Source organism: Paenibacillus tengchongensis (assembly GCF_008973665.1).
Classification (GTDB): Bacteria; Bacillota; Bacilli; order Paenibacillales; family Paenibacillaceae; genus Paenibacillus_AQ; species Paenibacillus_AQ tengchongensis.
Genome location: NZ_WACP01000013.1, coordinates 115,344 through 173,014 on the forward strand (window position 1 = coordinate 115,344; position 57,671 = coordinate 173,014).

Below are 57,671 nucleotides of genomic sequence, written 5' to 3' on the forward strand. Positions count from 1 at the left end.
AGCCAGTAGCCCAGGCCCGACAGGCGGGCGGCAAGCGCGGCATTCCGGGTCTCCTTGGCTCCCTTGAACATCGCCGAGGCCGCCATCATGCAGGCATGCTTGAAGACGCCGCCGTTCTCCCGGTCGCCCGGGAAATACTCGTCCGAGGCCGTATGCGAGGACACCCGGCCAAGGGCAACCGGCGACACCAGCTTCAGGCCGTAAGGGGTCTTCAGGTGGCGCTCCAGTGTATCCAGCATGATCGCGATCTGCTCTTCGTCGGCACAGCCGGAGAGCACGCTCCAGCTGAACGAATTCAGGAAGTAAGAGCCGTCATGCTCCCCGGAAGCGGAGAGACCGTCTCCGGCAGCGCCGAGATAGGTGTACTCGCCGTCAGCATAACGATTGAAGAGCACACGGGCGAAGAAATCGCCCTTCCAGGCGTGAGCCTGTACCCGTTCCCGCAGCTCCTTACTGAATGCTGCCAGTTCCTCCGCACAGGCGGATTCGCCTTTTTTGTCCGCCAGCTCGGCCAGCTCATCCACAGCCAGCTTCAGCAGGAAGGCATTCATGACGCTCTCCGAGTAATCGCTGTCCAGCGGATCGCCGAAGGCTCCGCCCTGCTCCAGCTGCTGCCGGTAGCGGGCCTCCTTCGCCGGGCCGTTAATGCAATCCCCGTCCAGCTTCAGGCAATCGTTCCAGTCCGCATAGTCGAGCAGCGGCAGACCGTGCCGTCCGACTGAGATCCGGCCGGAGTAGGTGATAATCGCCTGAAGCGTCTCGAAGACCGGACGCCGCCGCCCGTCTGTTCCGGCAACCGGACATTCCTCGTCCAGAATGCCGGCGTCGCCGGTCAGCATGACATAGCGGTGAACGGCCTGAACCAGCCACAGCGCATCGTCGGACCACTTGCCCGGCTCTTTGCCGACCCAGAAGAAGTTGTGGAAGGCATAGCCGAACTCAAACACCATCCCGGTCCATTCCATTAACAGGCTGCGGACCAGCCCGGAGCGTCCCATGCCGACAAAATAATACATGGATGCGTACAGGTCCTGAATCTCGCGGAAGCCGATCTCGCGGTACCCCTTCTGGGTCTGGCAGAAGGAGCGCGAGACAAAGGACTGGTACAGGACCTGAAACGGAAGGTTCCGGTTGACATACACGTCAAGCTCCTGTGATCCGGACTCAATCTGGAGGAACTGGCCATAGTCACGGACGAAGCGGCGGGCCTCGTCGAGTGCAGCACCGGCTGCATCCGGCGAAGAGAAGCGGCGGACCAGCGCACCGACCTCACCGGCCAGTGAAGCTTCGCTCCAGGCGGCGCCGCTCTTGTCGGAGACGAGCCCGGTCAACTGGTCTACCGCGGCTGTTCCGCCGGCCGGCAATGCCACGGGCGCAGCCACCGCGAAGAAGCCCGGCCCCTTGCGGTGCAGCACGCTGCTCAGCCTGAGTGCGCCCGCCGGCCGGTGCAGCGTACCGGTTCCTACGAATTCGTTATAATTCACGCAGTATTCGTAAGGCAGCTCTGCTCCGTCAGGCCCATGAACGATCATCGTATGGAAGCGCAGATCGTTCCGGCCTGCCTCCGGATAATAATCCGGGCTGATGGCGGCAACAGCGCCCGCTTCGTCCCGGAGCACACCGCCCTGCATAATGACATTGCTGTACAGCACGTCCTCGAACAGCGCACCGGGTGCGGCGGAACCGAACATTCCCGTATAGACGAGCCGGACACTGCGGTCCCGTCCGCTCTTGTTCGCAAGGCTGATCCGCTGCAGTTCAGTGGCCAGCGGCTCGTTCTCGTGCTGGGGCAGAATGGACAGGGTACGCGTGATCTCCAGACCGCAGACCGTCCGGTAGGTGATTACCGTCGAATTCTGGGAATGCCGGCATACCGCCGATTCAATACGGTCATCCCCGGGGTCTGCGGAATAGAAGATCTGTTCCCCGTCCTCAAACAGGTAGAACTGGCGGTTGGCCGGGAAGCCGTTCTCCTCCTGCCGCATATCCCAGCGGGTCGCGAGGACCTGCGTCGCAGCATGGGAACGGAAGCTTCCTCCGCCTACCCGGTCTACGACGCTCTTCGGCGTCGTCTGCAGGGGATGCGGGAAGCCGAGACGGTTGCCCAGCAGCAGGTTCACCGCGAAATGCGGCCCCGGCAGCGGTGTCCGGAGGTCCAGAATATGCTCGCCCTCGGCATTCAGCGTTCCCGCCCAGCCCGGGGCTTCCCGAAGCAGACGGAGCGCAGCCTGGGCTGCGGCCTCCGGAATCTCCGCTTCCTGTACCTCCTCCCCGGCGGAGCGGAGGTACAGCGCAAGCTTCTGCCCGCCGCCTACCGCGAGCAGTGCCGAGATTCCGGTCCGGGCGGAGGGCAGCAGCGCCGCCACCTCCGGCAGCTTCAGCAGCTCCCGGACGGCCGGCAGCCGGAGCGGCAGGCCGGATACTCCGATGACGGAGAGGTGGCGGGAATCGGCGAAGATGGCGCTGACCGGCAGTCCGGGTCCGACCAGAGGCCCGAATTGCTCTCTAAGCACATCCTCGGGAGACAGGTTCAAATCCCTTGCGGCAATATAATTCAGCATAATAACATCCTTTCCTGGCAAGACCCGGTCAGCCCTTGACGGCTCCGGCGGTCATGCCGCTGATGAAATATTTCTGAGTCAGGAAGAAGGTGGCCATGACCGGGAGCGTTACTACGGTTGAGGCAGCCATCAGCAGGTCATAGCGGGTGTTGTATTGCCCTACGAACAACCGGATGCCGACCGGAATGGTCTGGACGTCGGAGCTGGTCGTAAGCACCCAGGCGAAGAGCAGCTCATCCCAGGCCGTCAGGAAGATGAAGATGCCGGTTGCGATAATGCCCGGTACAGAGAGGGGCAGAATGATTTTGTAGAAGGCCTGGAATTTGGTACAGCCGTCAATGGCTGCCGACTCCTCCAGGTCTCTCGGAATGGAGACGAAGAAGCCGCGCATAATCCAGATGCTGATCGGCGTATAGAACGCCGTGTAGACAAGAATCATGCCCCAGTAAGTATTGATCATCGGCAGGCCGAAGGTATTGCGGATCCACAGAAACATCAGGTAGATCGGGAACAGGAACATAATGCCGGGAATGAGCTGGGTGGAAATAATGCTCATGCTGAACACCTTCGAGCCCGGGAATTCAAACCGGGCCAGTGCATAACCGGCCAGCACGGCAAAGCTGCCGGCGAGCACCGTCGTCACGCCGCAGATCAGCAGGCTGTTGCGGAAATAGACGGCGAAATTGACGGTATCCCACATGTTGACATAGTTGACCCATTGCGGCTTCTTCAGCTCGAACGAAGTAATGCCGTTCATGATCTGATCGTTGGAGTGCAGGGAGGTGAAGACCATCCACAGAATGGGGAACACTGTGAGCAATACGATGGCCCAGGTCAGCGACGTCAGGACAAAGGAGGATTTGGATCGTCTGCTGCGGCTCATTGGGCGTTCAACTCCGTTCTGAAGGTTCTATACCAGACGCCGACAACCATCAGCATCGCCACCATGAGCATCAGGGAAGCGGCGGAGCCGGAGCCGAAGGCCCAGTAGCCGAACGACTGGCGTGTCAAGGCGGTCATCAGGAGGTCGCCCCATTCGCCGGGATAGCCTGCGCCGTTGCCGAACATGGTCGAGACAATGTTGTAGGAATAGACGTTATTTATAATTTGGAACAGCAGCTGCACCGCAATGATCGGCTTCAGCATCGGCAGTGTGATATGCCAGAACTGGCGAAGCTTGTGGGCTCCGTCGATGGTGGCTGCTTCGTAAATGTCGTCGGGAATGGTCTGCAGTCCGGCCAGGAAAATAACCATAAGGAACGGCCAGCCGCGCCAGATCGTCGGGATGATGATGGCCCAGATCGTATTGGGTCCCATCAGCCAGAACGGCTTGTCGTGCATCAGATGGAGCACATCCACCAGCAGGTAGTTGATGACGCCGTTCTGCTGCCACATGAAGCCCCAGAGCACACCCACCACATAGGACGGGATGACCCAGGGAAGCAGCATGGCGGTGCGGGCGATGCCGCGGCCGGGGAAGTCCCGGTTCATCAGAATGGCCATCAGCAGGCCCATGACCATGACGCCCACCGTAACGACGACCGCATAGATGGCCGTATTGCGGACGGCGAAGTTCAAGCCCTGGCGGACAGGATTATCGGTATCAAACAGCAGGCCCCAGTAATTGCTTAAGCCTACAAACGGCGCCTTCAGATATTTGGCCAGAGTGAATTGATTCAGGTTCAGCAGTGACATCCAGATGCCCTGAATCATCGGCAGCAGATGCACCATCATCATGAAGATCAAGGTTGGCAGCACCAGCATATAGGCGAATTTATGCTCTCTTACCCGCTTGGTCCAGCGGACCTTAGCGCCCGGTGCACCCTTCATCCGGTGGTCGGTATCCCTTTGGAGTCCCATCTCGTATCCCTCGCTTTATGAACGGAACAGCCGCCGCGCCTAGCGGCGCAGCGGCCTCCCGCTCAGTTATAGATGTAATGTTATCAATCCGTTTATTGATTCACGATGGCCTTCACTTCAGCTGCGGCCGAATCCATTTCCTTCTGGATGCTGTCCTTGTTATAGTCGCCCTTGACGCCGGCCACAATATCCCAGATATTCGCGAAGTGCTTCTGCAGCGCGGTTTCAGTCGGTCCCCATTGCGGGATGGAAGGGTAGCTGCGTCCGTATTTGGTGGCTTCTGCGAATGCCTTCATATTCACGTCCATATCGGCTGCGTTCAGCACCGACAGCTTGGAAGGCAGCTGGCCGGAGATATCGGCGTAGGCCTTCTGTGCTTCCTCCGAGGACAGGTACTTGATCAGCTCCCAGGTGGCATCCTTATGCTTGGAGCCGCTGAAGACGGTCAGATCGCTTCCTCCGACGAAGGTATACTGGCCGCCGGGACCGGCAGGCAGGGGAGCGACGGCGAAATTCTTGGCTGCCGCCTTGTCGTCCATCCCGCCGTTTGCCTTCGGGGTGTTGAAGTTCTTCGCCAGCCATGGGCCGGAGATGATCACCGCCGAGTTGCCGTCACCGAAGTCGCTTTCGATCTGCGACGAGTTCTTCTCCAGCGAGGCCTTGTCAACCAGGCCTTCCTGTGCAAGGCTGGTATAGTACATGACGCCCTCCAGACCCTTATCGTCATTGAAGGTTACCGTCTTGTTGTCGTCAGCCAGAACGTTGCCGCCGGCCGCCCAGATCCACGGGAAAATGTTGTGGACGACGTTCCAGTCGTTCTTGCCCGGCAGGCCCAGCGCTGCCATCTTCTTGCCGCCGACCGTTACGCCGTTGACTTTCTCCAGTGCAGCCTTGAAGGAATCCCAATCCTTGAAGGCGGAGGCTGCATCCACGCCGGCCTGTTCGAAGGCGTCGGTGCGGTAGTAGATGGCACGGGCGTCTACGAACCACGGCACGCCGTACACATCCTCCTGCCCGGAGATGGAAGTGGTGTTCCAGATGGCCGGCAGGAACGCTTCAGCTCCGCCTACGTCAGCTACTTTGTCGTTGAGCTTGTCGATGCCGCCCATGCTGGCGACAGCCGGTACCCAGGTCGAACCGAGCTGGAGCAGGTCAGGCCCCTCGCCGCTGGTCGCCGCCGTGGTGACCTTCGTCCAGGCGGAGCCCCAGTCCAGTACGGTAACCTTTACCTTGACGTTCGGATGCTCCTTGAGGTAAGGGTCAATCGTCTTCAGGAAGTCGGCGTCCGGCTTCGGGCTGTTCGGCATGATCCAGGCGGTCAGTGTGACCGGATCATCATTCGTTTTAGCGGAGGTATCCGCAGTGGAAGTTGCCGCTGGAGCATTTGTTCCTTTTGCGTTGTTATCCGAACCTGAAGCCTGATTGTCGGCATTGTTATTGCCGCCGCATCCGCTGGCTGCCAGGGACAGCGCGGCCAGCAGGGCTGCGCTTGCCATTGCTGTTTTTCTCATTTTAATCTCCCCCGTTGCTATTAATTAAGGAATGCGGGGCGGTTGTCCGCCTCCGCATCTTTATTATAGAAGTGCCGGTACACGGCCTAAATACCAAATCCCAAGCCTGAATAACAAATAATCAACTCTGGATATCAAAAGATTCATCATTTCGCCAGGCTTCAAGGCCTAATGGACGGACCATTGTTCACCAGATGGATATCGTCGATATCCACCTGCAGGCCGCCTGTGGCATCCTGCCCGACCTTGCCAAGCTCGAACGATATGCGTCCCACCGGGGTCCCGCCACCGGTAACGTCGAATTCGACCTTATACTCCATATAATCGGCTCCCACGCTCACGATGCTGCTCGTATAGCCGTACCATGTGTAGTTGTTGGCGGTGTCGAGCCAGCCGATGCTGATGTTCATGTCACGCGGCTTCGTCGATTTGGCCTTAAACGTAAGGGTATAGTGATTGCCATCCTCATAGGTAATGCCCTCGTAATAGACCTGACGGTCCCAGCTGTTGCTTCCGGCGGTTCCAACCTTGATCGACAACGCCTGATCGGTATTGGAAATGTCCAGTTCGCCGTTATCCGCAGAGTAGTAATTCCAGCCCTGCAGCGGTCCGGCGAAATCTCCGTTCGGAACGAGGCTCTCCGCATAGGATTGACCGGACAGCACAGGGTTCACGCGCAGCAGCGAGATGTTATCGAGTCTCACCCGGTGACCGCCCAGCGTTTCCGTAAGCCTGCCGAGGTTAAACTGGAGCAGGGCGGCAGGGTCGGTCGCTGCGGCGGTGAAATAATATTCGTAATGTCCGCCGGCCTCCGTCAGGCTCAAGGCTTCGTTGAAGTAAGGCGTCCAGAGGTTATCGGCAGACCCGTCCCGCTGGAGCACCGCCCGGATCTGCCGGGCCAGCGTCGAATCGGCATCGAACTGAAGCTTGTAGACATGGCCTTTGACCAGCGGAAGCGGTCCTTGCTTGACCTGCACATTCCAGTCCTCGTCGCCGGTTCCGTCCATATAGATGCTAAGGTTGCCGTATACGGCAGTCATCACGGTGTTCTTGACCGGGTCCTCCTGAGCCCAATCCTTCTTGAACAGCGTCCAGCCGTCGGCCGTCTTCTGGTCCAGGCTGCCATTGGCGATCAGCTCCCGCGACAGATCCAGCCAGGCCAGATTGTAGCCTTGTCCCGCCAGGCGGAAGTAGTAGGTTCCCGCAGGCAGCGTCAGCGGCAGGCCCGTATGCGCCCGGTAGGACCGGAGGCCGCCGGTATCGCCGATGTCCGTCTGATAGACGGGCGCAGCCGCAACCGGTCGCTTCGCTTCATCCAGCACGGTGAGCTGCAGGCCGGAACCGGCTTCCGTGCTGGCAACGCGGGCGATAGGCACGAACGTGCCGCCCTGAACGAGCTTGACCTTGAAGTCCGCGTAGTCGCCTGCATCCATGTCTGTGATATCCTGGCGTCCCTCGCCGCTCGGGATCAGTGACACGCCGGATGCGGTCCAGTACTGGTCGCCCTGCAGGTGCAGATACCCGTCAAGTGCCGCCGGATTGGCCATACGCACGAGAGATACTTGATCGAGCTCCGTGATGCCGGTGCTCTGGCCCAGAAGGAAGGAGAGCGTGCCGGTCACATCTTCGGTACCGGGAACCACAAGCTCTGCGGTGTAGCTCTTCCAGTCGGAGGTCAGCGCAATTTCGCTCCCGTCCGGAAGGATCGCCTCATGATCTCCGGCCTGAAGGCCAATGGCAATGGACTGACCGTTCGTGGCCCTGGCCTCGAAGGAGAGCCGGTAAGAGCCGGGCGACAACGGCAGATTCGGCTGGGACAGCGACACGGCAGCCGCCGTGTTCCCGGCAGCCGTAACCTCGGCGCTGAATTCCCGCTTCATCAGCGGCAGCTCCAGACGGTTCGTGACCTGCGCCTTGGCGGCAGCTCCCGAATCCGGTACCACTCCGAACGTCCAATATTCCATCCGGCCGGCCCCAAGGTCGAAGCCGCCGTTATAGATCAGATTGCCGTCCGCAAGCGGAGTGCGTACGGCCGGCAGCGGCTCCGTCTCGGCCACGCGGACATTGGTGAAGTAAGCAGGTACATTGTTCTTGCCGAGATTGAACTCGAACCGTACATTGTTATCCGTAGACTGGTTCATGTTGAAGGCATATTCATAGGTCTGCCACTGATTCGTCAGCTGGAAGTTGCGTTCCTCGGAATAGGCTGTCCAGCCGCCCCCGAATTCGGTCAGCTTGCTCATCAGCGGTCTGTCCGCATCGGCCTTGGCCTCAAAGGTTACTTTATAGGCCTTGCCCTTCTCCAGGATCAGCGGCATTTGCGTCAGCTGAATGGAGTAATTCTGCGATCCGCCATCGCTGACCGATACCTTGGCCACTTGGCCTTTCGCGGTATCCTGCACCAGGTTGACGCTTCCTGCGCCCCCCGCATTGGTGATGAACTGCCACTCTTCAGGCACGCCGTCATTCGCGGCGCCTTCCTGGAAGCTTCCATTATAGAGCTGGTTGCCGTCCTCAAGCGCCGGCCGCTGCGGAACAGCCGCTGTTGGATCGGACGGACGTTCGCCGCCAGGTACCGGCCATTTGTCCAGATTCTTGTACTGATAGACGCGGACATAGTCGACGTACATCCGATCGGACTGGAAATCCGCGGCGGGATCGCCCGGCCAGTCGCCGCCTACAGCCAGATTGAGAATCATATAGAAGGGCCGGTCGAACGGCGCCGGGTAGGCATAATAATCCGGCTGCCCGGCGGCCTTGGTTCCCCAGTCGCTGGTCTCGAAATACTTGTGGCCGTCCACGTAGTAACGGATCAGGCCCGGCAGCCATTCCAGCGTAAATTCATGGTAGTCATCCGCGAATGTCTGTCCTTCCGGCAGCACGTAGGTCTTCGACTGGGACACATGCGGGATGTCATAATGCAGCGAGCCGTGAACGGTGCGCGGGTAGAGGTCCGCCTTCTCCTCATCGCCGGCGACCGGACCCGTCAGCTCCATAATGTCCATCTCGCCGCTGCCCGGCCAAGGCCCGTATTGCTTCTCTTCGTCCGTCGGCATCATCCAGATGGCCGGCCACATGCCCTGCTGGACCGGAAGCTTGGCCCGTACCGTGAACTTGCCGTAGGTCCAGTCGCCTTTCAGCTTGGAGGTAAGCTTGCCGGAGGTATAATTCTTGCCTTCGTGGTCCTGCTTCCGGGCCTCCAGCGTCAGCACGCGGTTGCCGCTCTCCTGCTCCAGGAACGCATTGTCTGGATGGTAGTATTCCAGCTCGTTGTTATACACCAGACCGGTATCCTGTACATTCCACTTGCTCTCGTCAATGGCAGTACCGTCGAACTCGTCGTTCCACACCAGTTCCCACTGGTCTGCGTCCGTGGACGGCGTCGCACTGGGAGCAGCTGTTGCAGATGGCGACGGAGTGGCAGATGGTGATGGTGTAACCGATGGTGACGGTGAAGCAGATGGAGATGGTGAAGCAGAAGCAGACGGTGTAGCGGATGGCGGCGGTGCAGTCGGGTTCGTTCCCGTGCCTCCGCCGGACATCGCCGTCGGGCTGGCGGTCGGTGACGCTGTAGCGGTGCTGCCCACTCCCTGCAATGAGGTTCCCTGCTGCACCGGAGTATCGTTCAGATATACCCCGGCGGCACCCACCTCCAGCAGCCCGATGCGTCCCTGATTCTTGATCCGGGAGCCGCCTGCCGGCGCCCCGACTGCAAGCACGTCCGCCCGCGAATTGGCGGACACCTCAATCAGTGCCGGTTGGACCAGCTCCAGCCGGACGGCTGCAGTTCCGTCCTCCAGGACTACACGAACCGGTGAAGTCTGCTTATCCACGATGACCTTCTGGAGAGTAGCGCCGCGGAAGACGACGGAATGCTGGCCGCCCCCCGAAATCCGGGTCACACCGCTCACCTTCACCCCCGACAAGGCAGCTTCCCCTTCGCCTGCACCGGCCGTCACATACAGATTGCCGGCGACAGCACCGCCCTTCAGGGTGACGCCCGGACGGTTGACAATGACGCTGCCCGTAACATCGCCGATGGTGTAAGAGCCTTCGGCCGGGCTGATCCAGCCGATCATCCGCCCCAGCAGGGCCGCCAGCTCGCCCCGGCTGAGGGCTGCCTGCGGCTTCAGCCGTCCGCCCGGATCGCCGCCGAGATAGCCTGCGGCGACCAGCGCGCTTGCAGCCTCGCGGGCATAGGGCTTCACCTCGGCGCCGTCCGGCTTTGCGGCCAGTGCCGTGGCCGGGCCTGGCTCAAGCCCGAAGGCGCGGTACAGCAGCGTCATCGCTTCCTGCCGCGCCACCGGTGCGTCCGGCTCAAACCGGCCATCCGGGTACCCCGTCACCAGGCCGGCTGCATATGCCTGCCGCACCGGCGCTTCATACCAGGAAGAAGCGCTTACATCACTGAACGCAATGTCTCCTTGCCCGGTGTAACGGAATACCCGGGTCAGCACGGCAGCCATTTCCGCCCGCGTGACAGCGCGGCCCGGTTCGAACCGGCCCGGCCCGGCGCCCTGCAGGACGCCGGCGTCCGCCAGCTTCACTACAGCTGCTTCGGCCCAGTGGCCGGTCATATCGGCAAACCCCGCCGATGAAGCTGGGCCTCCGCCTGCTGGAGCAGCTGCCGCCTGCGGGCTGAAGCCCCCGGCCGGCCAGCAGCCCAGCAGCAGCATGCCTGCCATCAGTCCGCTTATTGCTTTGCGGTATATCATGTGATTCCTCCTCATGTACCTGCATTATTACCGGCCTTCGCTACCGGTCGATTTCAGTATAGAAGCAGGTCCTATGGGGGTGACATACCATATCCTTAGCCTCCATAACAAAGATGCAACCTGGATGTTGCTTTGCCGCATACCCCCAGTTCTGCGGACGGCCTGCGCCACGGCCGGTTCTTCTTCCCGGATTATAGAATTGTCTCCCAGCATATTTTTCAGTTGTGGTACGGGTAAGCGAGCAGGATAAGGGTTGTGATTATAGAACACCTATAGTAGTTACTTACATAATTATCCACCCTGTTCAATTTACTCTACTTAAGGGTTAGCGCCGATGGCGAGAGAATTAACCCTCAACCGCAAGGGGGAGCGAAGGAGGATTTTCATTGAAAAATATCGTGATAACCGGCAGTACACGGGGGATCGGGTTCTCTATGGCAATGGAGTTTCTGCGGGCCGGATGTAATGTTATCTTGTCTGGCAGGGGTGAAAGATTACCGGAAGCCGCCGCGGCTTCACTTTCGCTCTTTGAGGGGAAATACATCTATGTCCCATGCAATGTCCAACACAAAGCAAGTCTCCAGAACCTCTGGGACACATCTATGGATCAATGGGGCAGGATAGATATCTGGATCAATAATGCGGGGCAAAATGCGCCGCACAAGTATGCTTGGGAAACGGGCGAATCTTACACTGACAATATTATAAAAACTAATATTACAGGCATGATATATGGATCACAGATTGCGGCAGCAGGGATGCTCAAGCAGGGGCATGGGGCGATATACAGTATGGAGGGTCTGGGCTCCAACAATATGATCCAGCCCAAGACCATATTGTACGGTACCACGAAGCACGCATTAACGTATTTTACGAAGGGGCTTACCAAAGAACTGGAAGGCACAGGAATCCTGGCAGGGAGGCTATCTCCCGGCATGATGCTGACTGATTTTATTACACGAACGCCCGACGGTGATCCATCGGAGGTCATCTCGGATGAGAGGTTCAGAAGAATATTTAATATATTGGCAGACAAACCGGAGACGGTCGCCAAATTCCTCGTACCCAGAATACTCAGCAACACCAGGAACGGCGCTCAAATCGCCTGGCTGACCAACCGGAAGGCTGCATGGCGTTTTATGACGGCGGGGTTCCGCAAGGACAGGCTGATTTAGATCAAAGAGGCTCAACACTGCATCCATTGATTGACTTGCAAAGGAGATGTGTTTAGACAATTTAGGGGGCGGTTTTATGTTTCAGGTCCAGGAATGGGGGAGCAGCTTGGGCATTCGCATCCCGAAGTCCATTGCCTTGAAGGTCGGTATTGAAGAAGGCTCTGAAGTCGATCTCGATGTGAAAGACGGGCAGCTTGTAATCAAACCGAAGTCGGCAACACTGGACGAGATTCTTTCCAGGGTCACGCCGGACAATCTCCATAAAGAGGTTTCTACTGGTGAAATACAAGGACGGGAAGCAGGGTGACGGGCGGATATGTGCCGGATCGGGGTGACTTGGTATGGTTGCAGATCAACCCCCACGAAATTAGTAAAGAGGGGCAGCGAGCCCCCTTTTTTTGTTAACTAACTGAATGTTAACTCCATATATCTACAATCGGAATGCCCTTTTCAATTCTTACTTTGGCTTCGGCCATAAAATCTTTGCCCCATTGATTTAAAGTGGAGATATCGGGATGGTTTCTGTACATGCCAACGTATACAATGATTTCCCGGAGGCGCAGAAACAGGGGGATTTTCTTTATCCAATAATCGTCGATCCTATATTCGGAAATGTAGCCTTTCATGAAATGCTCCATGAAGCGGCTGGCTTGTGACTCCCGCAACGCTCTTCCATCATCCCCACCGTATACATAGACCAGATAGTACATTGGGGTGACAATATCATTAATGAACCAGTTGTACTGAGCCTCATCAAAGTCAAACAAAGTAATACTGCGATCATTCACCTTAAAATTGCCCACATGAATGTCCCCATGGGTTAATCCATAAGACTCAGAATCAATCGGCAATTCATGTTCAAGTGCAGATATTGTATTCCTACAACCTTGAATAACCTTTGTCTGATCAGAGGGAATAAACTTGTGTCTATTCATCAAGTAGTAATTATGGCGCCAGTCTTTACGCGCTATGGTCTGATCGGAAGGTGTATATAACTTTGAGAGCGCATGCAGTTTTCCGGCCGCTACTCCGCATTTATAATACAACTCATGGTCGTGAAGGCAGTCAGGGTAAGAGGCGGCTTCCCCTTTTGCTTTAATAAACGAAGTAACTATGAAAGAGCCATCATTTACATTGATGTATTCAACTAAATTGCCTTGTAGCGATTCAACGGGTATCGAGACTGAAAGACCATTACGATGCAGGAATAGCAGCCAATCTAATTCGCCCTGGACTAATTCCAACCTGCGGTGTTCAGCCGGCGTGAACCGTAAAACGTACTGTTGTTCATTTCTTTGGTATTCGTATACGAAATTCATGGAACCACCCATACTGGTCAGTTCTTTTAAGGAAGTACCAAATAAGGATGCTCCATACCGGATAATATCAGCGTCAAGCTTTGCTATAATGTCCTGTTCCAAAGTCGTGTTCTCCTCTCTAATATAAAATCCTTATAGAGAGTAGTTACGCAAGCGGATGTACCTGAACCAATGGGTTTGCATTACAGATCGCTCCTCGTTATAGATGTACAAATTTACAATAACACATTTATCTGTTGGGAATATGGAACGGTTGATTATACTTGTTTTCAACGGCGTAGTTCTTGCAGGTGCGTGGATTGAAATTTCCTTTTGCCATGTTATAATAAAGGCAGAAATAGCGTAAAATGCAAAGAGAGCCGTGCTACCAACACGACTCCCCTTTTGCAATAGCCGCTTTTAAGGGCGGCGGCTTCGGAATAGCAGTCATGAGATAGACCGGTTCCTTGGGATAGGGCGGTCTATTTCTTTTTGAGGTAGTTAAGCAGAGCAATAATGAACATGCCGAACATGAACATCAGTGACAACGCTTGATAAACCTCCATGGCTTCACCTAATGGCTTTCGGAGAAAGCCTCTTCGTAAGCATAAGCTTTTCCGGGAGATTAGCCGACCGCCCTTGCAAGCCTTCTATTGCTCTCGCGATTATACCATGTTGTACTGTGAGTTGGAAGATTATACAATTCAATCCTGGGAGAAAATCCTAAGGTAACAATTAATCCAAATCCACATCAATCTCCTCAAACTGCGGAACCGCCGGCAGTACATTATCAATGGGCCGGAAGAACACCTCCAGCTTCAGCTCGCCTGGCTCAAAAAGAATAATTTGCTGCGTCCCCAGATTATAAAGATCCCCATTCGTTTGCTCTCCGGGTGCTTCCCCGCCGTAGTAAGAGGCTACGGACTTCAGCTCATCTACGGTGACTTCTTCCCCTTTGGACTCAAGCGCATCCTTCATACTTTCATATCTTGCGGTGTTGAATAAGTTCAAGGAGTGGTTATTAAAGTTACCTTTTAGCAGAAATGAGTTCACACTTCCGATCGAGTCACTGATCCCCCAGACGATCTTGCCGTTGAATTCGGACTCTTCTGTCCGGACGTCACGAAGGCTGTTGGCCTGCCCGCTTACATTATTCTCCAGAACCTTGCTTTCGGTTGGATCGCTCATAAAGATTAGATGGCTAAATGCATACTCCCGATCGGGGGAGGTCAAATAAGCCGCAACCTCATCCATCGTCTGATAATGCTCCAGCGCATACCGCAAATCCATAGGGTACGAATATTTCGAGGAGGAAGAATACGCTGCCCCCGTCCCTGCATCCAGAATTGCCCCAAAGACCTTGTCATCATTAAATCCGGAAACCGTCCCCATAAACCCTAAATAGCCAATCGTCACGATGGATTTATTATCATTCTTGTACGTAACGACCGCATGCATTCTGGAAAGCTGATTCTTCGTGCCGTTAACCCAGTCCAGAATTCTCGCCGTAATGGTCTCACCGGTCTCGGAACGTTGTCCGTATACACTAACCGCTGAACACTGGGTGCCTCTCGCTACATCCGGAAACAGATTGATCAAGAACAGCTCCTCCGCAGACAGCTTCCCGTCTCCTCTGATGCTGTCGGCCCCCCCTGAGAAATTCGAGGCAATTCCTTCAATTTCATCTGCATAATCCTGTTCCATTTGCGGCTTGATATCCTTTACTCTTTGTAAAAGAAAGTCAAGATCCTGGTTGTCCCTGGTCATATCGGCCAGGTAGGAATCGAAAAGGCTTTCATAATCCGGTACAGCTTCCAGGATCGCCGCACCATAGGCTTTTCCCATCTCATAATGGGATGTGCCCGCAGTATAATCAAGGACCACCTCAAAGTGGCTGCCCTTATGGACCATCGAGACAGGCTCTTTGGATACGCCAGCCGCCGCCTTACCATTAGAACAACCAGCTACATTCACAGCAAGAATGAGAAATAGGCCTAGCCTTAAGTATCTCTTCATGTTCATCTCCATTCGGCCGCCGGCGGCGGCAAGCTGTAGGTATCCGGTGCAGCAGCCCCTCCATGTGTGAGGATATTGGGGAAGGATGCTTCGCTCCGGATTATGGTATACTTGTGGAAGTGTCTACACCTTAACACAACCTGTCGTTTATTATGTGAAGCTTTGACATGCTGTATCTAAAAGCAAGGATATCAACAAGTTAGTCTACTATTTCGGGAAGGATGATTCCCGGTATTTATAGAGAGGTTTTCGAGATGACAACAAATTTCTGGCGTGAGTTGCCACGGCCATTTTTTATCCTGGCGCCCATGGAGGATGTGACGGATGTAGTATTCCGCCATGTGGTGAGTGAAGCGGGCAGACCGGATGTGTTCTTTACAGAGTTTGCGAATACGGAGAGCTATTGTCACCCGGAAGGGAACCATAGTGTGCGCGGGCGGCTGACGTTCACCGAGGACGAACAGCCCATGGTCGCGCATATCTGGGGCGATAAGCCGGAATACTTCCGGCAGATGAGCATCGGCCTCGCCAAGGAAGGCTTTAAAGGCATCGATATCAACATGGGCTGCCCTGTCGCCAATGTAGCCGAGAACGGCAAAGGAAGCGGCCTGATCTGCCGTCCCGAGCTGGCAGCGGAGCTCATCCAGGCGGCCAAAGCCGGGGGACTGCCCGTCAGCGTCAAGACAAGGCTCGGCTTCACCAGCGTAGACGAATGGCGCGGCTGGTTAACCCATATTTTGCAGCAGGATATCGTGAATCTGTCCATCCATCTACGCACCAGAGAGGAAATGAGCAAGGTGGCTGCCCACTGGGAGCTGATTCCGGAGATCAAGAAGCTCCGCGATGAGGTGGCGCCGCATACCCTGCTGACCATTAACGGGGATATCCCTGACCGGCAGACCGGCCTTAAGCTCGCGGAGGAGTACGGGGTGGATGGGATTATGATCGGGCGGGGGATTTTTCATAATCCGTATGCCTTTGAGCAGGAGCCGAGGGAACACAGTAGTAACGAGTTGCTGGATCTGCTGCGGCTGCACCTGGATCTCTATGATCAGTATTCCGCGCTGGAGCAGCGTTCGTACCGCCCTCTGACCCGGTTCTTCAAAATATACGTCCGCGGCTTCCGCGGGGCCAGCGAGCTGCGAAACCACTTAATGAACACCAGGTCCACAAGCGAAGCGCGTGCGCTGCTGGAGGAGTTCGCAAGCAAGGAGCATGACGGGGCGGAGGAGCTTGGAGAGTAAGCTGCCCGGATTGTAATCATGCAGCATAACAAGTATTACTACAGAGAAGGCAGGAAAAGTAGTGACAGTCCCCAATTTAATAAATGAGCAGTTGATATTTGGCGAAAAAGTCGTCTACACAGGATCAGATGGATTTCATTATGATGGAAAATCATTTGTGGGAACACATACGTTATGCATGACAAGTCAAGGCAGGGTCATTGTACACGATACAGGCGGCATGTTTGGTTCGGAGACAGTACGGACGATGAACGCCAATCCAGGCAAGATTAGGGTGAATTTCTTTACGAATTACGGGATGAATCTAACAAGTGTAGATACATACCCATTCAGCTTTAACTTTACGGTTTCAATCCAAGAGTTTGAGATCTGCTTAAATGAGATGCCGTATGATTGCTTCCTTTTTTCAGAGAACGCTTCAAATGAGATTCCTGTTTATGTCGACTATGACGATGGCGGAACTCCTTCCTATATGACTATGGGTATGACAAAGGATCAGCTGGATTTAACAAGCGAATATCCGCTTTCGGTTCACACCATCCCGTTTCACCGCATTATGGAGATGAATGGCACAGGACCTTATTCTGCTGTATTGAAGGGTTTCCTGGATAAAGATAACAAGCAGGTGCGATCTGTCAGATTGTTCATACCGTCCAAAGGGACGCTGGCTGTCTTGATGACGTTGTGGAAGAACACGGAGCTGCTATCTGACTTAACAGGGCCTATCCTTAATCTCTATTCCGCACTATTCAGCGGGGTGGTTAATGGTAGTCACATAGATAGCCAGGAAGTGACTCTGGTACACAAAGCAGACGGCAATATTGCCGCAGTAGACGAAACCAGCTGGTCTCTCCTCAACGAGTTTCATTTGAATGAAGATGATTGGTATTATCAGAAGGAAGGTAATCGTTCGGTTGTTCTAAAGCAAGACATCCCTTATATAATCGACGTCAAACGGCCGGATGCCATTGCTTTTGCTGAGCGGACGTGGGTTTGTGAAAATCGGATTTTGCATAACCAGCTGGGCTCTTTATATGGTGTTTACCGGGAAGCAGCATATGATGGCCAGGAGGTCGCGCTCCTTGTGGAGAAACCTCATCAGATGAAATTAATCCAATGGGACACCATGCAGCTTGTTTCGTCCTCTGCACATCAACCGGAAATAATAGATGCCGGGGAGCGGATGTTTCTTCTTCACGGTTCTGAGATCGCTATGGTGACTTGGAAGGATCGCGGTTGGATTTCAAATTTCGGCCCATCCGCCGTGCGCAAGCTGGAAGACCAGAAGATTGGATATACTTCCAATGAGCAGCCGTACTATTTTACTCAAACCGAATTAGGAATGACCTTTAGCCAAGGGGCGGATACCTTCCTTCATTCATTTAAGAGTCAGGCAGTAATGGACATCTCCGTTTCGGAAGCGGTAGGGGAGAGTAGTGATTTTGCAAGGGTGAGGATACATACTGCGGAGGACAGTGAAGATAGCTTCTTTATGCTGCCGGTTCAAGAAGTGCCCGGCATCATCTGCACCACCTATCAGCAGAGCAAAGCTCCCCTTGTGAGGCGTATTCCGCCAGCGCAACTGTATTTAAGCTGGTCCCGGCAGGTGAATGACTTTGCATTGTATCATTTGTTCGGACAGTTATATGCTTTACAGGCCGGGATTGAAGAAATCCAAAAGAACGTTCAAAATCGCGATGAATGCAACCGCAGACTTCTTAACTTCTTATATTATGCAGTTCAGAATCAGAAGCGCAGGCTTGATCAGGTATCCATTTATTTGCCGGCCATGCTGGAGAGGAACTCTCGAACGATATTATCTGGAGCAAACCTGGACAGGCATGAGCAGCCGTTCCGCTATATGCAGCAAGGCTTCATGAATATAAGCACGAAGATGAGGCAGACTCTTTCCGAGATTGAAGGGGCCTTGTCGCCTGTATATAGGCTGATTATTCCAAAGGGCGATATTGAACACATCATTAAGAGAAGAGAGAAGCGGGGGTATGCTCAGGCCGCCATGACGGTAGGGCTGGGAACGGCGTTTACGATTATCTCAGCAGGCTTTCCGCCGGTAACATTGATCATGGGCGGGATGTTCCTTGGTGCAAACTCATTTTTTACAGCAAAAGACGCCAGACAAAAGGCAGAGCTGGATTCGCTGTTCGATCATAACAGTCTGGACTTTTATATGACGAAGGCGCTGGATACCTTCCATCATTTGATGGATACGCTGATCCCTTACCATGTATCCGAGGCCAACCGGTATATGACGGGTAGCTTCGAACAGCTGGCACCCCTGTATAAGTCCGCTTTAACGAATCCTGAGGCGGTTGATCTTCTGTTCAAGGAAATCAGCCAGTATTATACCTTCAAGCAATTGCCGATTGATCATACCGTTGCAATGCCAAAGAAAGCTCTCATCGAACATGTACAAGATTCATCCCACACGGCAGAGCTGTATATTCAATTATTCCAGAACGAGGTGAACTACAATGTTTCAGAACAAGCTGAGAAATCCAGAATCGGTACAATCTGATCCTTTTGCTGAGATGAACGTTGTGCAGGAGACAGTAATGATTGCAGAGGATAATAATCCGTTTGAAGAGGTATTCCTTAATGCTGACGCGATGGATACTGCAGGGATTAATCCAGAGCAGCATTTTGTCCACCCCCATTTCGTAGAGCCCTATTATCGGGAGGATGGGACTTATGTGGAAGGATACTGGCGGGACGGGGATGGAGATACGGACATAGATCTTTCCATGGAAGATGGCGGGGGCTATATGCGTACCAATCCGGATGATGATATCCTGAACAATATCGATCCGGGTATTGAGTTTGATGTGATTTGACTTTAGAACACCAGAGGTTCGCGGAGCATGACGGGGCGGAGGAACAGGGAGAGTAAGCTGCCAGGTTAAAGGAGGCGGGAAACCTTGACGAATAAGCGTTGGTCGTATAATCCCAAGCCGGCTAAATTGACGGCAGACTTGAAGCGAGCGTAATGCAAGCCATAGCGGACTCTGCGGATTTAAACGAAAAGGTGTATCGTGTTGAGATTAAAGCGGGAAGAATCTATTTATATCGCCTGTATGAACAGTATGGCTGGGATAACCCGGAAATCCAATTCATCAAACCCTTAATTGAAGGCAAATATGCAGAGTTTCCCATGGCACGCATTACACTATTTGATGTGCGCGGCGACCAATGCGAGGCAGCTTTTCAGCGCCACAACGGGCAATGGGTCGCATTGTATGGGGCAGGCTTGCGGAATGTCTGAGCTTTATTGAAGGCAATGCCTGGTTTGGCCCCTGATCCGGGGGAACGCAGGAATCTTCATTATACTTATCCTGAAGGAGCGTATACCATGGCAGGAAGAAATGACCTTTGTCCTTGTGGAAGCGGGAAAAAGTACAAGCAATGCTGCATGCTGAAGCAGTCGGAGGCTCAGACACTGGAGGCGAAGAGCCGGCGTTTTTTTGAGCGGAAACAAAAATTGACCAATGACTTATATACCTTCGTGGCTCAAAAGCAGGGCGGTGAGTGGGCATTCGACCATCAGAAATATAAACCCTTTGACTCCTCTTTAGGCTATTACAGAAACGGGGCCGGCGACATGCGTGCTTATTTCTATCAAGTATATGATAGCGGTCTGCGTGGAATCGAATGGTTCCTGGAAGAAAGAGGCCAGAGATATTCCGGGGAGGACCGGGAGATGCTTGAAAGATGGCGGGACATGAAGCTTTCCTGCTATAAGCTGGTAGACCGATATGAGCAAGGTCAGATCATTGAGGACATCTGGTCTCAAGCAAGGTACCGTATGCCTTACTGTGAAACGATGCCCAAGCTTCCTCCCTGGACCGTATCCATCGGAATGCTTGAGCCCTATGTGGAGGATTGGTGTATCCATGGGGTGTTTATGTGGGGCCACCCTGATGTGGAAGCGGCGGTAATGACCCGGGTAGAGCAGTTGCACGATCCAATTACGCAGGCTTCAGGATATGAGCTGTCACCTGCGGACATACTGGCTGCGAACTATCCGGAAATGCTCAATTTATGCAGCCAAATTAACAGCAGACAAGATAAGCCGCTCAGCACGCTGAAGGATATGAGGGAGCAAACTTATGTAACGCGAGAATATACTTGTGAGCGTCCCGAGCTGCTGGCGGACATGCTGCTCGAGAGAAAAGACGAATATATCCTGTCACCGGGGACGGGCCCTACAGAGAATAACATTATCATTAGCCGGGCGGAAAAACTGGACAAGGCATGGGCTGCAATACCAGCGGACCGCCGGGAACGTCTTGGCCTGGACGAAATTCATGTCCTGGAGGAATTCGTAAATATCCAAATTGGCAGACAGGGGGTAACCGTCCATGGTTGGCAGAGCGCAGAGCTTGAAGCTGCACTGGAGCTGCTGGAGTCGGAGCTGTCTGCAGCTGCCGGTCTGATCCGGGTCCGAGAAGAACGAGAAGCCCATCAAATTCCCAAAGACTATATTCTTAAAGGCTACAACATAATAACCGACAAGAACCTCTCCGAGCAAGAGATTGCGGCCTACGGAAATCTGCCCTTGCTATGGCAAGGGGTTCGCGATGAACAAGAGAAGCAGCCCGAAGATAGTACCGAAATGCTGGTGCAGCGAAGAGAATATGAACAATACCGAAGAAATCCGGAATTCCCTAATCTGAACCTTTTACGTATAGCGCTGGGGTTGCCTGAGAGCCCGTTTACCGAATGATGGCATTTATAAAATAAATAACACACGAACATCGAGGATCGGATGAATGGAGAAGGGGACCCGCCCGGAGCCAGCAAGCCTTTCCTCTGTTTGGTTATAGAGGGGGGATATCATGTCCTGGAGCAAACTGAAGCAACAGCTGGAGAGCTTTCTAAGCCCTGCGTTAAATGGAAGGGTCGAATACCGCGCACCCGCTTACCGCTATTCACCGGATAAATCGGGGACCTGTTACATCTCGGTCGATAAGAAGAACATCCTCAACATGAACGATAAGTCCACCTTCATCCGCTGGTATCAGACGGAGCTGGAGATCAAGAACGATCCAGACATCCAGATTCCGGTCAGCAGTGACGACATTGAAGCGGTCAGACAAGCTAATAAGGGAACCGTGCCGGAGGATCGCCTGATCATCATGGCCAGGAACCGACTAAGCACAGAGCATGCCAAAGAGCTGTTGTCCGCACAGGCTGCATTAACTAAATCGAACTTCAACGTTGTGGCGAATAAGTTCCTGACTACGCCTATAGAGGAAAGCCTGGAGAGCAGTGATATCCTGCTGAATATCCTGGCCCTCGTGGACAAGCGAGTGGGAAAGAAGCGGATTCTAGGCATGAGGGAGAAGATGAGGATGAAGCATCCGGCGGTGCAGTATTTTTATGAGCTGCGGCGGGGTGGATGCTGAATTCCGGCGTGTCCCACTAACAGAATATTACCGGCTATAAAAGCTTCACTGACAGCGGATGTCAGTGGAGCTGTTTTATTATACAGGTATTACATTGTAGGAGGAGCATACATGAACCATACCGTATATCTATATGTGTTCGACACCATGGCAGACTGGGAAATAGGATACCTGACGGCTGAACTGAATTCGGGAAGATACTATAAAGAGAGGCAAGCCGCATCCACAATAGTTACCGTAGGGATAGACAAGTCTGCTATCACTACAATGGGCGGATTAACCATCCTGCCTGACATCAGCCTGCAGGAGTGCAGCCTGACAAATGCGGATATGTTGATTTTACCGGGAGGGGAGACATGGACCGAAGCCATTCACGAGCCCATTCTGCAAACCGCCAAGCGATATTTAGAGGAAGATGGCTGGGTTGCCGCAATCTGCGGGGCTACCGCAGGACTTGCCCAGGCGGGCTTGTTGAATTCACGCGCACACACGAGCAATGATCTGGAGTATCTCCGAATGGTCAGCCCCGTGTACACAGGCGAACTGCTCTATCAACCGCAGCCTGCTGTAACGGATGGAAAGCTGATTACCGCATCTGGACTGGCCCCGCTGGAGTTTACCGTTCACGTCCTGAAAGCCCTGGATGTCTTTCCTTCCAATAAATTAGAGGCCTGGTATAACCTTAACAAGACTCACGAGCCTAAGTATTTCTATGAGTTGATGGGATTGTGAGTATAATTGCTATAAGTCTTAGGCAAAGGGGGAGGGCAAATGAACAGAATAAGCGCTCATCAATGTAACCTAAATATATGGCATGATCTGCCTGAGGAAGTGTGGAGTAAGGTTGCCGATATCTATAAGGCTATGCCAGGCTGGATCGGGTATCACAATGGAATTCCCTATTGGTTCGGGCAGGAAAAGGATGAGGTATATATTGAGGCCTCCGTTGAGCCAAGCGGGCTATCCTTCTATGCACAGATGACTAAGAGTGATTGGGACTCCTGGATCGAGAGGTTTAAATCAGAAGCAACACAAGTATTGGGTTATGATGTTGGTGAGCCTGAGGATGGGTTTGTGTGAAAATAGAATCTATAGAATTGCCGTACCTATAACAAATAAATGGTTATAGGTTTTTTCTGCGTTTACGTCTAAGTGCAGAACTTTTTGCGAATAATTTAAAGGGATATATAAAGCATTCTCGAATACCTTATCAAGATCTGTTTCTAAGCAATTGTGAACGGTGGTGACTGTATGAACAAGCAGGTTGTGGCTGCGGCAATGCGAGTTCTAGACAACCATAATGGATTTGCTCGAACTAAAGATTTTAAAGAAGCAGGGCTTTCCTCTTATTATGTGAAAAAGCTGGAATCCATCGGTGAAATTGAACGGCTAAAGCAGGGTGTCTATCGACGTACAAGCCAAACGAACGAACCATTGAATGAAATTATAGAAGTGTCAAAGCTGGTTCCTAAAGGGGTTGTATGTCTCCTCTCCGCCCTATCCCACTACGAACTGACAACGTATAATCCTTGGGAATACCAAATAGCCATTCATCGCGGCGGAAAGAAACCAAGGCTTCCAGACTATCCGCCCATTAAAATAATGTTTTTTGCAGATGCTCAGTTTAAAGTGGGTATAGACGAGATTAGCGTGGATGGCACAGTCGTTAGAATCTATGATCGGGAAAAAACAATTTGCGATATAGTGCGATACCGTGAAAAGATTGGGATTGATTTGATGAAAGAGGGTTTGAGAAACTACCTTCAATCTCCTCATAAAAATATAACCAAGTTGGTCTCCTATGCTGACCAGTTGCGGATTCGGACTGTTTTGCAAAAATATCTCGAGGTGTTGATCTAATGAGTGATATTAAAAATATCCCTGCCTCTGTTGCTGAACGTTTGAAGAATATTGCCAAGACCTCGGGAAAAGCATTTGATACATTGCTGCTGCTGTACCTTCAAGAGCGTTTCTTATATCGCTTGTCTGTATCTGATTATAAGGACAAATTTATATTAAAGGGCGGGCTGTTTCTGTTCTCGCAGACTCAGTTCAAGGCGCGTCCAACTAAAGACGTTGATTTTCTCGCCAGACAGATAGCCAATGAGCTTGAAACTTTAAGAGATTCATTTGTGATGATTTGTTCGATAGACGTCCCTGCAGATGGAGTTGAATTTCAGCTGGACAAAATGACAACGGAAAGGATTAAAGAGGATGCCGATTACGAGGGCGTAAGAATCAAGGTAACGGCGCTTCTAGGGCGAATGAGAAAGAGCCTGCAGTTTGATATAGGATTTGGAGATGTCGTGGTTCCGAAGCCGCAACTCATTGACTATCCGGTTCTGCTTGATATGGAAGCACCACAGGTGCAGGCATATTCGAAGGAATCTGTCATTTCCGAAAAGTTCGAAGCTATGATTACCTTGTCAGTCATGAATAGTCGAATGAAAGATTTTTACGATATCTATATGCTATTAAGCACCAATGATTTTGATGGACGGGTACTTTATGAAGCGGTGTTCGAAACCTTTCAGCGTCGGGGGACAGTACTCGAAAAGGAACATCCTTTATTTCTGGCAAAGTTTGCAGATGATGAAAGCCGAACAAAGCAATGGATGGCTTTCATGCGTCGATTAGGGATTGAGGAGCCGCTTGCGTTCCAAGATGTGATGAATTGCCTGGTTAATTTTCTAGAGCCGCTATATCAATCTTTAATCCATGATGTTGAGTTCTTTGGTCAATGGAATTGTGAGAATAGGGTTTGGCTTAACCAGAACTAATGCAGCCATGAAGACTCCTGATGAACAGGAGTCTATTTCGGTTTATTCTGCAGGAATTTCGTGGATTTACAGGGAGCATTGGGCTATCATTATTTGTAAATGGTAGAGACTGAATCTGAACAACATGACGGAGGTACACATGGACGAATTAATCGAGAAAATGATCCAATTCCGCGACGAAAGGGACTGGAAGCAATTCCATGATCCCAAGGACCTGGCGCTCTCCATCTCGCTGGAGTCGAGCGAGCTGCTGGAGCTCTTCCAGTGGAAGAACAGCCAGCAAGCCATAGAGCAGCATTATTCCGATATGCAGGACGAAATCGCTGATATTCTCATCTACACGCTAACGCTCGCTCATGATTTACAAATCGACGTAAAGGCTGCCATCCTTCAGAAAATAAACAAAAACGCAGAGAAATACCCGATATCCCGTTCCAAGGGAAGCTCGCAAAAAAGCACGCGTCAGTGAACGAATAGGGGAGAGCTCCATGATTATCTATGAATCGACCAAGCAGCAATTTATGAACGATGTAACCGAGGATAGTATTGCGGTAAAGATCCATACCCAGTTCGTGCAGAAATCCGGCAGAGTCTCCATGAGCGAAATCAATGCCTGGAACAACTCCATGAACTACCTTTATAAAGTCTTAAATACACCGGCCATTCCGGATGACGCAGGCATCGCGATTGAATATAAAATACCAGCGACCTCGAGAAGAATCGACTTCATGATTACGGGCTTGAACGAACAGGACCAATATACCGTCGTCATCATCGAGCTTAAGCAATGGACAGAAGTTGAAACGGTTGAGGATGCAGATGGCCTTGTCAAAACCTACTTTAACCGTACGAAGACTAGAACGCCGCATCCTTCTTTTCAGGCATGGTCTTATGCCCAGCTGATTAGTGATTATAATGAGACCGTGCAGAACGAAGCGGTCCAGCTCTATCCTTGTGCTTATTTACATAACTATGTGCGGGCCGAGGAAGATCCTCTATTGCATCCTGTCTACAATCAATATTTGGAGGAAGCTCCGATCTTCTCAAAGGGAGATGCTCTGAAGCTAAGAGGGTTTATTGCAACCTACATTAAGAAAACCGATAGAAGCAAATCGCTTTACCTCATTGAGCATGGCAAAATCAAACCCTCTAAATCGCTGCAGGATTCACTCGTCAGCATGCTGCAGGGAAATCAGGAATTCATCATGATTGACGATCAGAAGGTAGTCTATGAGGAAGCGTTGAGATTGGCGCAGCAAGCCCAGTCGGGCAAGAAGCAGGTCCTGATTGTTGAAGGCGGACCAGGGACAGGCAAGTCGGTGCTCGGCATTAATCTGCTGGTAGAGCTTACGTCACGAGAGCTGGTCTGCCAATATGTAACCAAGAACAGCGCGCCTCGTGAGGTTTACAGGAAAAAGCTGCAGCAGAACGTGAAGAGATCGGTCATTGATAACCTGTTTAAGGGATCAGGCGTTTACTACGAAGCCTTGCCCAATGAATTCGATTGCCTGATCGTGGACGAGGCCCATCGCTTAAATGAGAAGTCGGGTCTGTTCAAGAATAAAGGCCTGAATCAAACCATGGAGATTATCCGCGCTGCGCGGTTTTCTGTATTTTTTATCGATGAATATCAGAGGATCGCAATGCACGATGTAGGCAGCAAGGAGCAGATCAGACAGTATGCTGAACAAATGGATGCGGATATCACGGAGCTGACCTTGGCTTCTCAATTCCGGTGCAATGGCTCTGATGGATATCTGGCATGGCTCGAGGATGTACTGGATATCCGTGAAACGGCAAACGCAGACGGCTTCGATTTCGACTATGAAATCAGGCTCTATGATGACCCGAATGCATTACGGGACGAGATCTTCAGCAAGAATCAGATCAATAATAAGGCAAGAATGCTTGCCGGCTACTGCTGGGATTGGAAGAAGGACGGGAAGGACAATCCTGGCGTTCATGACATTCAATTAGACCGCTATCAATTCTTCATGAGCTGGAACCTTAACAACACGACGACTTGGGCAATCGACCCTGAATCCGTTGAACAGGTGGGCTGCATACACACCTCACAGGGACTGGAATTTGACTATGTCGGAGTGATCATTGGCGAGGATATGCGTTATGAGAATAACCGTATCGTCACCGACCCGTTCAAGCGTGCAAAGACGGATAAGTCTCTCTCAGGTTTCAAGAGCTTGTATAAGAAGGATAAGGACGAGGCCCTCCGCCTAGCCGATCAAATTATACGCAACACCTACCGGACGTTAATGACCCGGGGAACGAAGGGGTGCTACATCTACTGTGTGGACCCGCATTTGAAGGCGTACTTGCAGAGGAGATTGGCTATCCAGAGTTCGGTGGTGATATCGGGATAAGAGTAAGGGCGATGGAGAGTTAGATCATAGATATGAAGAGATGAGGATTGGATGAATGGGGAGGGGGTGACCCGGAGCCAGGAGGCCTTTCCTCTTTTGTTATTGAAGGGAAGGTCCTGGAGCGGATATATCGGGTAGGTAAGAAGAACATCCTCAATATGAGTGATGAAACCACTTTCATCAGCGGGTATCAGATGGAGCTGGATATTATGAATGATCCAGAACTCCAAGTTCCGATCAACATTGACGACATTGATGCGGTCAGGAGAGATACCAGGGAAATTATGCCGGAGGTCGTTTAATAGAAATGAACTGAAACAGAATAAGTATAGAGCATGCCAAAGAGCTTTTGTCCGCACTGGCTTATTAAGTAAATCGATTTTTAAAAGGACAGCTGGTTTTGCTTTAATAAAAAAATCAGGAAATACAAAATCAAAAGTAAAGTATCTAGGAATGAAAGTTTTATGAAAAAAACATCATTTATGAAAATCATTAATAAAAAAGCTATCAAGTTGAGCGGAGGAAAAATATAAGCATATTATGCCAGCTGCAATTAATATCAATTTATTACCAAGATCCAATATTTAAATTTGATTGGATTTTAGCTCCATCAAAAACAATCTCGTTATTATAAAATGAATAATATAACCAAAAAATTAATTGGTAAAAAGATTGGCAATATTGAACGGTATGTGTTTTTTCTTGAGTGCAATGGTATAATCACTCTGATGTATTTTGTTGTCGAATAATATAAAATTTTTGTGTAACTATTTTCTAGTGCATATGTGCAACTTATATACAAAAGGAGTTAAATTAAATGATAAATGACAAAAAATATATACAACAAAAAATTATAAGATTAAGAGAACAACAACGACCGCGCGTGTTAGATCTTTTCTCGGGTTGTGGTGGTCTTTCTTTAGGGTTTTTTAATCAAGGTTTTGAGATGGTTGCAAATGTAGAAATTAATGAAGTAGCAGCCAAAACGTATGCTAGAAATTTTCATAAAAATGAATCGGAAGAGAGAAGAAATCTATTTGCGAAAGCACGCGATATTACTAAGTTGGAACCTTCAGATTTATTAGAAGAGTTCTATCCTGGTGAGGATCCCAAGTCATTAATTGATGTTATTATTGGGGGGCCACCATGTCAAGCGTATACTCGCATAGGGCGAGCTAAGTTAAGAGAGGTTGCCCAACATCCAGAGGCATTTAAACAAGATCCTAGAGGGAATCTTTATCTGAGATATTTAAGTTATGTTCAAGCATTACAACCATTAGCAATAGTTATGGAAAATGTACCAGACGTACTGAATTATGGTGGCCATAATATTGCAGAGGAAATGTGTGAAGCTCTTGAGGAGTTTGGTTACGTTTGTAAATATACTATTTTAAATTCGGTAAACTATGGTGTTCCTCAGATGAGAGAACGAATGTTTTTGATAGCTACAATTAAAGATATGAAAGTAGATCCTTCTTTTCCTAATCCCTCTCATTGGATAGACATTCCAAGGGGGTATGAGAACGCTAGGAAAGTAGCATTGAAAACGATTGAAAAATTAGCTAATGATACACGGTTCATCTCTCCGCCGTTATCAAGTACAACTTTGGAACCTGCCATAACTGCAGAACAAGCTTTAGGAGATCTCCCTAAAATTACAAATCATTTAAAGGGTGAGATGAAAAAAGGAGCAAAAAGGTTTACTGAGGTTATACCCTATCCGGCTGACGTAGAAGTGTCAGATTATGCTAAAGTAATGCGTAATTGGGGTCATTTTAAGAGCACAGATGGTATTTCAGACCATGTTATTCGGCTATTACCAAGAGATTATCCGATTTTTAAACGTATGCAACCCGGAGACCAATACCCACAAGCTTATAATGTAGCACTTGATATATTAAATGAAAAGGTGATGGAACTTAAAAAAGATGGTTTAACTATTATGGAGGATACTCAGGAATATGAAAAATTAAAAGCGAAAATAGTTCCTCCATACGATGCAAGTAAATTCCCTAACAAGTGGAGAAAAATGGAAGGTGATCTGCCTGCAAGAACCTTAATGGCTCATCTTGAGAAGGATGGTTATTCTCATATTCATTATGATAGTAATCAAGCAAGAACTATTTCGGTACGAGAGGCTGCAAGGCTACAATCCTTTCCTGATGCATTTAAATTTGAAGGTACAATGAATCCTGCCTTTCGCCAAATAGGTAATGCTGTACCGCCAATGATGGCTTCAGCTATAGCTGTAAATCTGAAGCAATTATTAGAGGTGAAAAGGGAGATTTTAATCTAAGGAGTGCTTATAACTTTGAGTATTAAAACTCGTTCGGTATTATTTAGAGAGAAAATAAAAGCTATTACAGGAGAAAACAGTAAGGTCTCAATGTGTTTTGGTGTTTCTAATGGGCTGGATGTGCTTAGTGGTGGGTTACAATTAGGAGTTGCTAACTTTGAAAAATTAGATCCTCAAAATGAAAGTTTTTTAATTCTTTGTGTTGCTAAGTTCCCCCCGGGTAATGAATTGTATTTAGCCTTTTACATTAAGGAAGAAGCGCATAAATTCATTGAACGTTTGAATTTAATGAAAGACTCAGCACAGGGGCAAAGTGAGGAAGATGCTGATAACTTAGAATACTCTAATAATTCTCTAATCCAATATTCTAACCGCAATAATAATGTGCCAATGTATCTATCAGAAGATGGTAAAATATATTTAAGAAATAAAGGATTTTGGGAGTCTTTAGACTTTGAAAAGAGTTCTCTAGGACCCGCTCCAAGTATTGACCAGATTTATTATTCTACTTACGCTAGATCACGAGACGGGAAAGATACTTATGCTGAAAAAGAATTTCTTTCTTATTTGTCCGATATTGTGGGTAGTGATAAATTAATATGTATACCGGATACATGGGGAATAGAGCCAGATATTTCGCCAGAGTTAAGAAGAATGCCGGTAGCAGTTGAATTAGAGGAAATAAAACAGTCTATTGAGGTACTCGGGGGGCATTATGAATCTAAATTGATTGAACAATACCATTTAGCTTTAAATCACCTAGCCTATAAACATTTTGTAATACTGGGTGGTATCTCCGGAACTGGAAAAACTCAACTGGCTATCCTTTATTCTAAAGCAATACACGGAATACTTAACAAGAATCAAAAAGACCCCTTCTTTTTTATGTGTCCAGTTAGACCAGATTGGACTGACCCTAGTGGATTGACTGGATATTTCGATGTGATCTCTAATAAATATATTGTTCCTTCCTTTCTAGAGGCTGTTCTTACAGCAAATCAAAACCCTGAAACTCCTATCTTTGTATGTATAGATGAGATGAACTTAGCCAAGGTGGAATACTACTTTGCTGATGTGCTAAGTGCCATTGAATCAGGAGAGTTACTGCAGCTTCATAATCATATAAATCCAATTCGGGGTAGTAATAACGTGGATATACACTCGGAAATTTCCATTCCGCATAATATGTTTATTATCGGAACGGTGAATATTGATGAGTCAACACACCCTTTTAGTGATAAAGTACTTGATCGTTCTAGTTTTATTGATATGTCCGAAATTGACATTGATGGATTCTTTAATTCGTTAATAAGAAAGGATAATGAATTAGAACCTGTGGTACAACAGTGCGGTGAGTTGCTCACGAGATTATATAGTACCTTGAAAAAATATAAAATGTCCTTTGGGTACAGAACAATTGAGGAGTTCATACTATATTTAGCTTTCGCCAATAGACATAGTGTCTCTTCAAGTAATAGTGTTATTGATGAACTCATCTGCCAAAAAATACTACCAAAATTGAAAGGGACAGAAAGACATTCAGTGTTACTGAGTGAACTAAAGGGGATACTTTCTGGTTATAAAAAAAGCAAAAATATTATTGAAGAGTTAGTGTTAGAACTAGATGATTTCGGATCATTTCAATTTATGAGGTGAGTCATGCATTCGGAATTGGTACTACTGAACGAGCTTGGAGCTACACAGCCCTTGTGTAGGATATGGCCAGAAGAAAGTACTGTAATACAAGTGAGCCTACATGAAAATAAGCGGTACTATTTCGAGTTAAGAAACCCGCCAGATGTTTACGCTGCACAAATATATATTGAAGGAACTCGTTTGAAAAAAGATATTCCTAGTCCAACAATCGTACAATGGGAGTGGGAAATCGGCTTTAATGCCGGTATCGTTGAGTTTGAATTACATCTGGGAAAATTAAACAAGTATACTTTTTCATTAGAAGTGGATCCCGAATTAAAGAAATTAACGAAAACCGATTTTGACCAAATGATTAGGGACATTTTAGACGATACCTTTGCTTTACTTTCATTATCAAATTTTAAAAAGGGGCTATCTAAAGGGAACGGTAAAGCTTTTCCACAGATAGCAAAACTAGAATTTTTAAAAGGAAGAGTAGAAGAACTAGAAAAAGTGGTACATGAAATAAACAAAAATCCACAAAGAATTTTAAAGTCTAGCTTTAATAAAGTATCCATTAATAAGGCTGGGTTTATTGAACCAAGGCTATTTAACAAATCTATAAGATCATCACCTCTTATAAAAGCAACCAACGGCAGCGGGCTTACATACATGCCTACACAAATTTTTATTGATGAAAAGAGATTAAATGAAGATGTGCGAGAGCATAGAGATATCAAATTTGCTCTAAAAAAATGGTCAACATGGCTATTGATAATGGGCGAAACTTTAGAAAAATTGGCTAAAAAACGAAAAGATGATCAGGTCTCATTAAAGCTAAGTTGGGCAAAGAAATGTAAAAGTTTATCAATTAGGTTGGCAAGACTAGTGAATCTCCCTGTGTTTACTGACGTAAGTGATTCGTATTCACCTGTTTTAGCTACTCAAGTATATAAAAAAATACCAATTTATAATAAGTTTTTGATGATATATAATGATTTTACTAAGGGGATTTCAAATGTAGTTGGTGACTTTTTAAATGTTCCTTTAGCTAGAACTTTTGAGCTTTATGAGATTTGGTCTTTTCTACGTATTACAAGAGCACTGAGTTCAATATTCCCCTCCGCCGCATTTAGCACGAACGAATTATTTGGAATGTCAACCGAAAAAGAAGTCGTTGTTTCAGCTAATAATGTTATTCTGGAAGTTGCCGACCAAGTGTTTTTATGTTATCAAAAAACATATAAAGAATACTGGGTTGAAGAAAACGGTATAGGTTCATATAGCAGAGAGCTAAGACCTGATATTACATTGGAGTTCTTAGAAAATGCTAATATTATTGTACTGGATGCGAAATATCGGATTGATAACAATTTAAATGATGCGCTTACGTCGATTCATACTTATAGAGATGCTTTAGTCTCAGAGGCCACTGGGAAATATAAAAGTGTAGTAAGCGGAGCGTATATATTGACCCCTCACCTAAACAGTACTAGTGCTGAACAATGGAAGGATGTGAACATGCCAGGGAGATTATTTCACCCCGAATATAGAGGGACATTTAAGTTTGGCGCCGCAAGTTTAAAGCCAGGAATGGATCTTGGTCAAATCGAGAACCTATTGAAAGATATCCTTAAAGACTCTACATTATAATTATTGTTTCTAGATATAAGCCTACAAATAGTTTAAGCCTTTTAAGTTTAACTCTTTGATATTCAAAATGAAGATGCTCTGAAATTCTGCAAGACTAACTCGATATTCCGGTACGGTCGGTGAATAAACTATATATGTGCATGGTGTAATCCGCTTCTCAATTTTTCTGTGAACTGATTACCTCATGACCGATATGCCTAAGCTCGGGCTGAAGAAGAATAGTAGCTGCTTAGTATAAGCTCTCCGCAAGTTTACAAATCGTTCGATACAGGCAGTACCCTTTTGTGGGAAAATTGCTTACTACGCACGAGACTTGTATCATATGTTTTTTGTAGATGTTCCAGTAAGTTCATTATTCAAGCTTTTTTCATTTACAGCGAGGGCCCCTTCTACCGCCGAAGGGGCCGCTTTTTTAATTAGACGAGCGTTAGGAGGCTTTCGCACCCTACTGGGAGTTTTGAGTATATCTATAAGGATTAGACTAAGAAGGTCTACAGATGTGTCTTTCCATTCTCAAAACCTTTAATCAGGACCTACTTGTTGAAATGCTTGAAAATGCACATTACTTCGAGCGGAGGACAAGCTACTATACACTGCATATATTTTGCATAGTTATGCCCAGCGTGTTTATAAAGAGCGTTTGTTTTTCAAAGCGATGGAGATACCGTGGATATTTTCCCTTGTTAAGGGAAAGGGGCACATAAACTTTTTCTTACCCTCCCTCCCCCAACAACTCCCCAACCGAAACCTCCAACGCTTTCGCAACTGCAACCACTTCATAATCCTGCACGAGTCTATGCTGACCCTCTAACCTTGATAAACTGGTCGGACTGATGTCTAAACCAAAGGTTTGTAACCTAGCAAGAAAATCTTTTTGCTTCATTCGCTTAGCTTTTCGGATAGCTACAACCCGGGTTCCGATGATATTTTTATCGCCAGGGGGCTCTTCACGATGCTTCATTTTGGGGTCACCTCACAATTTAACCAAATTGTATGCGAGGTAAATGTTGTTTTAATGCGAATATCGAATTAAAATAAAATAAACCGATAAACGCATTAAAAATTAAATACATCGTCTACAGACATAGCTTTTCCAGGAAGGAGGGAGTGCCATGCAACACCTCTTGCGCAAATATGAGGAAGAGAAGTGCAAGCTGAATCAACTCGGACAGGCATCCATAGATCAGGGAATCCCATTAAGCAGCAATGAAGCAGTTCAGGCTCAGAGCCGCAAGGTAGACGAGCTCGTTAATCTGATGTATCGGGAGAAAAGCGAACATGCAGGAACCTTTAGTTTTGATCACTATTTAGGAGGGGATAGGATGAGCTTCCCATCATGGTTTCTACAGGCGATGCAGGGTCGACTGGACGAGGTATCTGCACAAATCGAGAATCAATCCGAGCTTGAGCAGGTTTTTGAAAAAGAAAGTAAGGCTTTTAAAACCTTGTTTGCCTCTTTGGATCTAGCACGTATGCCAGAGTTCATAGATTGGGAAGATAAGTTTCATTCCAAACAAGCCATTCTTTATGAACGCTTATACTTACAGGGATTTAAGGATGGTATGCAACTTGTAAACTCGTTGTCGTATACCTCTGTCTTGGCTGACAAAGACGTATCCTGTAAAGCTGGCCAAAAAAGTATGTAAGTCCTAGGGAAAAGTGATAAACTGATCAGCCTACCTGCACGCCAATCCTTTTTTCTTACCGTGACGACGCCATAGTCTACCAGGAAGCGGGCTCCGGTGAATATGAGCGGAGCATGTTTGGCGCGTATGTGCTGTTCCCTTACCCGGATGAGGAGCGGTTCAAGAATCACCGGTTCTACAAAAGCATTGAGCTATTGAACATCGGCGCTTTGCCGTTCCTGCCGAATGCGACAAGCCTGGTGGAGCAATTCCTGGAGGAGATTATTCAGGATAGTCCGGAACGGGCTTATGAGCGCTCCACCCGTCCACGGGGGACGAAGGAATACTATGCCAACCAGCTGGCAGGCAAGAATGTGCTGGTCGGTTCGGTTCGCGGACCCGGGCAGGTGGAGGTGGCGCTGCAGCGGTCTTTTTACCATCTGCCGCTTAAGAATGTCTCGGATGTAAAGCTCCTCACGCAGATCGAATATGTGGCCATGTGCCAGTCCCGGAAGAAGTTTATTGATCCGGCGAGAACGGGCATTCACTGGGTAGGCAAAGTGGCGGATTGGAAGATAGTGCGGCGGAAGGAGATCAAGGAGGTTCCTTGCCGTCCGGGTACCGAAGAAGAGCTGTATGTGCGGTTTACGGTGGAGGCCTGGCAGCGGCTAGCGGCCCCTATCGCCCTTGGAGGCCAAGGGATATACAAGGTTCTCTACACGAGTAAGTATATCCTGGACCGGGCACTCGAAATTGCCGAGCTCCGGCTGGAAACAGAGGATGCACTGCGGGAATGGCGCGAGAAGCGCCGCAGGGACCGGGTGCAGGTGAAGCTGGATCATGCGGAGTATGTGGATTTGGGCAGGGTGGTCGAGGTGAGGAATGTGTAGCTTTAGCTTTTTTAGAACCAGAAATAACGTTTGAATTAATGAGATATGCTTGATATGTATGGAATATTTAGTTATTATTGAATTAACAATTATGTTAAGTTGACTTAAATGTTAACTTATTCTCAGCGTATAATTTCCTCTTTCCTGGAGGGGAATAATGTTGATATTCAATTGAATGAAGGGAGCTGAGAAAGATGATTAAAAACGAGACAGCTTACCAAAAAGCACAGGAAAAGTTAAAGCAAGATAAAGACTTTATCCTCCGGGAAAAAATGAGATTTACAGAAATGGGTCTGACAAATGAGCAGATCGAAATGGCGATTGAACCACTGTTATCTTTTCATGAGCAATTAAAGGAAGAAGTTGAGTATTATGAGAAGATAAAGAGGGGTTCCTTTAATCCTATTTATAAATTTACTGATATAGGAAAAAACCTGATTGCTTTTAGAATATACATTAATATGACGCAAGCGGAGTTAGCTAGAAGGTTAGAGGTTTCGGAGGCACAGGTTTCCCGGGATGAACGAAACGAGTATTATGGTGCCACTGCAGAAAAAATCGAAGCTGTTATGAATGCCATGGGAATGAGGGCAACCATAAAGATTGAAGATGCCGGATTAGGAGCATAAATTAATCTGTACCGTCGATATCTTGGAGACCATGTATCCTATGGTCCTTCCACTACTACCCAATCACAATCCGCACACTATAAAAGCTCAAAGCGCCAAGTATCCCATGCCGGCGTTTTGAGCTTATTTTCTTCTGAAGGACTTTTCCCAGTCGGTGCTTACTTCGGCTCTGGTCGGAAATTGCTCCTGCTTGGAGATTTATGCTTCCGTCGCAATACTTTCACCATGTTCGTTCGGGGTGATTTCAGCGATGATGGAACCTGTAAGACACATTCGTAAGGATGAGCAAGATGATAATGCCAAGCGGCTTCGCGTGAAGAGACCCGGCTATCCTATCCTTCGAGAAGGACTACGCCCCTACATATAATCCCGGTGGTGAACCATGAACCATGGATACATTCAGATACACAGCAACCGATGAAACCTTCGACTTACTGGATTTTCACGATGCGGTTATAGATAGCATTCAAGTATCGGACCATGAAATCGTTGTAGAGCTCGAGGCGGTTAACATACTTGCGGGTCATCCGCTTAACCCTTATTCTGTAGCTAAAAGTACAGATTACTGCAGGCTGATATTTGCCCATCCATCCCTCAGTCATGCAACTCTATTTCAGGAAGAGAAGCCTCACCGGCGAATGGAGTGCACTGACTTGCAAGACATGGAGATTCTCCAATTCGAGCGGAGAGAACAAGAAGAGTGCTATCTATACATAATCTTGGGTCTGGATAGCCACTTCTGTAAATGGGTCATCCAAGCCAAAGGCTTCTCTCTCCACTGGAGTGAGTTTAATGGAGACGCCTGGTTTGTTGATTAGCGAGATAGTCAGCACACGGGCCACGTTCTCAAATGAGGGCCCGATAGCTTTTCCTCAATTCGATCGTTATTTTTTGCTGCCCAGTATGATACACGATATTGTTGTTTCTGCACTTAAGCAGTTCCCGAGTTGCTTCGTCAGGATCTTGAATGGCCTTAATTAGAGCGACTTCATCCACATATTGCGTGTTATCCTTGGTGTGGGATTTCAAAATCTCAAGCAGAACATATTGGTCAGGGTAAGTATTTCGAACCTCTTGCCATTGCATCATAAACACCTCACTATAGGTAGTTCATAATCCCATTGTACATATTGGGCAGAGTGGTTGAGGTGAGGAATGTATAGGAAGAATAGAATTGAAGACAGGGCTCTGTTTTACGTTGTAAAACATTGTCATCGTGGTATAATGAACTCAGAAACAGCGTACAATGGCAAAGAGAGCCGTGCGGCTAACACGACTCTCTGCGCGGGTAGCCGCTTTTAAGGGCGGAGGCTTAAAAGGTTTATCCATCGAAATAGGACCGCTACCTTTGACCGGGGCGGCCTATTTCTTTTTGTGGAAAGATAGAATCAACACAACCAGAGTCGCAAACGAAATCATTAGCGTCAATGCTTGGTATACTTCCACAGGCATCACCTCCCTTCAAGGGAGATTAGCCGACCGCCCATATAAGCCTATCTATTGCTTCTGCGATTATAACATGGATGGAAAATTTTGAATACTTGGCAATTGCAAGCTCGAATAAATAAGATTGAGCACGTTATACATAAGCAGATAGGAAGTGACCCCATTGGACAAACAAGCAAAGAAGATCTTAATGAACACCTTCTGGACCTCAGCCGGCTGGAAGAGCAGTCCGGATGCTTTTGCCGGGGAGCCCTTCGAGTATGCCAAAAGCAAGGGCTTAATGTTCGATCCGGTCACCATTACCCATGACGAGATCATTAAGCGGCTGCATGAGCTGCATCAGGTTATTAGCAAGGAGCGGGTAGCTGCCGCTTTCCTGCACAGTCTCTCTACCAAGAAAGTCCATTTGCGGAGCGCCCTGTCCAGTTGGGCTCTGACTTCCGGGTTGCCTGCGCATAGCTATGGGGAGCGGAGTACAGTCCGGCCGAATTACAGCAGCTGCGGAGATTGTAATGCTTACGGGTTGATGGCGGACCAGGAATATATCGAAGAGGATTTGAATGTGCTAAATTTCGAACGGGTGAAATGGGGCGGGATTCGCCTGAACTGGCTGCTGTACTGCTGGCTGGACCTTGAATTGTTCAGTAAAGAGAAAGCACCCGATTGTACCGCAGAGGATACTGCCATACTTTCGGGAATGCTCGAAGCGGTTCGTGATTGTAGTGCGGATGATGAGAGTGCGCGGATGCTGGAGAAGCGTTGGAAGAACGTGCTTCCTTCCAGTAAGAATGAGCGGGATGTGATTATGGAGATCTGGGGCTATGCCGGATTGCTGGTACCGCAGGACACCCCCCGGAAGCGCAGAGGCGGAAGCTCTGACTTTAACTCCGTGGCGGAGTGGCAGGGCAATGACGGATATTCTCAGGAGACGCTGGAGTTTTATTTCGGTGCGTTCTTATAGGTGACTTGAGATAAGAATACAATATTTCGGTGCGTTGACCTTCCCTTAACCGGAAGGTTTTTTGTGTGAAATTAGTACTAATAGAACCTCACATAATTGCCGAAATATAGGTATGTTCACTGGAAAATAAGGTTTCTTCGAAGACATACATCATGCTGCCAGCGCAAATGGAGGGGCCGTTCATGTCAGCCCATATTTATTCTTTCGTTTTGTTTATTGCTTTTGCCATCTATTTTATTTTAGGAATATATACGTTGTCGATCAACGCACGCAGCAAGCCGAACCGTCTCTTTTTTGCAGCCTGCCTGTCTCTTGCGGTGTGGGCCTTTTGTTTCTCGGTGGCCAATTCGGCGCAGGATTATGAGACCGCCCTCTTGTGGCGCAGATGGACTTCTCTCGGCTGGGGGACCGTATACAGCTTACTGCTGCATTTCTTTCTGATTGTGACAGAACGGACCAGCCTGTTGAAGAGGAAATGGATCTATGTGCTGCTGTACCTTCCGGCAGTGGTGAACGTTGTCGCCTTTGGCTACAGCGATACCGCAAGGGAACAGTATAAGCTGGTAAATACTCCAGTGGGTTGGGTGAATGTATCGGCGAACGGCTGGGGGGATGTGTACTTCAACCTGTATTATATTCTGTTCACGCTGGCAGGCTTGCTGCTGCTCTGGCAGTGGGGGAAGAAATCGGACGACCGCTTAAAGAAGAAGCAGGCTTATCTCTTTATGTTCACCTATACGGCGGCCATGATTCTGGGGACGTTAACCGATGTGGTCGTAAATGCATATACATCCTATAAAATTCCGCAAATGGCGCCTATCATTGTGCTTTTACCTACAACCGCTATTTTCTATGCGATTAAACGGTACGGGCTCATGGGTCAGGGGAAGAGTGGCCGGGCTGAACCGGGGAAGATCCTCAGCGAAGTCAACATGGAAAGATTCATTAAGATTATGTCCTTCGTGTATGTCATCGGGGGAATGCTGCATTTTGCAGCCCAGTATTTCTTCAATCAGCAGCTTCCGCATATCGACTCTGTATTATTGTTCAGTCTGTTCTTTTTTGCTATCGGCGCAATGTTGGCCGTGATCCGGCTCCTCCCGCTCAAAGCGGATGTGAAAGAATACATGTTTATTCTTATCATGCTGGTATCTATTCTGCTGATCGCCATAAATTTTATTACTTCTGCAAGCATTACCGTATGGGCTGCGCCGTTCATTATTGTGATGCTGTCCGTGCTGTTTAATAACCGGCTGCTGATCCTCTGGATAGGGCTGTCTATTCTGGCTGTGCAGGTCTACATTTGGTTGAGAGTGCCGCAAGCCCTGGTCCTGGTTGACGGATCGGATTATCTTGCGAGAATTGGTATCTTCAGTATCACCCTCTGGCTGGCCTACTTCGTCAACCGGGTGTATATCCAGCGTCTGGAGGAGAATGAAGCGCAAATCCGGTTTCAGAAGATGGTCTCGCAGATTTCCGGTGACTTTGTTAAGGTGACAGAAGCCGATCTGGATGACAAAATCAATGAGCTGTTAGCGCTGTGCGGGGCGCATTTTCAGGTAAACCGGACGTTCTTCGTCAGTTTAACTGGACAGCAGAAAGCCTATGAATGGTGCAGCGAAGGTGTTGCATCCGCGATTGACATTATTCCCAGGCTGACCGGGGATGCCTTCCCCTGGTGGATGAACGAGACCCTGCAGACAGGCTTGGTCAATGTAACGGATGTGGACAGACTGCCGCCGGAAGCCGGCGCTGAACAAGAGCTGTTCAAAGCGCATCAGATGAAGTCGCTGATCTCCGTGTCGGTAAGCAATAAAGGCAAGAATCTGGGCTATTTGTTCCTGGCAACAGTCAAGACAGTCAAGGCCTTGGGGCCGAACCACCAGGAGCTGCTGAGAATTCTCGCCAATCTGCTGTCAGATGCGCTGGTCAGAGTGGAAGCGGAGCAGGAAATCAGCTACATGGCGTATTATGATGCTTTGACGGAGGTCCCGAACCATACGTTGTTTAAGAAGCAGCTGGAACAGTCGGTTCAATCTGCGGCGGGGACGGATCAGCACATTGGCGTTCTTTTCATTGATCTGGATGCTTTCAAAACAGTAAATGATACGATAGGGCACCTCGGAGGAGACGAGATGCTGAGACAGGTGGCAGCCAGAATATCCGGGTGTCTACGTGACCAGGATATGGTCTCGCGGTTTGGCGGGGATGAATTTCTGATCAAGCTGGCCGGGATCAATCGTGTAGAAGATATCAGGGAGCTTACGGAAGCGATCATGAAGTCGATTGCCCGGCCTATGATTGTCAAAGGCCAGGAATTCATCATTACGGCCAGTGCGGGGATCGCCGTATATCCTGAAGATGGTGAGAGTACGGAGCAATTGATCAAGAATGCCGACCTGGCGATGTATGCTTCCAAGGACCAAGGAAAGAACCAGTTCACCCTGTGCTCCCCGGCGATCAAAGAAGCCGCGCTCCAAAAAACGCAGCTGACCAATAGTCTCTACCGGGCGCTGGAAAGAAATGAGCTGGTGCTCTGCTACCAGCCGCAGGTCAGTGTAGCCACCAGACAAATCGTGGGCTTTGAGGCGTTGGTCCGCTGGAACCACCCGGAGCTTGGGCTGATTTCCCCGGCTGTATTTATTCCCTTGGCGGAGCAGAACGGGCTGATTATCCCGATTGGCCAGTGGGTGCTGGAGACCGCATGCCGGCAGCTCAAGGAGTGGCAGAAGCGGGGGCTGACCGGTGTACGCATGGCCGTGAACCTGTCCATCATCCAGTTCCAGGACCGGAATCTGCTGAGCATTGTGGACCGGACCATTCGTGAGACCGGCCTGAAGCCAGAGCACCTGGAGCTGGAAATCACCGAAAGCACGGCAGCGGAGGGCGAAGACTATATGATCCAGGTGCTTCACGAACTGAAGGGGCTGGGCGTGAGCATCTCCATTGATGATTTTGGCTCCGGGTACTCTTCCTTAAGCCGACTGAAGACCATGCCTGTCGACCGGATCAAAATTGACATGCAATTTGTACGCGGCATAGCCACAGGCAACGACGATGAAGCTATTGCCAAGACGATCATTCAGCTGGCCAAGAACCTGAGGCTCCGGGTGATTGCCGAAGGCGTTGAAACCGAGGAGCAGTTCGGGCTCTTCAATAAGTATCAGTGCGATGAGATCCAGGGGTATTATTTCTATAAGCCGCTGCCGGCTGCGGAGATTGAGGCGATACTGCGCAGCGAAGCCCATTATAACTTTTACCTTTAACCAGGTATTACTTTTTGGTGTTATGTAGACAGTAGTCCTCCATGCTAGAATCAAAGCATTCCAGCAAGTTACGAGTCAGATTGAGGAGGATTACATATGTGCAACAGATTTCAAATCGTAGGCAGCCTGCTGCGTCCGTCCAATTTATTAGAGTATAAACATCAGATTGAGCACCGCGATGATATCCGTTATCCTTTTTACCAGGAATTTCAGGGGTATGAGCAGTGTGAAGCTGAGGCCATCCAGTCCGTAGTCGATAAAGAAATTAACAATGGGTTGTCTGTTCTTACGGATGGGGAGTATTCAAAATCGATGTGGCATCTGGACTTTGTCTGGGGCTTCCAGGGGATCGAGCGGTATATCGCGGATCATGGGTATTTCTTCAGAGATACCGACGGAGCCTCCAAATACGAGACCCGAAAAGATATCGGACTGCGCATTACAGGTGAATTGAGCGGGAAGAACCATCATTTTATTGACGTATATAAGAAGCTTCAAGCTTCGGCCGGCGACCGTGAAACCAAGCTGTGCGTGCCTTCTCCGTCCCATATCTTTGGCGAGCTGTCCTGGTCGGATAACATTGGCGGCACAGAAGCTGTCTATAAGGACAGACATGAGCTTAAAGCGGGTTTGGTTAAGGCTTATCAGGAGTTTGTAACGGATTTTGCCGCTGCCGGCGGACAAATTCTGCAATTCGACGATTGCTTATGGGAGCTGTTCGCCGATGATAACCCGAACTCTCCCTATACCGGCGAGCATATTAACCAAGAGGAAGTCCAGGCGCTGGCGGCAGAATTTATCGATATTAACAATACCATCATTGATTACGGTCACAGCTTGGGCCTCAAAATGTGGACGCATAACTGCCGCGGCAATTATGATTCCCGCAATATGGGCGGCGGCTCCTATGCCAAAATCGCCAATCTGTTCTTGAAGCAGCTTAAATATGACCGCTTCTTCCTGGAATGGGATGATGAGCGTGCGGGCTCGCTTGAGGCGCTGGCGGTATTCAAAGACCGGCCGGAAACGGAGATTGTCCTTGGCTTGCTGTCTTCCAAAACCAATACGCTTGACGATGAAGCCCGTGTCGTCCGGATGCTGGATGAAGCCTCGAAGATTATTGATAAGGACCGGTTATTGCTGTCACATCAATGCGGCTTTGCGTCCTGTGACGGAGGCAACGAGTTAACGGAAGAGGAGCAGTGGGCGAAGATTAAGCAGGGGCAGGAGATTGCCCGGCAGTACTGGGGATAATATTGAACTTGGTTAAAGAGGGGGCCGTGCCCCTTCTTTTTTATTTTTAACAATCAGCAGTCATAGAATTTTCACTCGTGCATAAGAACGTTTGTGCTACAATGGGCTTTGTGAATAAATGGAAAGCGGTGGGTCTATGACGAAAAGGCAATGGGTCACTAAGTTTATGTTAATGCACAAATGGGTATTTGCATGCGGGTTCCTTATCACTACATTAATGACGATGATTAATCTGATGTATCCGTTCCTGAACGGGAGAATTATCAATGTTGCTTTCTATGATCAAGACATGAGTGCATTTCTGAATCTGTGCTTAATCTATGCGGGGATACTCGTATTCAATCAGTTTGTCGTTGCGACCTTAAACAATCTCATATCGTCACAGCTGATGACGGGGTTCGTCTTCGATATACGGCGGGCGCTATTCAACAAGATATTACATAAGAAAGGGAAAGACCTCTCAGGAATGTACAGCGGTGATATGATCAGCCGGATGAATCACGATGCCGCGGATATTATGAACCTTGTCTTCTGGAGCGGACTTTGGGGATATTCCAACTTTCTACATATCGTATTCGCTGTAGGCTTCATGTTTTACTACAACGTCTTTTTGGGGGCTTTTACGGTCGTTCTGGTTCCTGCCGTGTTCTTTGCCTCGAAATATTTCAAGGCCAGAGCGCAAAAGGTCAACCAAGATATTGCAACGGAACAGGGCAAGCTATCCTCTTACCTATTTGAAATTGTGAAGAATCTGCAGGAGATCAAGATCCTTAACGCAGGTAAAAAGGTAACAAGCGTCTATTTAAGAAAAACGACATCGATCAATAAACTGAACGTCGAGAACGGAAAAATCGAAGTGACGACTGAGCGGGTGAATGCGTTCATTACGCTGCTCGCCCAGCTGTTGATTTTTACGGTCTGCGCTTATTTCATTGTTAAAGGCGACATGCAGCTCGGAGTTTTCGTAGCGGCCGTAAGCTATTTCAGTATGGCTGTGACCTACTTCAGCTCTATTAACAGCAAAATTGTCGATGTCTGGGGGCAGACCGTCTCTTTACAACGCGTCGTAGATATTCTGAATGAAGAGGAAGAAGATTACAAGGACAACCAGCCTCATACGCAAATTAAGGAAGGCAGGATTGAATTTAACAATGTCACCTTTGGATACACCCAAGATAGACCTATATTGAACGGATTCAATCTCTGCATAGATGCAGGAAGCACGATTGGCCTTGTCGGAAGGAGCGGTGCAGGTAAAACAACGATGGGAAACCTGCTCTACAATCTATATAACGTTGACGGCGGTGAGCTTCTGATCGACGGAGTGAATGTTAATGAGTATAACCTGCATAGCTTGCGGAGCCAGGTGGGGATTGTCCATCAGGAGAATATCCTGTACGATAACACACTGCGTTACAACCTTTCCTTTTCGAATAACAAGGATCATGATGACGTATTGATGGAAGCGCTTAAGAAAGCCGCCCTGTATGATGTTGTCCTGACATTCCCTGACGGGCTGGATACGCTGCTTGGGACAGACGGGCAGGAATTATCCGGCGGGCAGAAGCAGCGTCTGGCTATCGCGAGGATATTGGTCAAGAATCCTAAGATTCTAATCTTTGATGAGGCTACATCCTCCCTCGACAGCAAGAACGAAGCACTGATCCGGCAGATGATGAGTGAGCTTTCGCAAGACCGGACGCTGATTATCATCGCCCACCGTTATTCCACCATTGCAAGCTGTGATAAAATCGCGGTTCTGGCGGATGGCGTCGTCCAAGGCTATGATACTCACGATGTACTGATTACAAGCAATCAGGTTTATATGGACTTATTCAGTGAACAGTATGCAGGAGGTGAAGCGGTATGAAACGATGGGACACCTTTAAGGCATTAACCCGGGATATAGACGGTATCCATAGGCCGCTTATTGCGCTCGGTTTGTTCAAGCTGTGGAATCTGGTATTCGGGCTGATCCCGTTGTTCCTGTACTCGTTTCTGGTTAACCGCGTTCTGGTTGATAAGAACTTGAATGAGCTTTGGCCTGTCATCGCCGGTTATCTGGCAGTGTTCCTGCTTACCACCATCGGAATTGCAGTCAGTAAGAGATTTTCCAACCAGTTAATCCTGAAATATGATGTGAGAATGAAGAACAGATTGCTCAAAAAGTATATTAGCCTTGATCGTGATGTATATGGCACCTATAGCATTGGCGATGTTAAGAGCCGGATTGAGAACGATGCTGCTGTTGCCGGGAGATTCTTCACGACTCATCTATTGGATTTTGCCTACGCCGTCGTTTATGCTGTTGCTTTGGCAGTGATATTGCTGTGCTACGACTGGCGAATTGCGCTGCTCAGTTTTATTTTTGTTCCGGTCTCTTTGGTTACGGTTAATTTCCTGGGCGTTAAAGCGAAGAAAGCCGGCGAGGAGCTGTGGAAGCTGCAGATCAAATATGAAAGCTTCTTGCATGCAAATTTTCAGAACTGGAAGGATGTTAAGACCAATAACCTTGAAGAAGCGCAGCTCGCTGAATTAAACGGACATTATAAGAAGATAAGGCCGCTTTGGTTCCTCAATCAGCTGTACTTACATTTTGGGATTACGTATTCGTTCTTCACGAAGAATTTTATTACCCAGCTGTTTATCTATTTTATTGGCGGATTATTTGTCATTAAGGGCTATTCGGAAGTTGGGGTGCTGCTCGTTTTTATCAGCTTTTACGGGCAATTCTTTGGGTTCATAGAGAGCATTAGCAATTCCATGATGAATTATAAGAGTGATTCCGTGAATATCGAAAAAGTAATCGGGATATTAAATTTAGAATCCGGTAAGAGACCCTATAAAAAAATAGACGGAACAGACCTGAACGTTGAACATCTGACATTCACCTATGAGGGGAACGATTCATTTACGCTTGACGGTATTTCGTTCTCTGTGAGTAAGGGGGAACATCTGGCCATCGTGGGAGAGAGCGGCAGCGGCAAGTCTACCCTCGCTAAATTGCTGACCGGGCAGCTTAAACCGCAAGGGGGGACTGTGAGCGTTGGCGGCATTGATATCTACTCCGTGAGCAGCGAGAGTGTATCGGACAAAGTGAGTATCGTTACGCAGGAACCCGTTCTTTTCAATATGACCATCAGAGATAACTTATTGCTGGCCAAACCCGATGCAACGGAGGCGGAATTGATCGGCTGCTGCCGCAGGGCGCGCATATATGATTACATTGATACCTTACAGGATAAACTGGATACGGTCATTGGTGAGAAGGGTGTCAAGCTCTCAGGAGGCCAGAGGCAGCGCTTATCGATTGCGCGGGCCTTTTTACAGGATAGGGACATCATTATTTTTGATGAAAGCACAAGCGCGCTGGACAACGAAAATGAGAGTGACATCATTACAGAGCTCAAGAGCCTGTCCTCGGGGAAAACCATGATATCCATTGCGCACCGTTTATCTACTATTCTGGACTGCGATCAGGTAATGGTTCTAAAAGCTGGCAGGGTGGTGGCCTTCGGTACACATACAAGCCTGCATAACCGAAACGAAGCCTATGATTTGCTGTTCCGGAGCCAGTATATGGCGGGCTGAGTTTATCTGTAGAAGGAGCTTCCGTTCCAGCGTAAATATATCAATCTCTTCTATACCTCTTCATTGTATTCTCTGTTTAAGTTTCACTTAAGTTCTCTGTATTATGATTGGAACAAGTCATGAAGCGGTCACGCTTCTTGAATACTAAACAGAGGATTTCTGCTGAATATAGAGGAGTGTTATTTTATGAAAACCAACAAACTGAAAAGCCTAAGCGCCGTTGCTTTGGCTGCATTACTTGCCGTATCCGCCGCGGGATGCTCGAATACTGAAGCTGGCAGTGGAGAGGCTGCTGTAGCCACTCAAACAGCTGCTAAGGCCGAAACCCAGACAGCTACTACGACCGAGTCGCCGAGTGCAACATCAGTTGCGGAAGCTTCCGGTGCAGCTACTACATCAGAAACTTCTGCTGCAGCCACATCAGAATTATTCAGTGACCGGGATTTAGAGCAGTCGGCGGATCTTGCAGCAGCAACACAGATGAAGCTGGTAAGCAATCAGGATGTGACCATAAGTGAGGAAGGCGTTTATGTCTTGAGTGGGGATGCACAGAATGTAACGGTAACGGTTGAGGCTGCCGAGGAGGCCAAAGTACAAATCGTTCTTGACGGGGTTAAAATAACGAATGAAGATTCGCCTGCCATTTATGTGAAAGCAGCGGATAAAGTGTTCGTTACCTCCACTGATAGTGAGAACTATATGGAGGTATCCGGAAGCTATGTGGCGGATGGGGAGACCAATTTGGATGCAGTTATTTTCTCCAGGGCAGATTTGACCCTAAATGGAACCGGAGCCTTGGGAATTGTATCGGGTCAGGGGAATGGGATCTCCTCCAAGGATGATCTCAAAATCACCGGCGGCGTGTACACCATCCAATCCGCTGCGGATGCGCTGGAGGCCAACGATGCCATTATGATCAACGCTGGAACGATTACCATGGATACGGGTAAAGATGGCCTGCATAGCGAAAATGAAGAGGATACCTCCCTTGGGAATATCTATATTGCAGGCGGCACGTTAAATATCAACGCTGCTGATGATGCCATCACCGCTAACAACCTTGTGCAGATCGATGGCGGTACTATCGACATTAAGACCTCTGTAGAAGGTATCGAGGCCAACAATATCGTAGTGAACGATGGTCAGATTACACTGTACGCAAGTGATGACGGCCTTAATGCCACACCAAAAGTCAATACAAATGCCGCGATTGAGGTTAACGGCGGTACGATTCATGTAAGCATGGGCAGCGGGGATACGGATGCCTTTGATTCAAACGGCGATCTTTATATTAACGGAGGAACCATTAATGTAGAAGCCACGTCTGCCTTTGACGCGGATGGTACAGCTCAGTTGAACGGCGGCACGGTCACAGTGAATGGCGAACCAATCACTGAAATTACGCAATCCCGCGGAGGCGGGGGTGGCGGTGGCGGTCGGCGCTTTTAGGGGCGGGGCTTGAAATAGGTAAGGCAGTCAAAGAATAGACCGCTTCCCGTGAGAAGGGCGGTCTATTTCTTGTTGAGGTAAGTTAGCAGGTTCAGAATGAACATGCCAAACATGAACTTCCATGCGAAGGCTGAAGCTGCAAGCTGAGTGAAGCAGGGGGTGCAAGGGTGATTCTGAACAAAATCAAACCGGGCAGATGGATGAGGCGGCTTCTCTATGCCGGACTTGGCATTTTGCTGTTTGGCGCCGGATGGATATTGTTTTCTCAGGAGGAGGATAGGGAGCCGGAGTATGTTAGCGTACCTGCGGATGAGATGGTGACGATCCCCTGGAACTTCGGATGGACACCGGCCATCAGCGTCACTCCAGGCATCCCGTTTGAGCTGCAGGGCCATGATGAAACGCTGTATGAAGTAGCGGGAGATTCCCGCTACTTATGCGTGGAGGAAGGAGAACGGTTCGGCAGCTTAAGCAAAGCGGACAATGTCCGGCAAGCGGGTGAGCGGTTCTACTGGAGCTTCATCTGCGGCAATTCGGTGAAGCAGCTCAATGAAGTGGGGACCTCATGGATCAGCATCGTCAGGAAGGAGGAAGGGGCAGCCACCGGCTTGGTTCTGGTCCGCATCTCGCCCCCGCCGGACACGCCGGAGAACAAAGACAAGGGGCCTATTTTCACGGCAGAGATTATTGCAAGCTTGGCTTTTCCCCGGCAGGGCGGGACCTACCAGCCTGTCTCGAGGAAGGCTTTGAAGGCTATTGAAGCGGAGTATAAGGAACGGTTTCCGTAAGGCCAACCCCATCTTCACTTAAAAAAAGCTCAAGCCGGGCTTCCCATGCCGGCCTTGAGCTTATTTTCTTCTATAGAGCTTTTCCCAGTCGTTGATACACCCCCTCCCTCTGAAAATTTATGCTTCTGTCGTAATACTTTCGCCATGTTCGTTCCGGGTAAATTCAGCGATGATAGAACCTGTAAGTCACATCCGTAAGGATGAGCAAGATGATAATGCCAAGCGGCGTTCATCATACACCGGTTCTTATCCGGGCGGTCGTAACGAGGCGGAGATCTCAGGAAGATCCCGCAGTGCCGGCATGTATGTTACGGTATCCTGTACGGCCCGTTCCGGTAAGAGTCACCTAGTGGGGTTCGATTCCCCAGTCGCCTTGGGAGCGATTCTGGCAGAGCACTCGATTTCCATCGAGAATTGGAGCGTATTTAAGCAAAGGAAACCAATGGACAGAATCCCTGCGGCTGGTCTAGCGCACTGCGGGAAGGCTTTGCAATCCGTGGATACCGGTATGGCGGAAACCCCGGCGGGTTGAGCAAGGACGGAATAGTAAGAAGGTGGCTGAAGTTTGAGCTAATCATCGGCTTCATCCGTTCTCTCAAGACCACAGGCAGACCGCCTGTCTCAAACGTGATTCCGCCTGAACCGCAGCGGGATTCTGCCAACCATTGGTCAATCATGAAGGGGGTAGTATTATGTTTAAGCCAATCACGATTCAAGCGGACCAGCGCGGTCTGCTCTTTCATAAGGGAAGTTATGTGAAACGGCTGCTTCCCGGCACCTACCGCTACTTATCGTGGACGCAGCATACGGTAGTGGTGCTAAATATCGCCAAGCCGTTCGCCGTCGAGGGCAAAGACCTGCAGCTGTTCTTGCAGGACGAGGACCTCCTGCGGGAGCTCGATGTCGTGCGCGTACCGGATTATGAGGTTGTCTTGCACTATGAAGACGGGCAGTTCATACAGCTGCTGAAGCCGGGGGTCTATGCTTATTGGAATCTCCTGAGAAAGCATACCTTCGTACATACAGATATCCGGCAGCCGGAAATTCCCGCCGGGATTGACCGTTCGGTGGTCATGAAGCTTACTCCGTATGTACAGTGCTGCGAAATCGCGAGCCATGAGTCCGGCTTTCTGTTCTATGATCATGCCCTCCAGCGGGAGCTTGCGCCCGGCAAATATTACTTCTGGAAAGGACCTGTCTCGGTGATGGTGAGAACGGTAGATCTGCGGCAGCAGCAAATGGATCTTATCGGCCAGGAAATGATGACCGAGGATAAGGTCACGTTGCGCCTGAACTTCGTCTGCCAGTACAAGATTGTGAATCCGCAGCGTGTGCTGGAGATGAAGGCCTTTGACGAGCAGATTCACATCCAGCTCCAGCTCCTGCTGCGGGAATATGTCGGGATGCAGAAATTAGACGATCTTCTGAAACGCAAAGAGGAAGTGGCATCCTTCATCCTGTCCCATATCCAGGAGAAGGGGGAGGAGTTCGGGGTACGCTTCCTCGGTGCGGGGGTGAAGGACGTGATTTTGCCGGGGGAGATGAAGGATATCCTTAACACCGTCCTGCTTGCCGAGAAGAAGGCCCAGGCGAACCTGATCACCCGCCGGGAAGAGACGGCCTCGACGCGAAGCCTGCTCAATACGGCCAAGCTGATGGACGAGAATCAGACGCTGTTCCGGCTGAAGGAGCTGGAATTTCTGGAGAAGATCTGCGACAAAATCGGGTCCATCTCTGTAACGGGCGGCGGCGATCTGCTGGAGCGGTTAAGCTCGCTAATCGGCGAGGGGAAGGCGATGGGGAAATAAATAAACTCTACTTAAGGGCTTCAAGCCAGATGCGCAGCAAGCTGCGTCTGGTTTGAAGCTTTTTTGTTTATAGAGCGGCCTTACTGACGACAATGGCGGGGAGATAAATTAATTGATTTTTATGCAGAAAGTTGTATAATCTACTTAATTAACGTTAATTAAAAGTTGAAAAAGGGGATGGCCATGACCAGGAATAAGCTGAAGGAAGCCGCGCTGAGGCTGTTCGGGCAGAAGGGCTACGACGGGACGGCATTATCGGAGATAGCCAAGGAGGTCGGGGTGAAGACGCCAGCGATCTATGCATTTTTTGAGGGCAAGGAAGATTTGTTCATGACGGTGTTTGAGGAATCGATGAGCTCCTATACCGAGTTTATTCAAGCTCTCACGGACAGCGGCGAAGGGATGGATACGGAGAAGAAGCTGCATGAGCTGCTGATCCGCCATTATGATTTTCAGCGGAACCGGCGTGAGCTGGCCGTATTTACGTTCCGGTATCTGGTGTTCCCGCCGAGCTTCTTGGAAGAGCGGCTGCAGGAGTCGTTCGAACGCTCCGACATGCTGCTGAGCGGGATTATTAACGGCATGATGCAGGAAGGACTGGACCGCGGCGAGCTGGCCGACCTTCCGCTGGAGACGCTGACGGATGCGTTCCTCACGCTGATGGACGGGCTGGGTGTGCAGTATAACTACTATAAGACGCCGGAGCTGTTCGAGCGGAAGCTGGAGCACGGGTTCGAACTGTTCTGGAGAGCGGTCAAGGCTTAGGCAATCAACTAGAATAGACAGAAGGCAGGGGTCAGAGGATGAGCAACGAGACAAAAATACAGGATTACGAAAGAGAACCCGTCCCGCATCACCTGCGGAAATCATGGCTGTCCATGGCACTTGTCTGGATCGCGATTGGCATTGATCTGTCGGCGATGTTTCTGGGAGCGCAGCTCGGTGCAGGAATGAGCATCGGCGATTCGCTTACCGCGGTGATTGTCGGGTCCATTATCTTGGGAATGATCGGGGCCGTCTGTGCCTATGTCGGGGCCAAAACCGGCCTGTCGACGGCCATGCTGAGCCGGTTTCTGTTCGGCAATCAAGGGGCGCTGATCGTCTCCGTCATTCTGGGCATTTCCTCGCTGGGCTGGTTCGGGGTACAGGTGGGCTTCTTCGCTTCCAACTTCCAGACTGCGCTAAGCGAGCTGCTCGGCTGGCACTGGTCTCTTGGGGTATTATCCGTCATCGGCGGGCTACTGATGATGTCTACGGCCATCTGGGGCTACCGGGCGATTGAGCGGTTAAGCGTCTGGTCGGTGCCGCTGCTCGTGGTGTTTATCATCGTTGCGCTCGTTATGGCGCTGAACGGTGACGGCGGCAGTAAGGTCTGGCTGCCCTTTGAGGGTGAGGCGCTGCCGATGGGAACGGCTATTTCGCTGGTTATCGGCATCTTTGTACTCGGAACGGCGCTGTCTCCCGACATTGCGCGCTGGGCGAAGACGCCGAAGCATGCGATCTCGGCGGCGTTTATCGGCTTTTTTGTCGGCAACAGCTTTATGACGGTCATTGCCCTCTTCCTGTCCCGCGCGATGGATTCCGACGATCTGACGGGCATCTTCCTGGCGCTGGGGCTGGGCATTCCGGCCATCATCGTGCTGACGCTGGCGCAATGGACGACCAACACGAACAATCTGTATTCTGCAGGGCTGGGCTTCTCCGTCGTATTCAAGCGGGTGCCGAAATCTGTGATTACAGTTATTGCCGGCCTGCTAGCGACGCTGCTAGCATACTTTGGCATTTATGACCGGTTTCTTACGTTCCTCACTTATATTACGATGCTGGTCGCTCCGCTGGGCGGCATTTATACAGCCGAATACCTGCTCGTGAATAAGGAGCGCTTCTCGTTCGAGGGGCTGGACAGCAACAGAAACTGGATTAGCCGCTCTATTGCGGTCTGGATCGTAGCCACCTTCTTCGGATTTATGACAACGGCAAGTCCGGACGGGCTGGGCTGGTTCCAGGTGACGCAGGTTCCGGCGCTCGACAGCTTCCTGATTGCTTTTATTTTGCAGGCATTGATTGGTAAGTGGGCCGTAAAGAAAGGATGACAGCATGAATAACACAACCAGATTAACAAGCTTGGACGAACAAGCGGTGGAATATATTGCGGTAGGAGCGGCTGTGCTGGGCACAGGCGGCGGGGGCGATCCCCATGTCGGCAAGCTGATGGCGCTGGAAGCGATCCGTAAGTATGGTCCGGTAGCGATCGTGCAGCTTGAGGATATGGACGACGATGGGCTGATTGTACCGGTCTCGATGATTGGAGCGCCAACGGTGATGCTGGAGAAGATTCCTTCGGCTCAGCAGCTGACGAAACCACTGGATCTGCTTGAAAAAGAGCTCGGCCGACCCGTAACGGCCGTCATGCCGATTGAGGTCGGCGGCGGCAATTCGCTGGTCCCGGTGCTTGCGGCGGCGCAGCGGGGGATTCCGCTGGTCGATGCCGATGCGATGGGGCGGGCTTTTCCCGAGTCGCAGATGGTAACCTTCCATCTGGAGGGCATTCCCTGCAGCCCGGTGACGATGGCGGACGAGCGGGGCAACACCGCACTGCTGCATACGATTGACGGCGTATGGGAGGAGCGGCTGGCCCGCGCCCTGACGGTGGAGATGGGCGGCTCTGCCTCCATTTGCGATTACCCGCTGACCGGAGCGCAGGCGAAGCGGAGCGCGATTGGCGGTACGCTGTCGCTGGCCTATGACATTGGCCGGACGCTGTTCGAAGCGAAGCAGCAGAAGCTGAATCCCGTGCAGGAGCTGCTGGCGCAGCTGGACGGCTATGCGCTGTTCCACGGCAAGGCCGTGGACATCCGCCGCCGGATGGACGGCGGGTTCACGCGCGGCGAAGCGGTGTTCGAAGGCACCGGTGCGGATAAGGGACGGTCGCTGCGGCTGTTCTTCCAGAACGAGTTCCTGCTCGCCACCGTAGAGGACGAGGCAATCGCAATTACACCGGACCTGATAACGCTCCTTGATCAGGATACAGGCATGCCGGTGACGACGGAGAACCTGAAGTACGGCGCCCGGGTAACGGTCGCGGGCTTGCGGTGCGATGCCAAATGGCGTACGGCCAAAGGGATTGAGACGGCCGGGCCGCGCTATTTCGGCTACGATCTCGACTATGTGCCGATTGAGACGCTGGCTGCGAAGGGAGGTGGAGCGGAATGAACGGTACGATGAATAATGGAGCTTCTGCCGGACTGGAGAAGGCTTACCGCATCGGCATCGATGTGGGAGGCACGAATACGGACGCTGCGCTGCTGGATTCCAGCCTGCGCTGTGTCCACAAGGTGAAGGTGCACACGACCGCCGACGTCAACGAAGGCATCGTGGAGGCGGTCCGCCGGCTGCTGCAGGAGAGCGGCGTGGACGCCGCCGATATCCGCTATGCGATGCTGGGCACGACGCATTGCACGAATGCCATCGTCGAGCGCAAGCATCTGGGCCGGGTCGGCCTGATCCGCATCGGCGCTCCGGCGACGACGGCGGTTCCGCCGCTTGCCGGCTGGGACGCCACGCTGCGTACGGCCATTGGGCCGCACAGCTATATGGCCTCCGGCGGCTATGAATATGACGGCCGGAAGATTGCCGAGCTGGATGCGGCGGAGATTGCCGGGCTGTGCCGGCGGATGGCCGGTGAAGTCGACGCGGTGGCCCTGTGCGGCGTGTTCGCCCCCGTGAACCGCGAGCAGGAGAAGCTGGCCGGAGACATCGTCCGCGAGGTGCTGGGACCGGACATGCCGGTCACGTTCTCCAGCGAGATCGGCAGCATCGGGCTGCTGGAGCGGGAGAACGCCTCCGTGCTGAACGCGGCGCTGCTGCAGGTCATTGCCGGCGTAGTGCGCGGCTTCGAGGCGGCGCTGAACGGCTTCGGCATTGATGCGCAGCTGTACATCTGCCAGAACGACGGCACGCTGATGAAGAGCGAATATGCGCTCCGCTATCCGATCCTGACCATTGCCTGCGGCCCGACGAACTCGATCCGCGGTGCGGCGCATCTGTCGGGGCTGAGCGACGCGCTGGTCGTCGATATCGGCGGCACGACGACGGATATCGGCGTGCTCGTGCAAGGCTTCCCGCGCCAGTCTTCGGCAGCGGTGGAGCTGGGCGGTATCCGCACGAACTTCCGGATGCCGGATATTCTGTCCATCGGCCTCGGCGGCGGCACGATTGTGCGGCCTGACGGCCCGGGCGGCGTGACGGTCGGCCCGGACAGCGTCGGCTACGAGCTGACGAAGCGGGGCCGCATCTTCGGCGGCGATACGCTGACGGCGACCGACGTAGCCGTCAAGCTGGGCCGCGCCGTGTGGCCGGGCACAGACAGCGCTGCGCTGGACGAGTCCGCCTGCCGCGAGGCGGATGCGGTGATGCAGCAGCTGCTGGAGGAAGCCATCGACCGGATGAAGACCAGCGCAGGCGACGTGGATGTCATTCTGGTCGGCGGCGGCAGCATCCTGGTGCCGGAGAAGCTGGCCGGTGCGGCCCGGATTATCAAGCCGGACCATTATGATGCGGCGAACGCCATCGGCGCGGCGCTGGGTGAGGTCAGCGGCGAGTCGGAGCGCATCTATTCGCTGGACGACTGGAAGTACGACGATGTCATCCACGATGCGAAGCAGAATGCCATGAACGAGGCGGCTGCCGCCGGGGCGGACCCGGAGACGGTGCAGATTGTATCCGTCGAGGACATTCCGCTTGCATACCTGCCGGGCAATGCGCTGCTGGTGAAGGTGAAGGCGGCGGGGAGGCTGTAAGGCTGGAGGCAAGAGAGTCAAGCCGGGCAGTTGACCCGCTGTGGCGAGAGCGCAAAGTGGGCATGTTCGCCGCGGCGCGCGGTAACGCGGCTGTAAGCGAAGCGGGAAGAGAGCATAAAGAAGGCGGTACAGAGATCATTCTGTACCGCCTCTTTTTGCAATGTAATGGCTCTGCTTCTCCCATATTCGGCCATACGCAATTATTTACTAGCTGATAGAAACAGGAACAATGGAATTCTCAAGCGGCGTTCGTAGGTTTCATCGGTGCTGAAGTTTTTTCGCTGAGGATTAGATTCTCTTAGATAATCGATCCTGAATCCAGCCTGCTGTAAGGCTATATAATACTGTTCAATGGAACGGTGATATTTCTGCACTGTCCCTCCCAGCCATTGCTGCTCGCGGTAGCCCTCGATAAAATAATTATCAACAATCCAGTTGGTGCGGGTCCCCGAGGTTTGGAGTGTCGAGGTAATCACAGGATGCTCTACAGAAAAGATGAAGCTGCCGCCCGGCTTTAAGGCTTGGCGGATTTTCAGCAGCAGGCTGTCTAAATCCTCGATATAATGGATGGCCAGCCGGGATATAACGAGGTCAAAGGTATTGTGGAGGGGTTGCCAGGATTCCATGGTGGTGTGAATCACGCTGGCGTTATAACCTTTTACTGCTGCGGCTGCAGCCTGAACCATATTAGCGGAGCCTTCAATGCCGCAATATTCCTCACAGCCCAAATCGAATAGATCCTTGGCGAATTTGGCATCCCCGCAGCCCAGGTCCAGAATTCTCTTACCCTGCACGGCTCCAATCAGTTCAAGGATGACGGGCTTCTCCAGCGTATCGTTTGCATTCTCCTGCCATTGCCGCCGCTCCATATATTTAGCGAAGTTGGCATCATTATCGTAGAATTCGGAACCGGTATAATCCATGTTTCCCTCCTGAAGCATTTTCCTGATTGTACCACCCTGTGCCGAATCAACAATAGAATTAAGATGGGCGGGAATCCGGATGGCTGCTGAACACCCTCCCCACCAGATTCGCACTGACCGGCTCCTTGCCGATCTCCCGGGCCCACACAGATAGCTGGCCGATGTGGTGGATCTCGTGGGCGATCAGGTGGCGCAGAACCTCACCGTAGGTATGGGGCTCCTCTTCGCCTTCATCCGTGATGTCGATCATAATCCGCTCTTCCAGGCTGTCGTTCCAGTTATAGAGGAAAGGGGCCAGTTCTGCATGGCAGCGCTCAGACAAGTCCCTGATCTGCTGCACGCTGGCCACATCCCCGAATTCGGGAATGTCGATTGCGTGCTCTTGAATGCCTCCGCAGATCCAGCCGTACTCCACAGCCACAATGTGATAGAGCGTAGGAAGAAGGTACCCGATACCGCCGGTACGTCTCTTCAGCAGCTCCTCACGGCTTACCGTCTCGCACCAGTCTAACCACTCCTTGCGGACTTGCCAGTTATACTCGAACAGCTTCAGCATACAGCAGCCTCCTTTAATTTCCAGAATGACAGGGTGTGCGTTGTAAAACTTTGTCATCGTGGTATAATGGACTCAGAAACAGCGTACAATGGCAAAAGAGAGCCGTGCTGCTAACGCGACTCTCCGCGCAGTAGCCGCTTTTAAGGGCGGAGGCTAGTAATAAGGTAGGCAATCAGAGAATAGACCGCGTCCTTTGGCTAGGGCGGTCTATTTCTTTTTGAGGTAAGTTAGCAGGGCAATAATGAACATGCCGAACATGAACATTAATGACAACGCTTGGTAAACCTCCACAGGCATCACCTGAAGGCTTTCGTAGAAAGCCACTTCGGAAGCATAAGCTTTTCTGGGAGATTAGCCGACCGCCCATATAAGCCTTTCTACTGCCCTGTGATTATACCATATTCTTCAAAAAGTTCTTACAATCTTTTGCAGTGAATAAGAACCTTCCCAAAATCCCCTTCTAGCGAACCCCTTCCCATATCGTTTATACTGGTAAAGCCAATTTTACTAGCTGGGAGTGTCTGACAAGCCATGAAGAAGAAAGAACTCGCGCACATCCGCAAGCAGTTCAAGCTGGATCATGATCTGCTGAGCATCTACGACATTCTTAATGTGTATATTATGAAAGAGAACAACGAGATTTATCACTGGGAGCGGGAGCCGTTCGGCCTTGTGGAGCGGGAGAAGCAGGAGCTGCATATGGGCAATTTCAAAAAATTGCTCAGCGGCGAGCTCGACCAGAAGCTGTTCGAGCTGAAGTTCCTGGATGACTCCGCCGAGGTGCAGGACCCTTCGCGCGTGCTGCTCCAGCAGGCGCTGGTCACCGGCGATCCGGAGGAGTGGCAGGATCTGATGCTGCTGCTGGTGGAGAAAATGCTGGTGGATGCCAGATTCGACCGGGATAAGGTGGTCACCTTCGTCCGCGGACAATACTACCGCCCGACCAAATCCCGTAACGATGAGGCGGAGGAGAGCGAGAAGGACGAAATGTTCGCCCATCCGTTCATTTTGTGCAGCTTAAATTCCACGGAAGTGCAGAAGAAGACGCTGATCTTCGATTATGTAGAGCGGGAGTTCAAGTATAACGTAATTGTCGATCCGGTGATCAAGCTCAGTACGCCGGAGCAGGGGTTCTTCT

At 50.2% G+C, this 57,671-nt stretch carries 49 protein-coding genes (2 of these 49 cut by a window edge); 35 read left to right on the plus strand and 14 right to left on the minus strand.

What is annotated here, in order from left to right; translation table 11 throughout:
* The 5 genes from F1381_RS20785 to F1381_RS20805 form a co-directional block, all read right to left on the minus strand.
* Positions 1-2,561, minus strand: partial view of a GH36-type glycosyl hydrolase domain-containing protein gene (locus F1381_RS20785; RefSeq protein ID WP_151736764.1) — the 5' portion only. Its footprint begins 421 nt before the window's first position; the window shows 2,561 of its 2,982 coding nt (coding positions 1-2,561); it begins with the start codon at positions 2,559-2,561; its stop codon lies beyond the left edge, outside the window.
* Between the two features lie 28 nt (positions 2,562-2,589).
* Positions 2,590-3,444 carry a carbohydrate ABC transporter permease gene (locus F1381_RS20790; RefSeq protein WP_151736765.1) on the minus strand — a complete coding sequence of 285 codons (855 nt, stop codon included), beginning with the start codon at positions 3,442-3,444 and terminating at the stop codon, positions 2,590-2,592.
* Positions 3,441-4,421 (minus strand): carbohydrate ABC transporter permease, encoded by a 981-nt coding sequence (locus tag F1381_RS20795; RefSeq protein ID WP_246188129.1) that lies wholly within the window; start codon positions 4,419-4,421, stop codon positions 3,441-3,443. Before F1381_RS20795 ends, F1381_RS20790 begins: the two co-directional genes overlap by 4 nt.
* A 92-nt stretch (positions 4,422-4,513) precedes the next feature.
* The gene (locus F1381_RS20800; RefSeq protein ID WP_151736766.1) at positions 4,514-5,932 is read right to left on the minus strand and encodes a sugar ABC transporter substrate-binding protein; all 1,419 of its coding nucleotides are present in this window, start codon (positions 5,930-5,932) and stop codon (positions 4,514-4,516) included.
* A gap of 161 nt (positions 5,933-6,093) precedes the next feature.
* A complete protein-coding gene (locus F1381_RS20805) occupies positions 6,094-10,647 on the minus strand; it encodes a carbohydrate binding domain-containing protein (protein ID WP_187355488.1) in 4,554 nt (1,517 codons plus the stop codon).
* A 386-nt stretch (positions 10,648-11,033) separates the two neighbouring features.
* On the opposite strand from F1381_RS20805, the gene F1381_RS20810 reads away from it, so the two are divergent.
* Both F1381_RS20810 and F1381_RS20815 read left to right on the plus strand, forming a co-directional pair.
* A complete protein-coding gene (locus F1381_RS20810; protein WP_151736768.1) occupies positions 11,034-11,822 on the plus strand; it encodes an SDR family NAD(P)-dependent oxidoreductase in 789 nt (262 codons plus the stop codon).
* A 76-nt stretch (positions 11,823-11,898) separates the two neighbouring features.
* A complete protein-coding gene (locus F1381_RS20815; protein ID WP_151736769.1) occupies positions 11,899-12,129 on the plus strand; it encodes an AbrB/MazE/SpoVT family DNA-binding domain-containing protein in 231 nt (76 codons plus the stop codon).
* Between the two features lie 109 nt (positions 12,130-12,238).
* On the opposite strand, the gene F1381_RS20820 is transcribed toward F1381_RS20815, so the two are convergent.
* The 3 genes from F1381_RS20820 to F1381_RS20825 form a co-directional block, all read right to left on the minus strand.
* Positions 12,239-13,243: a phosphotransferase enzyme family protein gene (locus F1381_RS20820; protein WP_151736770.1), complete on the minus strand. Its 1,005-nt coding sequence runs from the start codon at positions 13,241-13,243 to the stop codon at positions 12,239-12,241.
* 359 nt (positions 13,244-13,602) lie between these two features.
* Positions 13,603-13,686 (minus strand): putative holin-like toxin, encoded by an 84-nt coding sequence (locus F1381_RS29125; protein ID WP_219214875.1) that lies wholly within the window; start codon positions 13,684-13,686, stop codon positions 13,603-13,605.
* Between the two features lie 169 nt (positions 13,687-13,855).
* Positions 13,856-15,094 carry a C45 family autoproteolytic acyltransferase/hydrolase gene (locus tag F1381_RS20825; protein WP_187355489.1) on the minus strand — a complete coding sequence of 413 codons (1,239 nt, stop codon included), beginning with the start codon at positions 15,092-15,094 and terminating at the stop codon, positions 13,856-13,858.
* 296 nt (positions 15,095-15,390) lie between these two features.
* Here F1381_RS20825 and F1381_RS20830 point away from each other — a divergent pair, with 296 nt between their 5' ends.
* From F1381_RS20830 to F1381_RS20905, 16 genes are all read left to right on the plus strand, one after another.
* Entirely contained in the window at positions 15,391-16,380 is a 990-nt protein-coding gene (locus F1381_RS20830; protein WP_151736772.1) for a tRNA dihydrouridine synthase, read from the plus strand.
* Positions 16,381-16,441: 61 nt separating this feature from the next.
* On the plus strand, positions 16,442-18,916 hold the full coding sequence (locus F1381_RS20835; RefSeq protein WP_151736773.1) for a hypothetical protein: 2,475 nt from the start codon (positions 16,442-16,444) through the stop codon (positions 18,914-18,916).
* Positions 18,917-18,929: 13 nt separating this feature from the next.
* On the plus strand, positions 18,930-19,232 hold the full coding sequence (locus F1381_RS20840; protein WP_246188130.1) for a hypothetical protein: 303 nt from the start codon (positions 18,930-18,932) through the stop codon (positions 19,230-19,232).
* A 152-nt stretch (positions 19,233-19,384) separates the two neighbouring features.
* Positions 19,385-19,660 carry a hypothetical protein gene (locus F1381_RS20845; RefSeq protein WP_151736775.1) on the plus strand — a complete coding sequence of 92 codons (276 nt, stop codon included), beginning with the start codon at positions 19,385-19,387 and terminating at the stop codon, positions 19,658-19,660.
* 87 nt (positions 19,661-19,747) lie between these two features.
* The gene (locus tag F1381_RS20850; RefSeq protein WP_187355490.1) at positions 19,748-21,121 is read left to right on the plus strand and encodes an SEC-C domain-containing protein; all 1,374 of its coding nucleotides are present in this window, start codon (positions 19,748-19,750) and stop codon (positions 21,119-21,121) included.
* A gap of 112 nt (positions 21,122-21,233) precedes the next feature.
* Positions 21,234-21,803 carry an SF0329 family protein gene (locus F1381_RS20855; RefSeq protein WP_151736777.1) on the plus strand — a complete coding sequence of 190 codons (570 nt, stop codon included), beginning with the start codon at positions 21,234-21,236 and terminating at the stop codon, positions 21,801-21,803.
* Positions 21,804-21,914: 111 nt separating this feature from the next.
* Positions 21,915-22,535, plus strand: a complete 621-nt coding sequence (locus F1381_RS20860) for a type 1 glutamine amidotransferase family protein (RefSeq protein WP_151736778.1) — start codon at positions 21,915-21,917, stop codon at positions 22,533-22,535.
* A gap of 39 nt (positions 22,536-22,574) precedes the next feature.
* Positions 22,575-22,883: a hypothetical protein gene (locus tag F1381_RS20865; RefSeq protein WP_151736779.1), complete on the plus strand. Its 309-nt coding sequence runs from the start codon at positions 22,575-22,577 to the stop codon at positions 22,881-22,883.
* Between the two features lie 171 nt (positions 22,884-23,054).
* Positions 23,055-23,663, plus strand: a complete 609-nt coding sequence (locus tag F1381_RS20870) for a type IV toxin-antitoxin system AbiEi family antitoxin domain-containing protein (protein ID WP_151736780.1) — start codon at positions 23,055-23,057, stop codon at positions 23,661-23,663.
* A complete protein-coding gene (locus F1381_RS20875) occupies positions 23,663-24,583 on the plus strand; it encodes a nucleotidyl transferase AbiEii/AbiGii toxin family protein (protein ID WP_151736781.1) in 921 nt (306 codons plus the stop codon). The genes F1381_RS20870 and F1381_RS20875 overlap by 1 nt, the downstream gene beginning before the upstream one ends.
* Positions 24,584-24,722: 139 nt before the next feature.
* On the plus strand, positions 24,723-25,052 hold the full coding sequence (locus F1381_RS20880; RefSeq protein WP_151736782.1) for a MazG-like family protein: 330 nt from the start codon (positions 24,723-24,725) through the stop codon (positions 25,050-25,052).
* Between the two features lie 19 nt (positions 25,053-25,071).
* Positions 25,072-26,964 (plus strand): DUF2075 domain-containing protein, encoded by a 1,893-nt coding sequence (locus F1381_RS20885; protein WP_151736783.1) that lies wholly within the window; start codon positions 25,072-25,074, stop codon positions 26,962-26,964.
* 47 nt (positions 26,965-27,011) lie between these two features.
* On the plus strand, positions 27,012-27,266 hold the full coding sequence (locus tag F1381_RS20890; RefSeq protein WP_151736784.1) for a hypothetical protein: 255 nt from the start codon (positions 27,012-27,014) through the stop codon (positions 27,264-27,266).
* Between the two features lie 515 nt (positions 27,267-27,781).
* Positions 27,782-29,260, plus strand: a complete 1,479-nt coding sequence (locus F1381_RS20895) for a DNA cytosine methyltransferase (protein WP_151736785.1) — start codon at positions 27,782-27,784, stop codon at positions 29,258-29,260.
* Positions 29,261-29,275: 15 nt separating this feature from the next.
* On the plus strand, positions 29,276-30,916 hold the full coding sequence (locus F1381_RS20900; protein ID WP_151736786.1) for an McrB family protein: 1,641 nt from the start codon (positions 29,276-29,278) through the stop codon (positions 30,914-30,916).
* 3 nt (positions 30,917-30,919) lie between these two features.
* Positions 30,920-32,548 (plus strand): DUF2357 domain-containing protein, encoded by a 1,629-nt coding sequence (locus F1381_RS20905; RefSeq protein WP_151736787.1) that lies wholly within the window; start codon positions 30,920-30,922, stop codon positions 32,546-32,548.
* A 712-nt stretch (positions 32,549-33,260) separates the two neighbouring features.
* Here the strand turns inward: F1381_RS20905 and F1381_RS20910 are convergent.
* Positions 33,261-33,509 carry a helix-turn-helix domain-containing protein gene (locus tag F1381_RS20910; protein WP_151736788.1) on the minus strand — a complete coding sequence of 83 codons (249 nt, stop codon included), beginning with the start codon at positions 33,507-33,509 and terminating at the stop codon, positions 33,261-33,263.
* A gap of 151 nt (positions 33,510-33,660) precedes the next feature.
* Here F1381_RS20910 and F1381_RS20915 point away from each other — a divergent pair, with 151 nt between their 5' ends.
* The 4 genes from F1381_RS20915 to F1381_RS20930 all read left to right on the plus strand — a co-directional run bounded on the left by F1381_RS20915 (position 33,661) and on the right by F1381_RS20930 (position 36,510).
* Entirely contained in the window at positions 33,661-34,194 is a 534-nt protein-coding gene (locus tag F1381_RS20915) for a hypothetical protein (protein WP_151736789.1), read from the plus strand.
* A gap of 113 nt (positions 34,195-34,307) precedes the next feature.
* Entirely contained in the window at positions 34,308-35,063 is a 756-nt protein-coding gene (locus F1381_RS20920) for a hypothetical protein (RefSeq protein ID WP_187355491.1), read from the plus strand.
* A gap of 194 nt (positions 35,064-35,257) precedes the next feature.
* Positions 35,258-35,692 carry a helix-turn-helix domain-containing protein gene (locus tag F1381_RS20925; protein ID WP_151736790.1) on the plus strand — a complete coding sequence of 145 codons (435 nt, stop codon included), beginning with the start codon at positions 35,258-35,260 and terminating at the stop codon, positions 35,690-35,692.
* 389 nt (positions 35,693-36,081) lie between these two features.
* On the plus strand, positions 36,082-36,510 hold the full coding sequence (locus F1381_RS20930) for a hypothetical protein (RefSeq protein WP_151736791.1): 429 nt from the start codon (positions 36,082-36,084) through the stop codon (positions 36,508-36,510).
* 544 nt (positions 36,511-37,054) lie between these two features.
* On the opposite strand, the gene F1381_RS29300 is transcribed toward F1381_RS20930, so the two are convergent.
* Positions 37,055-37,144, minus strand: coding sequence for a putative holin-like toxin (locus F1381_RS29300; RefSeq protein WP_222850467.1), 90 nt, complete (start codon positions 37,142-37,144; stop codon positions 37,055-37,057).
* A 157-nt stretch (positions 37,145-37,301) separates the two neighbouring features.
* Between F1381_RS29300 and F1381_RS20940 the strand changes: the two genes are divergently transcribed.
* The 12 genes from F1381_RS20940 to F1381_RS20995 all read left to right on the plus strand — a co-directional run bounded on the left by F1381_RS20940 (position 37,302) and on the right by F1381_RS20995 (position 55,054).
* Entirely contained in the window at positions 37,302-38,099 is a 798-nt protein-coding gene (locus F1381_RS20940) for a hypothetical protein (protein ID WP_187355492.1), read from the plus strand.
* 182 nt (positions 38,100-38,281) lie between these two features.
* Positions 38,282-41,365, plus strand: coding sequence for an EAL domain-containing protein (locus tag F1381_RS20945; protein ID WP_187355493.1), 3,084 nt, complete (start codon positions 38,282-38,284; stop codon positions 41,363-41,365).
* A 96-nt stretch (positions 41,366-41,461) separates the two neighbouring features.
* Positions 41,462-42,619 carry a cobalamin-independent methionine synthase II family protein gene (locus tag F1381_RS20950; protein ID WP_151736794.1) on the plus strand — a complete coding sequence of 386 codons (1,158 nt, stop codon included), beginning with the start codon at positions 41,462-41,464 and terminating at the stop codon, positions 42,617-42,619.
* Between the two features lie 172 nt (positions 42,620-42,791).
* A complete protein-coding gene (locus F1381_RS20955; RefSeq protein WP_281349937.1) occupies positions 42,792-44,489 on the plus strand; it encodes an ABC transporter ATP-binding protein in 1,698 nt (565 codons plus the stop codon).
* Complete coding sequence (locus tag F1381_RS20960; protein WP_151736796.1) at positions 44,486-46,210, plus strand: ABC transporter ATP-binding protein; 1,725 nt, start codon at positions 44,486-44,488, stop codon at positions 46,208-46,210. Before F1381_RS20955 ends, F1381_RS20960 begins: the two co-directional genes overlap by 4 nt.
* 186 nt (positions 46,211-46,396) lie before the next feature.
* On the plus strand, positions 46,397-47,659 hold the full coding sequence (locus F1381_RS20965; protein ID WP_151736797.1) for a carbohydrate-binding domain-containing protein: 1,263 nt from the start codon (positions 46,397-46,399) through the stop codon (positions 47,657-47,659).
* A gap of 167 nt (positions 47,660-47,826) precedes the next feature.
* On the plus strand, positions 47,827-48,447 hold the full coding sequence (locus F1381_RS20970) for a hypothetical protein (protein WP_246188131.1): 621 nt from the start codon (positions 47,827-47,829) through the stop codon (positions 48,445-48,447).
* Positions 48,448-49,139: 692 nt separating this feature from the next.
* Positions 49,140-50,255, plus strand: a complete 1,116-nt coding sequence (locus tag F1381_RS20975; RefSeq protein ID WP_151736798.1) for a slipin family protein — start codon at positions 49,140-49,142, stop codon at positions 50,253-50,255.
* Positions 50,256-50,438: 183 nt separating this feature from the next.
* Entirely contained in the window at positions 50,439-51,020 is a 582-nt protein-coding gene (locus F1381_RS20980; RefSeq protein WP_151736799.1) for a TetR/AcrR family transcriptional regulator, read from the plus strand.
* Between the two features lie 38 nt (positions 51,021-51,058).
* Entirely contained in the window at positions 51,059-52,348 is a 1,290-nt protein-coding gene (locus F1381_RS20985; protein WP_151736800.1) for a cytosine permease, read from the plus strand.
* A 4-nt stretch (positions 52,349-52,352) separates the two neighbouring features.
* The gene (locus tag F1381_RS20990; RefSeq protein ID WP_151736801.1) at positions 52,353-53,468 is read left to right on the plus strand and encodes an S-methyl thiohydantoin desulfurase family protein; all 1,116 of its coding nucleotides are present in this window, start codon (positions 52,353-52,355) and stop codon (positions 53,466-53,468) included.
* The gene (locus F1381_RS20995; protein WP_246188132.1) at positions 53,465-55,054 is read left to right on the plus strand and encodes an ROK family protein; all 1,590 of its coding nucleotides are present in this window, start codon (positions 53,465-53,467) and stop codon (positions 55,052-55,054) included. The genes F1381_RS20990 and F1381_RS20995 overlap by 4 nt, the downstream gene beginning before the upstream one ends.
* Before the next feature lie 17 nt (positions 55,055-55,071).
* Here the strand turns inward: F1381_RS20995 and F1381_RS28435 are convergent, their stop codons facing one another.
* The 4 genes from F1381_RS28435 to F1381_RS29185 form a co-directional block, all read right to left on the minus strand.
* Positions 55,072-55,248 carry a hypothetical protein gene (locus F1381_RS28435; protein WP_187355495.1) on the minus strand — a complete coding sequence of 59 codons (177 nt, stop codon included), beginning with the start codon at positions 55,246-55,248 and terminating at the stop codon, positions 55,072-55,074.
* A 6-nt stretch (positions 55,249-55,254) separates the two neighbouring features.
* Entirely contained in the window at positions 55,255-55,977 is a 723-nt protein-coding gene (locus F1381_RS21000; protein ID WP_151736802.1) for a class I SAM-dependent methyltransferase, read from the minus strand.
* Between the two features lie 58 nt (positions 55,978-56,035).
* Positions 56,036-56,533, minus strand: coding sequence for a DinB family protein (locus tag F1381_RS21005; protein ID WP_151736803.1), 498 nt, complete (start codon positions 56,531-56,533; stop codon positions 56,036-56,038).
* Positions 56,534-56,740: 207 nt separating this feature from the next.
* Complete coding sequence (locus F1381_RS29185; protein WP_338046801.1) at positions 56,741-56,830, minus strand: putative holin-like toxin; 90 nt, start codon at positions 56,828-56,830, stop codon at positions 56,741-56,743.
* 234 nt (positions 56,831-57,064) lie between these two features.
* Between F1381_RS29185 and F1381_RS21010 the strand changes: the two genes are divergently transcribed.
* Positions 57,065-57,671 carry the 5' portion of a DUF4317 domain-containing protein gene (locus F1381_RS21010; protein WP_151736804.1) on the plus strand. The gene runs 569 nt beyond the window's last position, so 607 of the gene's 1,176 nt are visible here — the first part of the coding sequence; the start codon lies at positions 57,065-57,067; its stop codon lies beyond the right edge, outside the window.

What these genes read in the sequence shown, in the direction of transcription:
- F1381_RS20790 (WP_151736765.1), bottom strand. Translation starts at nt 3,444, where the DNA reads ATGAGCCGCAGCAGACGATCCAAATCCTCCTTTGTCCTGACGTCGCTG.
- F1381_RS20795 (WP_246188129.1), bottom strand. Translation starts at nt 4,421, where the DNA reads ATGGGACTCCAAAGGGATACCGACCACCGGATGAAGGGTGCACCGGGC.
- F1381_RS20800 (WP_151736766.1), bottom strand. Translation starts at nt 5,932, where the DNA reads ATGAGAAAAACAGCAATGGCAAGCGCAGCCCTGCTGGCCGCGCTGTCC.
- F1381_RS20805 (WP_187355488.1), bottom strand. Translation starts at nt 10,647, where the DNA reads ATGATATACCGCAAAGCAATAAGCGGACTGATGGCAGGCATGCTGCTG.
- F1381_RS20815 (WP_151736769.1), top strand. Translation starts at nt 11,899, where the DNA reads ATGTTTCAGGTCCAGGAATGGGGGAGCAGCTTGGGCATTCGCATCCCG.
- F1381_RS29125 (WP_219214875.1), bottom strand. Translation starts at nt 13,686, where the DNA reads ATGGAGGTTTATCAAGCGTTGTCACTGATGTTCATGTTCGGCATGTTC.
- F1381_RS20830 (WP_151736772.1), top strand. Translation starts at nt 15,391, where the DNA reads ATGACAACAAATTTCTGGCGTGAGTTGCCACGGCCATTTTTTATCCTG.
- F1381_RS20840 (WP_246188130.1), top strand. Translation starts at nt 18,930, where the DNA reads ATGAACGTTGTGCAGGAGACAGTAATGATTGCAGAGGATAATAATCCG.
- F1381_RS20845 (WP_151736775.1), top strand. Translation starts at nt 19,385, where the DNA reads ATGCAAGCCATAGCGGACTCTGCGGATTTAAACGAAAAGGTGTATCGT.
- F1381_RS20850 (WP_187355490.1), top strand. Translation starts at nt 19,748, where the DNA reads ATGGCAGGAAGAAATGACCTTTGTCCTTGTGGAAGCGGGAAAAAGTAC.
- F1381_RS20855 (WP_151736777.1), top strand. Translation starts at nt 21,234, where the DNA reads ATGTCCTGGAGCAAACTGAAGCAACAGCTGGAGAGCTTTCTAAGCCCT.
- F1381_RS20860 (WP_151736778.1), top strand. Translation starts at nt 21,915, where the DNA reads ATGAACCATACCGTATATCTATATGTGTTCGACACCATGGCAGACTGG.
- F1381_RS20865 (WP_151736779.1), top strand. Translation starts at nt 22,575, where the DNA reads ATGAACAGAATAAGCGCTCATCAATGTAACCTAAATATATGGCATGAT.
- F1381_RS20870 (WP_151736780.1), top strand. Translation starts at nt 23,055, where the DNA reads ATGAACAAGCAGGTTGTGGCTGCGGCAATGCGAGTTCTAGACAACCAT.
- F1381_RS20875 (WP_151736781.1), top strand. Translation starts at nt 23,663, where the DNA reads ATGAGTGATATTAAAAATATCCCTGCCTCTGTTGCTGAACGTTTGAAG.
- F1381_RS20880 (WP_151736782.1), top strand. Translation starts at nt 24,723, where the DNA reads ATGGACGAATTAATCGAGAAAATGATCCAATTCCGCGACGAAAGGGAC.
- F1381_RS20885 (WP_151736783.1), top strand. Translation starts at nt 25,072, where the DNA reads ATGATTATCTATGAATCGACCAAGCAGCAATTTATGAACGATGTAACC.
- F1381_RS20895 (WP_151736785.1), top strand. Translation starts at nt 27,782, where the DNA reads ATGATAAATGACAAAAAATATATACAACAAAAAATTATAAGATTAAGA.
- F1381_RS20905 (WP_151736787.1), top strand. Translation starts at nt 30,920, where the DNA reads ATGCATTCGGAATTGGTACTACTGAACGAGCTTGGAGCTACACAGCCC.
- F1381_RS20910 (WP_151736788.1), bottom strand. Translation starts at nt 33,509, where the DNA reads ATGAAGCATCGTGAAGAGCCCCCTGGCGATAAAAATATCATCGGAACC.
- F1381_RS20915 (WP_151736789.1), top strand. Translation starts at nt 33,661, where the DNA reads ATGCAACACCTCTTGCGCAAATATGAGGAAGAGAAGTGCAAGCTGAAT.
- F1381_RS20920 (WP_187355491.1), top strand. Translation starts at nt 34,308, where the DNA reads ATGTTTGGCGCGTATGTGCTGTTCCCTTACCCGGATGAGGAGCGGTTC.
- F1381_RS20925 (WP_151736790.1), top strand. Translation starts at nt 35,258, where the DNA reads ATGATTAAAAACGAGACAGCTTACCAAAAAGCACAGGAAAAGTTAAAG.
- F1381_RS20930 (WP_151736791.1), top strand. Translation starts at nt 36,082, where the DNA reads ATGGATACATTCAGATACACAGCAACCGATGAAACCTTCGACTTACTG.
- F1381_RS29300 (WP_222850467.1), bottom strand. Translation starts at nt 37,144, where the DNA reads ATGCCTGTGGAAGTATACCAAGCATTGACGCTAATGATTTCGTTTGCG.
- F1381_RS20945 (WP_187355493.1), top strand. Translation starts at nt 38,282, where the DNA reads ATGTCAGCCCATATTTATTCTTTCGTTTTGTTTATTGCTTTTGCCATC.
- F1381_RS20950 (WP_151736794.1), top strand. Translation starts at nt 41,462, where the DNA reads ATGTGCAACAGATTTCAAATCGTAGGCAGCCTGCTGCGTCCGTCCAAT.
- F1381_RS20955 (WP_281349937.1), top strand. Translation starts at nt 42,792, where the DNA reads ATGCACAAATGGGTATTTGCATGCGGGTTCCTTATCACTACATTAATG.
- F1381_RS20960 (WP_151736796.1), top strand. Translation starts at nt 44,486, where the DNA reads ATGAAACGATGGGACACCTTTAAGGCATTAACCCGGGATATAGACGGT.
- F1381_RS20965 (WP_151736797.1), top strand. Translation starts at nt 46,397, where the DNA reads ATGAAAACCAACAAACTGAAAAGCCTAAGCGCCGTTGCTTTGGCTGCA.
- F1381_RS20975 (WP_151736798.1), top strand. Translation starts at nt 49,140, where the DNA reads ATGTTTAAGCCAATCACGATTCAAGCGGACCAGCGCGGTCTGCTCTTT.
- F1381_RS20980 (WP_151736799.1), top strand. Translation starts at nt 50,439, where the DNA reads ATGACCAGGAATAAGCTGAAGGAAGCCGCGCTGAGGCTGTTCGGGCAG.
- F1381_RS20985 (WP_151736800.1), top strand. Translation starts at nt 51,059, where the DNA reads ATGAGCAACGAGACAAAAATACAGGATTACGAAAGAGAACCCGTCCCG.
- F1381_RS20990 (WP_151736801.1), top strand. Translation starts at nt 52,353, where the DNA reads ATGAATAACACAACCAGATTAACAAGCTTGGACGAACAAGCGGTGGAA.
- F1381_RS20995 (WP_246188132.1), top strand. Translation starts at nt 53,465, where the DNA reads ATGAACGGTACGATGAATAATGGAGCTTCTGCCGGACTGGAGAAGGCT.
- F1381_RS28435 (WP_187355495.1), bottom strand. Translation starts at nt 55,248, where the DNA reads ATGGCCGAATATGGGAGAAGCAGAGCCATTACATTGCAAAAAGAGGCG.
- F1381_RS21000 (WP_151736802.1), bottom strand. Translation starts at nt 55,977, where the DNA reads ATGGATTATACCGGTTCCGAATTCTACGATAATGATGCCAACTTCGCT.
- F1381_RS21005 (WP_151736803.1), bottom strand. Translation starts at nt 56,533, where the DNA reads ATGCTGAAGCTGTTCGAGTATAACTGGCAAGTCCGCAAGGAGTGGTTA.
- F1381_RS29185 (WP_338046801.1), bottom strand. Translation starts at nt 56,830, where the DNA reads ATGCCTGTGGAGGTTTACCAAGCGTTGTCATTAATGTTCATGTTCGGC.